Origin of the sequence: Pseudomonas sp. NBRC 111133 (assembly GCF_001320605.1) — a bacterium.
Taxonomy (GTDB): Bacteria; Pseudomonadota; Gammaproteobacteria; order Pseudomonadales; family Pseudomonadaceae; genus Aquipseudomonas; species Aquipseudomonas monteilii.
The window spans coordinates 1-50,503 of sequence record NZ_BCBJ01000101.1 but is presented as its reverse complement, the minus strand read 5'-3'; the positions used below and the strand labels follow the sequence as shown (position 1 = coordinate 50,503).

Annotated in this window: 42 protein-coding genes and 3 pseudogenes; 15 read left to right on the top strand and 30 right to left on the bottom strand. The window is 62.1% G+C overall.

Annotated elements, in window-relative coordinates:
* Positions 1-61 precede the first annotated feature (61 nt).
* From APH36_RS23620 to hutG, 3 genes are read left to right on the top strand one after another with little or no spacing between them, the layout of a single operon-like run.
* The gene (locus APH36_RS23620) at positions 62-1,465 is read left to right on the top strand and encodes an amino acid permease (RefSeq protein WP_060500633.1); all 1,404 of its coding nucleotides are present in this window, start codon (positions 62-64) and stop codon (positions 1,463-1,465) included.
* A 15-nt stretch (positions 1,466-1,480) separates the two neighbouring features.
* Positions 1,481-2,686 carry an imidazolonepropionase gene (hutI, locus tag APH36_RS23615; protein WP_060500631.1) on the top strand — a complete coding sequence of 402 codons (1,206 nt, stop codon included), beginning with the start codon at positions 1,481-1,483 and terminating at the stop codon, positions 2,684-2,686.
* Between the two features lie 10 nt (positions 2,687-2,696).
* On the top strand, positions 2,697-3,500 hold the full coding sequence (gene hutG / locus APH36_RS23610; protein ID WP_060500629.1) for an N-formylglutamate deformylase: 804 nt from the start codon (positions 2,697-2,699) through the stop codon (positions 3,498-3,500).
* Between the two features lie 62 nt (positions 3,501-3,562).
* Here hutG and APH36_RS23605 read toward each other — a convergent pair whose 3' ends face one another.
* Positions 3,563-9,052, bottom strand: coding sequence for a dermonecrotic toxin domain-containing protein (locus APH36_RS23605; RefSeq protein ID WP_082426446.1), 5,490 nt, complete (start codon positions 9,050-9,052; stop codon positions 3,563-3,565).
* A gap of 168 nt (positions 9,053-9,220) precedes the next feature.
* On the opposite strand from APH36_RS23605, the gene pip reads away from it, so the two are divergent.
* From pip to APH36_RS23570, 7 genes are all read left to right on the top strand, one after another.
* Positions 9,221-10,192, top strand: a complete 972-nt coding sequence (gene pip, locus APH36_RS23600) for a prolyl aminopeptidase (protein ID WP_060500625.1) — start codon at positions 9,221-9,223, stop codon at positions 10,190-10,192.
* Positions 10,189-10,626: a D-aminoacyl-tRNA deacylase gene (gene dtd / locus APH36_RS23595; RefSeq protein ID WP_019098637.1), complete on the top strand. Its 438-nt coding sequence runs from the start codon at positions 10,189-10,191 to the stop codon at positions 10,624-10,626. Before pip ends, dtd begins: the two co-directional genes overlap by 4 nt.
* A 263-nt stretch (positions 10,627-10,889) precedes the next feature.
* The gene (locus APH36_RS23590; RefSeq protein WP_201296075.1) at positions 10,890-12,629 is read left to right on the top strand and encodes a glucan biosynthesis protein G; all 1,740 of its coding nucleotides are present in this window, start codon (positions 10,890-10,892) and stop codon (positions 12,627-12,629) included.
* Positions 12,622-15,195 (top strand): glucans biosynthesis glucosyltransferase MdoH, encoded by a 2,574-nt coding sequence (gene mdoH / locus APH36_RS23585; RefSeq protein WP_060500623.1) that lies wholly within the window; start codon positions 12,622-12,624, stop codon positions 15,193-15,195. The genes APH36_RS23590 and mdoH overlap by 8 nt, the downstream gene beginning before the upstream one ends.
* 251 nt (positions 15,196-15,446) lie before the next feature.
* Positions 15,447-16,244 (top strand): transporter substrate-binding domain-containing protein, encoded by a 798-nt coding sequence (locus APH36_RS23580; RefSeq protein WP_060500637.1) that lies wholly within the window; start codon positions 15,447-15,449, stop codon positions 16,242-16,244.
* 79 nt (positions 16,245-16,323) lie between these two features.
* Positions 16,324-17,286 (top strand): amino acid ABC transporter permease, encoded by a 963-nt coding sequence (locus APH36_RS23575; RefSeq protein ID WP_060500621.1) that lies wholly within the window; start codon positions 16,324-16,326, stop codon positions 17,284-17,286.
* Positions 17,279-18,013, top strand: a complete 735-nt coding sequence (locus APH36_RS23570; protein ID WP_060500635.1) for an amino acid ABC transporter ATP-binding protein — start codon at positions 17,279-17,281, stop codon at positions 18,011-18,013. The genes APH36_RS23575 and APH36_RS23570 overlap by 8 nt, the downstream gene beginning before the upstream one ends.
* Positions 18,014-18,143: 130 nt before the next feature.
* On the opposite strand, the gene APH36_RS32355 is transcribed toward APH36_RS23570, so the two are convergent.
* From APH36_RS32355 to APH36_RS31190, 3 genes are all read right to left on the bottom strand, one after another.
* Positions 18,144-18,443 (bottom strand): hypothetical protein, encoded by a 300-nt coding sequence (locus APH36_RS32355; RefSeq protein WP_218187330.1) that lies wholly within the window; start codon positions 18,441-18,443, stop codon positions 18,144-18,146.
* Between the two features lie 17 nt (positions 18,444-18,460).
* Positions 18,461-19,279: an IS4 family transposase gene (locus APH36_RS23565; RefSeq protein ID WP_218187329.1), complete on the bottom strand. Its 819-nt coding sequence runs from the start codon at positions 19,277-19,279 to the stop codon at positions 18,461-18,463.
* A 91-nt stretch (positions 19,280-19,370) separates the two neighbouring features.
* Positions 19,371-20,339, bottom strand: a complete 969-nt coding sequence (locus APH36_RS31190; protein WP_177337128.1) for an RHS repeat-associated core domain-containing protein — start codon at positions 20,337-20,339, stop codon at positions 19,371-19,373.
* Here APH36_RS31190 and APH36_RS32175 point away from each other — a divergent pair.
* Both APH36_RS32175 and APH36_RS23560 read left to right on the top strand, forming a co-directional pair.
* Entirely contained in the window at positions 20,319-20,495 is a 177-nt protein-coding gene (locus APH36_RS32175) for a hypothetical protein (protein ID WP_164525158.1), read from the top strand. The genes APH36_RS31190 and APH36_RS32175 overlap by 21 nt on opposite strands.
* Before the next feature lie 54 nt (positions 20,496-20,549).
* A pseudogene (locus APH36_RS23560) lies at positions 20,550-21,797 on the top strand (IS256 family transposase).
* 110 nt (positions 21,798-21,907) lie between these two features.
* Here the strand turns inward: APH36_RS23560 and APH36_RS33300 are convergent.
* The 13 genes and pseudogenes from APH36_RS33300 to ubiE form a co-directional block, all read right to left on the bottom strand.
* Positions 21,908-22,621, bottom strand: a complete 714-nt coding sequence (locus APH36_RS33300; RefSeq protein ID WP_374754805.1) for a methyl-accepting chemotaxis protein — start codon at positions 22,619-22,621, stop codon at positions 21,908-21,910.
* A gap of 141 nt (positions 22,622-22,762) precedes the next feature.
* Positions 22,763-23,848, bottom strand: a pseudogene (locus APH36_RS33295) (methyl-accepting chemotaxis protein); the annotation flags it as partial.
* 149 nt (positions 23,849-23,997) lie between these two features.
* A complete protein-coding gene (locus APH36_RS33290) occupies positions 23,998-24,711 on the bottom strand; it encodes a methyl-accepting chemotaxis protein (RefSeq protein ID WP_371257697.1) in 714 nt (237 codons plus the stop codon).
* A gap of 141 nt (positions 24,712-24,852) precedes the next feature.
* A pseudogene (locus APH36_RS33285) lies at positions 24,853-25,797 on the bottom strand (methyl-accepting chemotaxis protein); the annotation flags it as partial.
* A 217-nt stretch (positions 25,798-26,014) separates the two neighbouring features.
* Positions 26,015-26,722, bottom strand: coding sequence for a 16S rRNA (uracil(1498)-N(3))-methyltransferase (locus APH36_RS23545; protein ID WP_060500615.1), 708 nt, complete (start codon positions 26,720-26,722; stop codon positions 26,015-26,017).
* Positions 26,719-27,507, bottom strand: coding sequence for a twin-arginine translocase subunit TatC (gene tatC, locus APH36_RS23540; protein ID WP_016712436.1), 789 nt, complete (start codon positions 27,505-27,507; stop codon positions 26,719-26,721). The genes APH36_RS23545 and tatC overlap by 4 nt, the downstream gene beginning before the upstream one ends.
* The gene (tatB, locus tag APH36_RS23535) at positions 27,504-27,881 is read right to left on the bottom strand and encodes a Sec-independent protein translocase protein TatB (RefSeq protein ID WP_060500613.1); all 378 of its coding nucleotides are present in this window, start codon (positions 27,879-27,881) and stop codon (positions 27,504-27,506) included. The genes tatC and tatB overlap by 4 nt, the downstream gene beginning before the upstream one ends.
* Before the next feature lie 3 nt (positions 27,882-27,884).
* A complete protein-coding gene (locus APH36_RS23530) occupies positions 27,885-28,157 on the bottom strand; it encodes a twin-arginine translocase TatA/TatE family subunit (RefSeq protein WP_060500611.1) in 273 nt (90 codons plus the stop codon).
* A gap of 25 nt (positions 28,158-28,182) precedes the next feature.
* Positions 28,183-28,518 (bottom strand): phosphoribosyl-ATP diphosphatase, encoded by a 336-nt coding sequence (locus tag APH36_RS23525; protein WP_060500609.1) that lies wholly within the window; start codon positions 28,516-28,518, stop codon positions 28,183-28,185.
* 1 nt (position 28,519) lies between these two features.
* Entirely contained in the window at positions 28,520-28,912 is a 393-nt protein-coding gene (gene hisI, locus APH36_RS23520) for a phosphoribosyl-AMP cyclohydrolase (RefSeq protein ID WP_003249284.1), read from the bottom strand.
* Between the two features lie 72 nt (positions 28,913-28,984).
* The gene (gene ubiB / locus APH36_RS23515) at positions 28,985-30,604 is read right to left on the bottom strand and encodes a ubiquinone biosynthesis regulatory protein kinase UbiB (protein ID WP_060500607.1); all 1,620 of its coding nucleotides are present in this window, start codon (positions 30,602-30,604) and stop codon (positions 28,985-28,987) included.
* A complete protein-coding gene (locus tag APH36_RS23510) occupies positions 30,601-31,224 on the bottom strand; it encodes an SCP2 domain-containing protein (protein WP_060500605.1) in 624 nt (207 codons plus the stop codon). Before APH36_RS23510 ends, ubiB begins: the two co-directional genes overlap by 4 nt.
* Positions 31,224-31,994 carry a bifunctional demethylmenaquinone methyltransferase/2-methoxy-6-polyprenyl-1,4-benzoquinol methylase UbiE gene (gene ubiE / locus APH36_RS23505; protein WP_016712431.1) on the bottom strand — a complete coding sequence of 257 codons (771 nt, stop codon included), beginning with the start codon at positions 31,992-31,994 and terminating at the stop codon, positions 31,224-31,226. Before ubiE ends, APH36_RS23510 begins: the two co-directional genes overlap by 1 nt.
* Positions 31,995-32,118: 124 nt before the next feature.
* On the opposite strand from ubiE, the gene APH36_RS23500 reads away from it, so the two are divergent.
* On the top strand, positions 32,119-32,394 hold the full coding sequence (locus tag APH36_RS23500; protein WP_016712430.1) for a polyhydroxyalkanoic acid system family protein: 276 nt from the start codon (positions 32,119-32,121) through the stop codon (positions 32,392-32,394).
* A gap of 12 nt (positions 32,395-32,406) precedes the next feature.
* Here the strand turns inward: APH36_RS23500 and APH36_RS23495 are convergent, their stop codons facing one another.
* Entirely contained in the window at positions 32,407-37,095 is a 4,689-nt protein-coding gene (locus tag APH36_RS23495; RefSeq protein WP_060500603.1) for a hypothetical protein, read from the bottom strand.
* Positions 37,096-37,273: 178 nt separating this feature from the next.
* On the opposite strand from APH36_RS23495, the gene APH36_RS23490 reads away from it, so the two are divergent.
* Both APH36_RS23490 and APH36_RS23485 read left to right on the top strand, forming a co-directional pair.
* Positions 37,274-37,693 (top strand): phasin family protein, encoded by a 420-nt coding sequence (locus tag APH36_RS23490; RefSeq protein ID WP_060500600.1) that lies wholly within the window; start codon positions 37,274-37,276, stop codon positions 37,691-37,693.
* Positions 37,694-37,703: 10 nt separating this feature from the next.
* A complete protein-coding gene (locus tag APH36_RS23485) occupies positions 37,704-38,474 on the top strand; it encodes a phasin family protein (protein WP_060500598.1) in 771 nt (256 codons plus the stop codon).
* A 121-nt stretch (positions 38,475-38,595) separates the two neighbouring features.
* Here APH36_RS23485 and APH36_RS23480 read toward each other — a convergent pair whose 3' ends face one another.
* The 12 genes from APH36_RS23480 to APH36_RS23425 form a co-directional block, all read right to left on the bottom strand.
* A complete protein-coding gene (locus tag APH36_RS23480) occupies positions 38,596-39,210 on the bottom strand; it encodes a TetR/AcrR family transcriptional regulator (RefSeq protein ID WP_016712425.1) in 615 nt (204 codons plus the stop codon).
* A 13-nt stretch (positions 39,211-39,223) separates the two neighbouring features.
* Positions 39,224-40,906: a class II poly(R)-hydroxyalkanoic acid synthase gene (gene phaC, locus APH36_RS23475; protein WP_060500596.1), complete on the bottom strand. Its 1,683-nt coding sequence runs from the start codon at positions 40,904-40,906 to the stop codon at positions 39,224-39,226.
* Positions 40,907-40,948: 42 nt separating this feature from the next.
* A complete protein-coding gene (gene phaZ / locus APH36_RS23470; protein ID WP_060500594.1) occupies positions 40,949-41,800 on the bottom strand; it encodes a poly(3-hydroxyalkanoate) depolymerase in 852 nt (283 codons plus the stop codon).
* Positions 41,801-41,862: 62 nt separating this feature from the next.
* Positions 41,863-43,542, bottom strand: a complete 1,680-nt coding sequence (phaC, locus tag APH36_RS23465) for a class II poly(R)-hydroxyalkanoic acid synthase (protein WP_060500592.1) — start codon at positions 43,540-43,542, stop codon at positions 41,863-41,865.
* Positions 43,543-43,810: 268 nt separating this feature from the next.
* Positions 43,811-44,188: a gamma-butyrobetaine hydroxylase-like domain-containing protein gene (locus APH36_RS23460; protein ID WP_060500591.1), complete on the bottom strand. Its 378-nt coding sequence runs from the start codon at positions 44,186-44,188 to the stop codon at positions 43,811-43,813.
* 86 nt (positions 44,189-44,274) lie between these two features.
* Positions 44,275-45,618: an ATP-dependent protease ATPase subunit HslU gene (gene hslU, locus APH36_RS23455; RefSeq protein WP_060500589.1), complete on the bottom strand. Its 1,344-nt coding sequence runs from the start codon at positions 45,616-45,618 to the stop codon at positions 44,275-44,277.
* 76 nt (positions 45,619-45,694) lie between these two features.
* Positions 45,695-46,225, bottom strand: coding sequence for an ATP-dependent protease subunit HslV (hslV, locus tag APH36_RS23450; protein WP_003249309.1), 531 nt, complete (start codon positions 46,223-46,225; stop codon positions 45,695-45,697).
* Between the two features lie 212 nt (positions 46,226-46,437).
* Complete coding sequence (locus APH36_RS23445; RefSeq protein WP_060500587.1) at positions 46,438-47,709, bottom strand: dihydroorotase; 1,272 nt, start codon at positions 47,707-47,709, stop codon at positions 46,438-46,440.
* Positions 47,706-48,710, bottom strand: a complete 1,005-nt coding sequence (locus APH36_RS23440) for an aspartate carbamoyltransferase catalytic subunit (RefSeq protein WP_011536054.1) — start codon at positions 48,708-48,710, stop codon at positions 47,706-47,708. Before APH36_RS23440 ends, APH36_RS23445 begins: the two co-directional genes overlap by 4 nt.
* 12 nt (positions 48,711-48,722) lie before the next feature.
* Positions 48,723-49,241, bottom strand: a complete 519-nt coding sequence (gene pyrR / locus APH36_RS23435) for a bifunctional pyr operon transcriptional regulator/uracil phosphoribosyltransferase PyrR (RefSeq protein ID WP_060500585.1) — start codon at positions 49,239-49,241, stop codon at positions 48,723-48,725.
* Positions 49,242-49,290: 49 nt separating this feature from the next.
* Positions 49,291-49,716 carry a Holliday junction resolvase RuvX gene (gene ruvX, locus APH36_RS23430; RefSeq protein WP_016489546.1) on the bottom strand — a complete coding sequence of 142 codons (426 nt, stop codon included), beginning with the start codon at positions 49,714-49,716 and terminating at the stop codon, positions 49,291-49,293.
* Positions 49,716-50,285, bottom strand: a complete 570-nt coding sequence (locus APH36_RS23425) for a YqgE/AlgH family protein (RefSeq protein WP_060500582.1) — start codon at positions 50,283-50,285, stop codon at positions 49,716-49,718. Before APH36_RS23425 ends, ruvX begins: the two co-directional genes overlap by 1 nt.
* Positions 50,286-50,503: the final 218 nt, after the last annotated feature.

The following is a 50,503-nucleotide window of genomic DNA, read 5'->3' as shown; positions in this document are numbered from 1 at the left end:
ATTGGGCTGCAAGGCAGCCCCCTTCGATCTCACGACCACAAAAACAATTTAAGGACGTGACATGCAACAAGCTCAAGGTCTCAAGCGCGGGCTGAGTGCCCGCCACATCCGTTTCATGGCCCTCGGTTCTGCCATCGGCACCGGGCTGTTCTACGGTTCCGCCTCAGCCATCCAGATGGCCGGCCCGGCCGTGCTGCTGGCCTACCTGATCGGCGGCGCTGCCGTATTCATGGTCATGCGCGCCCTCGGCGAAATGGCCGTGCACAACCCGGTGGCTGGCTCTTTCGGCCACTACGCCAGCACCTACCTCGGCCCCATGGCCGGCTTCATCCTCGGCTGGACCTACGCCTTCGAAATGGTCATCGTCGCCATCGCCGACGTCACCGCCTTCGGTATCTACATGGGCTTCTGGTTCCCGGAAGTGGCACGCTGGATCTGGGTGCTGGGCATCGTCTTCCTGATCGGCGGCCTCAACCTGTGCAACGTCAAGGTATTTGGCGAGATGGAATTCTGGCTGTCGCTGCTCAAGGTCGGCGCCATCGTGGCGATGATCCTGGCCGGCCTCGGCATCATGGCTTTCGGCTTCAGCCAGGTGGGTACCGGGCATGCCGTCGGCGTCAGCAACTTGTTCGACCACGGCGGCTTCATGCCTAACGGTGTGGGTGGCCTGATCGCGTCGTTTGCCGTGGTGATGTTCGCCTTCGGCGGCATCGAGATCATTGGCGTCACCGCTGGTGAGGCCAAGGACCCGCAGCGCGTCATTCCCAAGGCGATCAACGCCGTGCCGCTGCGCATTCTGCTGTTCTACGTACTCACCCTGTTCGTGCTGATGTGCCTGTACCCATGGCCGCAGATCGGCAGCCAAGGTAGCCCGTTCGTGCAGATCTTCAGCAACCTGGGCATTGGCTCTGCCGCCGCCGTGCTGAACATCGTGGTGATTTCTGCAGCCATCTCGGCCATCAACAGCGACATCTTTGGCGCCGGCCGCATGATGTATGGCCTGGCCCATCAAGGCCATGCGCCACGCAGCTTCGGCAAACTGTCGAAACATGGCGTGCCGTGGATGACCGTGGTGGTGATGGGCGCTGCACTGCTGATCGGCGTGCTGCTCAACTACCTGATCCCGGAAAACGTGTTCCTGCTCATCGCGTCCATTGCCACCTTTGCCACTGTATGGGTGTGGCTGATGATCCTGCTTACCCAGGTGGCCATGCGCCGCAGCATGAGCCGTGAGGAAGTGGCCCAACTCAAGTTCCCGGTACCGTTCTGGCCCTACGGCCCGGCCATGGCCATCGCGTTCATGGTGTTCATCTTTGGTGTGCTCGGCTACTTCCCGGACACCCAGGCGGCTTTGATCGTCGGCGTGGTCTGGGTGGTGTTCCTGGTGGCGTCCTACCTGCTGTGGTGCAAGCCGCGTGCAGGGCAGGGCAAGCCGGCAGCAGAGCCCGTCGAGCTGCACCGTTAGTAAAGGAGATTATGCATGAGAACCCTCTGGCAGCATTGCCATGTGGCAACCATGGCCGAGGGCCGTTATTCGGCCATCGAGGACGCGGCCATCGTCACCTGTGCCGGGCTGATCGAGTGGATCGGCCCGCGCGCCGAACTGGCGCCGGTCGATGCTGACCGCACGGTGGACCTGGACGGCGCCTGGGTCACCCCGGGGCTGATCGACTGCCACACCCACGCGGTGTTCGGTGGTAACCGCAGCGGTGAGTTCGAGCAGCGCCTGCAGGGCGTGAGCTATGCCGAAATCGCTGCCCAGGGCGGCGGTATCGCCAGCACCGTGCGGGCTACCCGTGCCGCCAGCGAAGACGAGCTGTTCGCCAGTGCTCGCCAGCGGGTTCAGGCGCTGATGCGCGATGGCGTGACCATGATCGAGGTCAAGTCCGGCTACGGCCTGGACCTGGCCAACGAACGCAAGATGCTGCGCGTGGCCCGGCGCCTGGCCGACGAACTGCCGCTGGCGGTGCGCGCCACCTGTCTGGCCGCGCACGCCTTGCCGCCGGAATACGCCGGCCGGCCCGACGACTACATCGCGCACATCTGTGACGAGATGCTGCCGGCCCTGGCTGCCGAGGGCCTGGTGGACGCCGTGGATGCATTCTGCGAACACCTGGCGTTTTCCCCGGCCCAGGTCGAGCGGCTGTTCATCAAGGCACGCGAACTGGGCCTGCCGGTCAAGCTGCACGCCGAACAATTGTCGTCGCTGCACGGCTCCAGCCTGGCAGCGCGTTACCAGGCACTGTCGGCCGACCACCTGGAGTTCATGACCGAGGAAGACGCCATTGCCATGGCCGCAGCCGGCACCGTCGCCGTGCTGCTGCCGGGCGCCTTCTATTTCCTGCGTGAAACCCAGCTGCCACCGATGGAGGCCTTGCGCCGCCACGGGGTGAAGATTGCCCTGGCCAGCGACCTCAACCCCGGCACTTCGCCAGGGTTGTCGCTGCGGCTGATGTTGAACATGGGCTGCACCTGTTTCCGCATGACGCCAGAAGAAGCCTTGGCTGGCGTCACCGTGCATGCCGCCACGGCGCTGGGCCTTGGCGACAGCCACGGCTCGCTGGAAGTGGGCAAGGTAGCCGACTTCGTCGCCTGGCAAATCGAACGCCCCGCCGACCTGGCCTACTGGCTGGGTGGCGACCTGCTCAAGCGCGTGGTGCGCAAGGGCCACGAAATTTCCCACTAAGCGAGGCACGATGGACAAGGTACTGAGTTTTCATCAAGGCCACCTGCCGCTGCTGATCAGCATGCCGCATGCGGGCCTGCGCCTGAGCGACGCCGTGCGCGATGGCCTGGTCGATGAGGCGCGCAGCTTGCCGGACACCGACTGGCACATCCCGCAGCTGTACGACTTCGCCCGCGACATGGGCGCCAGCGTGGTAGCTGCAGAGTACTCGCGCTTCGTCATCGACCTGAACCGCCCGGATGACGACAAGCCGCTGTACGCCGGCGCCACCACTGGCCTGTACCCGGCCACGTTGTTTGAAGGCGAACCGCTGTTCAAAGAGGGGCTGGCGCCGTCTGGCGAAGAACGCAAGCGCTACCTGGAGCAGATCTGGCGCCCGTATCACGGCACGCTTCGCCGTGAACTGGACCGCTTGCGCGAACAGTTTGGTTATGCACTGCTGTGGGATGCCCACTCGATCCGCTCGCGCATCCCGCACCTGTTCGATGGCAAGTTACCGGACTTCAACCTAGGTACCTTCAATGGCGCCAGCTGCGATCCGCTGCTGGCCGAGCGGTTGAAGGGCGTATGTGCCGAAGCCCAAAACTACAGCCATGTACTCAATGGCCGCTTCAAGGGTGGGCACATCACCCGGTATTACGGCGACCCGGCCAACCACATCCATGCCGTCCAACTGGAGCTGGCGCAGTGCACCTACATGAATGAGACCGAGCCATTTGCCTACCGCGAAGACCTGGCGCAACCGACTCAGCAGGTATTGACGCAGCTTTTGCAGGCACTGCTGGATTGGGGCAAGGCGCAGTATGGGCGTTGAAGTTCGCCCGTGAAGGTGGCGACGCGCTGCGGGCAATGCGCGTCGCCAGTTGCAGGGAGTGATCAGCTGTTAATCTGCGCTATCGTGAGCTCACGCAACAGTTCCTGCTCCTCCAGATTTTTATCGTTTTGCAATCTCTGCTGCAGGCTCAATTCCTCCTCAAGTGAGTGGTCCTTGCTGGCCAGTTCAAGCACAAGCTGGCGGAAGCGTGCCTCTACTTGTGCAAAGCGGTCGGCATGCTCGGCTCTCAGGCGTGCAACCCAGTCCGTGTTCGCCAGCATGTAGTCGACCAGGGGATCGCCCAGTTCACTTTTGCGCACCTTTTCCAGCACCTGCGACAGTTCATCCGGCGCCAGGTTTGCGGCACTTCGAAAACGCATGCTGTCGGCCAGTGGAAGGTCGAGCTCCCTGGCCAGTTCGCGGCGGTAGGCCAGTCGCACTGAAACCCTGTCGCCCGAGCCGGATCGCTGCTGGGCCAGTAGTTCCAGCTGCTCGACCCTGAACAGCTGCAACAGGCGCCTGCGCAACGTTTGCAGGGTATCGCCAGCCTCGATCATCAGGCGCTGTCCCATCAGGTACAACTCGATATTGTTGAACTCCTGCAGGGCACCATCGTGGCAAGTCTGCGAGCCGGTTTCCGGGTGAGGCAATGCGGCCGCGGCGATACTCTCCATCAACGGGCGCTCAGCTTCGTTGCTGGCGGCCACAACCAGCACCATGCGCACCCGCTCGCAGAAGCTGGCTTGCGAGGTCGGGTCCATATAGGGCGCAGCATTGCGCAAACGGCCTGCCAGGCGCAGCAGATCACTGCCTTCGAGCATTTCCCAGCAGTCGCGCAAGGCCTCGTTCTGGGCCTCGTTACCCAGCATCCAGTCTTCGAGCCTGGGCGTATCGTCGCTCATCAGAGGGAAGTGAGGATGGTCGAGTGATCCTTCGCTCGAAGAATTGACAAGCAACAGGTTGTCCGGGATGTCCAGCGCAAAGGAAAAACTGTGCTGGCTGTCCGAGAATGCGCGGACACGCATGATGGTCTCAAGGGGCAATGGATTGTCGAACAGCGAGATCGACGAAATCGGCATGGGATTGTTCAGGTTCGAGAGAATGTGCTCGGGCAATTGGGTAATGCGGTTGTTACTCAAGTCCAGCAGTTCCAGCGGCAGCAAGCTGTCGCACCAGCTGGGCCAGGCTTGCAGGTTCATGTTGGTCAGCGCAAGTGATTGCAGGTTGCTGGACAGCCGTGCGGGTACTTGGCTGATGGTACCGACGTGGTTACCGGACAAGTCCAGTGACGTCAGGTGTTCCAGGCCCGCGAAGACTTCCAGCATGGCCTGGTCGACGGCCAGCCCCATGTTGCGAAACTCCAGATAGTTGAGTTGGGGAAGGCGCGCCAAGGCAGAGGCCAGTGAGGAAGTGGCCGCCTGATGTGCATCGATGGTAAGCCGGGTGACATTGGGGAAGCGGCTGAGCAGGTCTTCGAGTTGCGACGCGGTGCCGATGGTGCGGGTCAGGACGAGTGCCTGAACCCGCTCATCAAAGAATGCTGGAAGCCGCCTGGGGAACTGATCGACAGCCACGTCCTCCAGTTGCAGGCGCAGGTATCGCTGGCCCTGCTCCTGTTGCTCCCAGAACTGGCTGATCGCTGCCTGAATGCGCTGCCTGTCCGCCAGCGCGGCCTGGGTCAGCGGGTTGCTGGAACTGGACGCCTGGGCCCAGCCTTCGATCGCGTCGCGCATCTGCTGGCGCTCATCGCGAATGCGTGCAAGCCGGCCTGTCAACTCTGCAGGCACATCCACGGTAATACCGGCTGTCTCGGCCCGCTCGTTCAGCAGCAAACGCTGTAAATGGGTTTCGTTGACAGGGTTGCCTTCGAGTGCGATCACCGTCGGGTTGGGCAGTGCGTCGGCTTCATTGAGCAGGAATGATGGCAATGACCTGAGGTTGTTGTTGCGCATGGACAGGCGGGCGATACGCCCCAGGGCATCACTGCCAATCCCGATCGGCCACTGTGCCAGTTGCATGTGATCCAGGCCCAGAAAATCCAGGGACAGTTCATGGAAGCTTGGGCTGTTGTTCGGGGCCAGGCGATTGCCACTCAGGTCCAGGTACCTCAACTGGCGAAGCCCCGCCAGCAGGTTGAGTTCATTTTCGGAGAACGGCAGGTTCTGGTTGGTGAGCACCAGCCGTTGCAGCTCGGGCAGGATCTGGGTGATGGAAGGGACACTGAGCAGAAAGAAAGAAGGTGTAGACCTGGGGTTATAGGGCCGGCTGATTTCCAGTGATTCGAGCTGCGGCATCTGCCTGAGCAGGCGTTGTAGCAAGCGTTCGTGCTGTGCCCAGCCGGAGAGGCTGCCTGACGGTAGATCGAGCAGGCTCAGGCTGCGCACGCGATTGGTGAAGAAATCGGGCAGGGTGAGAGGGATATCGGCCAAGGGGACGCGGGTAACACGCAGCTCGGCCGTGTGCTGGGTGTCATCCGCCAGGGCGGTGTCATACCAGTGTTGCATGATCGACTCGTGCAGGCCGTTGTGGTCGCGTGCAGCCTGCGCTGTCTCGGGTGAAATGCCCTCGCTCCAGTCCGCCAGCCTGCTTTGCAGTTCATTGCGCTGCTCCAGCAGCACCTGCAGATGCTCGAGAATCTGTACTTGCGTGCGGCCACCACTGGCAAGCGAAAGCAGTATCTGGTCCGCCGATAGCCCGGTATGTTCAACGAGTCCTGTTGCTTCGACCGCGTCGATCAGGCGCTGGCGGGTAACGCCTTGTGTTGCCTGGCGGCCCCCACTCAGCGGATAGCCCAGGCGCCCATCGGCCAAGCGCATGGGCGAACGGTAGCCGGGACGAACCGGTTGCATGCCCAGTATCGTCCTCATGGTCGAACGGGGCAGTAGGGGGCTTTCCTGTACCAGGCGCTTCAGCGCTAGCTGATCTGCGACGCCCAACTGCGTCATGGCCTCAGGCAGCGCCTGGTACAACGCGGCATAAAGGTCTGGGTATGCTGTTACCGCTGCATTGGGGCGGCTTTCATCGTGCACGATGTAGCCTGCCCCTGCATGGGTGATGGTCGGGTAGGGCCGCGTGTCCTGCGGGCCGATACGCTGCTCCTGGGCAGGCCAGGACATGCGCTGGAGCATCTGCAGTTTTGTTTCCGCGGGCCAGCCTGGCAGGCGCTCAAGCGTGTGCATGATCAGTCGGTCGCTGTCCCAGTTTGGCACACACGACAGGTATATCCCTTCGCGGGCGCGTGCAAGGCGGATGTGTTGCTGGTAGACGCGGATCTCCTCGCCAAGGCGCATGGGAACTTTGCCGCTGCCGAGCATTTGCCGTTCGCTGGCGTTGGCGCCGCGCTCCAGCTCAGCGATTATGGCGACTGGCAGGTTCGGATATACCCGCCGGATGGTCTCAGCTTCCGGCGGCAGTTCGCTCGATACGCGGGCGTAAGCCCGGGAAAACTCGGCTGGCCAGCTGCTTGCGTCCGGCGACCGGCGGATCGTTTCGTCCAGCTTGAAGCGTTGCAGCGTGTCTTCCAGCAAGGCCGGCAGCCGCTGGTTCTCGGCCAAAGCCCGACGCAGTACGTCTTCGTGGGTGTCGCTCACCGCAATTACTCGTTGCAACGTCGGTTCGTCGAATTGGGCATTCAAGTGACCGATGCGGCGCAGCAGTGCGATGCCCGACCAGCTCAGCGGCTTGTCCGTTACCTGCAGCCACGCCCCGGCGCCATTGTGCCGCAGTGGTGGCTCGTACCCGCCTGCCTTGGCGGGGTGCTCAATGCTGTAGGTGCCGGTGTCGGCATTCCATTTGAGTGAAAATGTCTTGCCTTCGAGGCGTAGCCAGATCTTGCCATCCTGACGGTACAGCCCAAGCCCATCGGGGCTGGCGTTTGATGGGAGCGTGACGTCTTGTTCGAAGGGGGTCAGGTCCTGGTTCCACAGGCGTGTGCTGCCATCCGGTAGCTCGACTTCCACCAGCTCTTCGATGAAGGAGGGTGTCGTCACCGCAACATTTTCTACCTCCGGCCCTTCCAGCGCACCGGCACCTTCACTACCTGACAGGCTTCCAGCTGCTTTGGCTGCTGCGGCCAAAGCGGCCATGATTGCCACGTTCTCAATGACATCGACCATGTAGGTGAACGCCATGTCGCGTTCGTCGTTCTTCCAGGCCTCGATGCCTTCGTATACCTCGTAAGCGAGTTGGGTCACGCAGACGGCAAGCATCAACTCGCCCAGTCCAGGCACGAAGAAACCGGCGATGTTCAGGCCCGTCAGCACACGACTGGCGATCAGCTCCCGGTGAGCCTGGGCGGTGCGCCGGTCGACGATTTCGGTCGGAGTTGCGTGGAACAGAACATCCTTTTCATGCCGTTCGGCTTTCTGGAAGGCCATGACGCCCTGGAACGCGTAGCTGAATGGCTTTGTAACCGGATAAAGGGCGGCATGCGGGTCGGGGACACGCTCACGTACCCCGCGAACGCTCCACGCGATGGGCGTGAGACGGTCCTTGAGACGAGTGATCGTCGATGCCTTGTCGCGGTCGGCGATGTGCTTGTCCAGGTAACTGATGTTGGCCTGAAGCCTGTCGCGCAAGTCGGCCTGCAAAGCCTCCAGGGTTGTAAATTCCTTGAGGGGCTCTGCGCTGTCCTCCGGGATGTACAGTGCCACGGCCTGATGACCTGCGGCGCGCATGGTGATCAGCACAACCCCGGTCAGCTCCGCTTCCCACAAGTCGAGAAAGCTGAACGTTACGGGCGAGGATGCCGATAGCGGCTGGTCTACGGGGACTGCAAGGGCTGCGGTGTACAGCGCCTCGCTGATATCGCCTTTGAGGCGGGCGAAATGCAAAGACTGCCGGAAGGCCGAAACCTCTGCTTGCTCCAGGGTCTGGTAAACGGACTGCCTGGCTTCATCCGCGCTGCGCTGCGCGCCCGGAGGGTAATAGATCGCATGCACCAGGTCATGGTACTTGCCACCGATGTCCAGCGTGCGGCACAGGTCGGCGAAGGCTTCGGCGTTGATATCCACTGCATTGCGGATCGGGACGGTGCCCATGAAGCGCCGATGATCGAGGATGACGGACTTCTTCAGCAGCGCCTTGGGCGCGTCCATGCCTTGCTCGGCAGCGGCGTCCTGGTCAAAGTTGTGTAGGGCGCTTTGCAGCAGAGAGCGGGTGGCCTGGTTTACGGCCATGCGCGCGTCGCTTGCGTTGGTCGAGTCGATCAGGCGGGCATCGACCAGGTACGTGTTGTGCACATCCAGGTCGAGGCCGAATCGCTGCTTGATGGCTTCAGTCAGGGCCTGGGCGGCGTAGGCTTGCAGGTCAGGTAGCTGTTCGAACAGTTTCTGCACCTGTGCCTGGTGTTCGCGGTGACGGGCATGTTCTTCCTGCCATGCCTTGGCGATTTTCGGTAGCCGCTGGATCGCTGTGGCCAGCCAGGCTGGAGCCTGCTGCCCGTTGCGCATGGCGCGATGAACCTCTGGCGGGGCGTGCCTGAGCCAATTGGGGATCTTGCGCTCGATGGTGGTGTAATGAACACTAGGCGACGTGGTGGCTGAGGTTGGCATGGTGGGCCCTTGCTAGGTATGGGACAAGGGACTATCGGGGGGCTGCCTGGCCTGCTGGAGGTAAATATGTGTGCCCGGTTTGTGGCCGTACCCTAGAGGACGGTGCTCTAAGCGCAATTCAGGTTTATGATGCCCAACGGCAGTCAATATCCTCACACGGAGTGCGCAATGCAGACCCTCTACCCGCAGATCAAACCCTACGCCCGGCACGATCTGGCCGTGGAAGCGCCGCATGTGCTGTATGTCGACGAAAGCGGCTCGCCCGAAGGTCTGCCGGTGGTGTTCATCCACGGCGGCCCGGGCGCCGGTTGCGACGCCCAGAGCCGTTGCTACTTCGACCCCACGCTGTACCGCATCATCACCTTCGACCAGCGCGGCTGTGGCCGCTCCACGCCACACGCGAGCCTGGAGAACAACACCACCTGGCACCTGGTCGAGGACCTGGAGCGCATTCGTGAGCACCTGGGTATCGACAAGTGGGTGCTGTTCGGCGGTTCCTGGGGCTCCACCCTGGCCCTGGCCTATGCCCAGACCCACCCCGAGCGCGTGCATGGGTTGATCCTGCGCGGCATCTTCCTGTGCCGGCCGCAGGAGATCGAGTGGTTCTACCAGGAAGGCGCCAGCCGAATGTTCCCGGACTACTGGCAGGACTACATCGCGCCAATTCCGCCGGAAGAGCGCGGCGATCTGGTCAAGGCTTTCCACAAGCGCCTGACCGGAAATGACCAGATTGCCCAGATGCACGCCGCCAAGGCCTGGTCCACCTGGGAAGGCCGCACGGCCACCCTGCGCCCCAACCCGCTGGTGGTCGATCGCTTCTCCGAGCCGCAACGTGCGCTGTCTATCGCCCGCATCGAATGCCACTACTTCATGAACAATGCCTTCCTCGAGCCGGACCAGCTGATCCGCGACCTGCCGAAAATCGCCCACCTGCCGGCGGTTATCGTGCACGGCCGCTACGACGTGATCTGCCCGCTGGACAACGCCTGGGCACTGCACCAGGCCTGGCCGAACAGCGAGCTGAAAGTCATCCGCGACGCCGGCCACGCGGCTTCCGAGCCGGGTATTACCGATGCCCTGGTGCGTGCGGCCGACCAGATGGCCCGGCGCCTGCTCGACCTGCCGCTGGAAGAAGCATGAGGGGCCTGCTCCAGCGCGTGCGGGGTGCGCGGGTTGAAGTGGCGGGCGAGGTGGTCGGCGCCATCGACCAGGGTTTGCTGGTGCTGGTGGCCGTCGAGCCTGAAGATTCCCGTGAACAGGCCGATAAGCTGTTGCACAAGCTGTTGAACTACCGTGTGTTCAGCGACGAGCAGGGCAAGATGAACCTGTCGCTCAAGGATGTCGGTGGCGGTTTGTTGCTGGTGTCGCAGTTCACCTTGGCGGCGGACACCCGCAACGGCATGCGCCCGAGCTTCTCGACGGCAGCGCCACCGGCCCTCGGCGCCGAGTTGTTCGACTATCTTTTGCAGCAGGCAAACGCGCAGCACACCGACGTGGCCAGTGGCCGCTTCGGTGCGGATATGCAGGTGCACCTGGTCAATGATGGCCCCGTAACATTTATGTTACAAATGTGAACTCAAAAAACCCTTTGTTTATGGGAAAACAAGGGGTTTTGTACGATAAATAGTTGTTCCAGCCTGATGCGTTGTCACGCGACCTGCTGGATAATCGCGCGCTGCGTGGACCTGCGTTCGCAGGTTCGTTTCACTCTGACTCGAGCATTGTCTGGATCCGTTTGGGGAATCATTACGCCCTCACGGGGTCCGAACAGTGCTCGCCAACCCGGCATTTGTCGCTGGCCGTTGGTTTCATGATCTGTTTTCGGCGAGGGTTGCTCGTGATTGTTAGTCCCCAAAAAGCATCAAGAATCCCCGGAACCGGGCTGCGCAAGGCTTTGATGGCCAGTGTGGCACTGGTCGGCCTGATGAGCGCGGGCCAGCTGTGGGCATTCAATCTTGACGATGTTGCAGCCAAGGCAAAGGATCTGGCCGGCCAGAAGTACGAAGCACCCAAAAGCAACCTGCCGGCCGTATTCCGCGACATGAAGTTTGCGGACTATCAGAAAATTCATTTCCTGCAGGAAAAGGCCGAGTGGGCCAAGGACAAGACCCCGTTCAAGCTGTCGTTCTATCACCAGGGCATGCACTTCGATACCCCGGTGAAAATCAACGAGGTCACCGCCACCAAGGTCGAGGAAATCAAGTACGACCCGAGCCGCTTCGAGTTCGGTGACGTGCCACACGACCCGGAAACCACCAAAAATCTGGGTTACGCCGGCTTCCGCGTGCTGTACCCGATCAACAAGGCCGACAAGCAGGATGAGATCATGACCCTGCTTGGCGCCAGCTATTTCCGTGTGGTCGGCAAGGGCCACGTGTACGGCCTGTCGGCCCGTGGCCTGGCCATCGACACCGCGCTGCCATCGGGCGAGGAATTCCCGCGCTTCACCGAGTTCTGGGTCGAAAAACCCAAACCGGCCGACAAGCACCTGGTGATCTACGCCCTGCTGGATTCGCCACGCTCCACCGGTGCCTACAAGCTGACCCTGCGCCCGGGCAACGATACCGTGGTCGACGTACAGTCCCAGGTCTTCCTGCGTGACCAGGTCAGCCGCCTGGGCATAGCCCCGCTGACCAGCATGTACCTGTTCGGCCCTAACCAGCCGTCCAAGGTGCTCAACTACCGCCCGGCCCTGCACGACTCCGAAGGCCTGTCGATCCACGCCGGCAATGGCGAGTGGATCTGGCGCCCGCTGAACAACCCGAAACACCTGGCCGTGAGCAACTTCAGTGTCGAGAATCCGCGTGGTTTCGGCCTGATGCAGCGTCAGCGCGCCTTCAGCGACTACGAAGACCTCGACGACAACTACCAGAAGCGCCCAAGCGCCTGGATCGAGCCGAAGGGTGATTGGGGCAAAGGTACCGTCGACCTGGTCGAAATCCCGACTGCCGACGAGACCAACGACAACATCGTTGCCTTCTGGAGCCCGGAAAAGCTGCCGGAGCCAGGCAAGCCGTTCGAGTACGCCTACCGCCTGCACTGGACCATCAACGAGGCGAAGTTCCAGGCGCCTGAGTTGGGCTCGGTCAAGCAGACCCTGCGTTCCACCGGTGACGTGAAGCAGTCCAACCTGATTCGCCAGCCAGACGGCAGCGTGGCCTTCCTGGTCGACTTCGCCGGCCCGGCCCTGGCCGCACTGCCGGAAGACACCGCCGTGCGCAGCCAGATCAGCGTGGGCGACAACGCCGAGGTGGTCGAGAACAATCTGCGCTATAACCCTGAGACCAAGGGCTGGCGCCTGACCCTGCGCTTGAAGGTCAAGGAAGCCAACAAATCGACCGAAATGCGTGCCGCGCTGGTGCGCGATGTGCCGGTCGAACCCGCCAAGCCTGCGCAGGACGCCAAGCAGGACAAGGCCGCAGCCAAACATGCCAAGGCCGAGAAAGCCGTCAAGGCTGAGCAAACTGCCAAGGCCGAACAACCTGCCGCCGATGCGGCGCCCACCAACGGGGCCCCGGCCACCACCGAGAAGGTGCTGACCGAGACCTGGAGCTATCAGTTGCCTGCCGATGAGTAACTCAAGCGCAAGGCCAGTATCGCTTGGCGAGTACCTGGCTCACCTACCACTGAGTGACGAGCAACGGGCGGAGCTCGCCAATTGCACGTCGTTCAGTGAGCTGCACCAACGTTTGGCGGCCAAACCGGCCGCCGACGCTGCCGAGGCCGTGCAGGCCTCGGTGGGCCCGCGCCTGACCGTGGGCAGCGCCGCCGAGCTGGAAGACGCCGAAATGCTCGGTGTCGACGGCAGCGGCCGCCTGTGCCTGAAAATCGCCCCGCCGATCAAACGCACCAAAGTGGTGCCAGAGCCTTGGCGCACCAACGTGCTGATCCGCATGTGGCGGCGCATGACCGGCCGCACCAATGCCCCGCAGCCACCCAAGCGCGAGCTGCCGCCGGCGCGCTGGCGCACGGTCGGCTCGATCCGCCGCTACATCTTGCTGGCCCTGATGATCGGCCAGACCATCGTCGCCGGCTGGTACATGAAGGGCATCCTGCCCTACCAAGGCTGGTCGTTCGTCGACCTCGACGAAATCCTCAACCAGTCGCTGTGGGATACGGTGGTGCAGGTGTGGCCGTATGCCTTGCAAACCTCCATCCTGATTCTCTTCGGCATCCTGTTCTGCTGGGTGTCGGCGGGCTTCTGGACTGCGCTCATGGGCTTCCTCGAGCTGCTCACCGGGCGCGACAAGTACAAGATTTCGGGCAGCAGCGCCGGCAACGAGCCGATTGCACCCGAGGCGCGTACCGCACTGGTAATGCCGATCTGTAACGAAGACGTGCCGCGCGTGTTCGCCGGCCTGCGTGCAACGTTCGAGTCGGTGGCCGCCAGCGGCAACCTCGACCGTTTCGACTTCTTCGTGCTCAGCGACACCAACGACACCGACATTGCCGTGGCCGAGCAACAGGCCTGGCTGGACGTGTGCCGCGAAACCAAAGGCTTTGGCCGCATCTTCTACCGCCGCCGTCGGCGCCGGGTGAAGCGCAAGAGCGGCAACCTCGACGACTTCTGCCGTCGTTGGGGTGGCGAGTACAAGTACATGGTCGTGCTCGACGCCGACAGCGTCATGAGCGGCGAGTGTTTGAGCAGCCTGGTGCGCCTGATGGAGGCCAACCCGGACGCCGGCATCATCCAGACCGGGCCGAAAGCCTCGGGCATGGATACCCTGTATGCACGTATGCAGCAGTTCGCCACCCGCGTGTACGGCCCGCTGTTCACCGCCGGCCTGCACTTCTGGCAGCTGGGCGAGTCGCACTACTGGGGCCATAACGCGATCATCCGTATGAAGCCGTTCATCGAGCACTGCGCCCTGGCGCCGTTGCCGGGCAAGGGCGCGTTCGCCGGTGCAATCCTTTCTCACGACTTCGTCGAAGCCGCGCTGATGCGCCGTGCCGGCTGGGGCGTGTGGATCGCCTACGACCTACCGGGTAGCTATGAAGAGCTGCCGCCAAACCTGCTGGACGAGCTCAAGCGGGACCGCCGCTGGTGCCACGGCAACCTGATGAACTTCCGCCTGTTCCTGGTCAAGGGCATGCACCCGGTGCACCGTGCGGTGTTCCTCACCGGGGTGATGTCGTACCTGTCGGCGCCGCTGTGGTTCCTGTTCCTGGTGCTGTCGACTGCGCTGCTGGCGACCAACACCCTGATGGAGCCTCAGTACTTCATCGAGCCGTACCAGTTGTACCCGCTGTGGCCGCAGTGGCACCCGGAGAAGGCCGTGGCGCTGTTCTCCACCACCATCGTGCTGCTGTTCCTGCCCAAGCTGCTCAGTGTCATCCTGATCTGGGCCAAAGGTGCCGTCGAGTTCGGCGGGCGCGTCAAGGTCACTTTGTCGATGCTGATGGAGATGCTGTTCTCCATGCTGTTGGCACCGGTGCGCATGATCTTCCACACCCGCTTCGTGCTGGCCGCGTTCCTCGGCTGGGCCGCGACCTGGAATTCGCCGCAACGTGACGACGACTCCACTCCGTGGGGCGAGGCTGTGCGCCGCCATGGTCCGCAAACCCTGCTGGGTATTGCCTGGGCTGGGCTGGTGGCGTGGCTGAACCCGAGCTTCCTGTGGTGGCTGGCGCCTATCGTTGGCTCGCTGGTGCTGTCGATCCCGGTTTCGGTGATTTCCAGCCGTACGCGCCTGGGCCTGGCAGCCAAAGACGAGAAGCTGTTCCTCATTCCCGAGGAATACGCTACCCCGCAAGAGTTGCTGGCCACCGACCGGTACACCCACGAGAACCGCTGGCATGCCCTGCATGACGGCTTCGTGCGGGCCGTGGTCGACCCACGCCAGAACGCCCTGGCTTGTGCCATGGCCACTGCCCGTCATGGTCAGGCGGCGCCGATCGAAGCGCTGCGTGCTGAGCGTGTGGCCAAGGCCATGGAGGTTGGGCCGAAAGGGCTGGACCTCAATACCCGCCTGGCCCTGCTCAGCGACCCGGTGGCCTTGAGCCGCCTGCACGAGCAGGTGTGGGCCGAGCCCAATGCGGCGTGGATCGATGTGTGGCGTGCGTCGATCAAGAACGACCCACATTCGCCGCTGTTGCCGCTGCATCCGGAGAACGAAGGCCAACCGGCACTCGTCGGCGCCTGATTGATCGCAATCGCGAGCTACGCTCGCTCCTACGATGAATACCCGTAGGAGCGAGCGTAGCTCGCGATGCGCCGCGCAAGCGGCGCTCGATTCTTCGGCCACAATCCGATTTTGGCCAACAAAGTCCCCCCCGGCTCTAGGTCCCCGAGCCGCCATGCGTTAGCATCCCATTCCGAAACGACGCCTCGGCCAGTACGGCCGTGCCAATACAATAAGATTCGCTACTTTTCTTGCTAGGGGACTTGGTGATGATCAAGAAATACCTTTCGCGACTGCTGGTCGGTGTTACCGCCCTGGTCGCCGTGACAGCGGCCCAGGCCGGCGCCATCGATGATGCAGTCAAGCGCGGCACCCTGCGGGTGGGCATGGACCCGACCTACATGCCGTTCCAGATGACCAACAAGCGTGGCGAAATCATCGGCTTCGAAGTCGATATCCTCAAAGCCATGGCCAAGTCCATGGGCGTCAAGTTCGAAGCTGTATCCACCGCCTATGACGGCATCATCCCGGCCCTGCTGACCGACAAGTTCGACATGATCGGCAGCGGCATGACCCTGACCCAGGAACGCAACCTGCGCCTGAACTTCAGCGAACCCTTCATCGTGGTGGGTCAGACCCTGCTGATTCGCAAGGAACTGGCGGGCGAGATCAAGTCGTACAAAGACCTCAACAACGAGAAGTACCGCCTGACGTCCAAGTTGGGCACCACCGGTGAAATGGTCGCCAAGAAGCTGATCGGCAAAGCCAAGTACCACGGCTACGACAACGAGCAGGAAGCGGTGATGGATGTTGTCAACGGCAAGGCTGATGCCTTCGTCTACGACGCACCGTACAACGTGGTGGCCGTTGAGAAGGCCGGCGCTGGCAAGCTGCTGTTCCTCGAAGAACCCTTCACCTACGAGCCGCTGGCCTTCGGCCTGAAGAAAGGCGACTACGACAGCATCAACTTCATCAACAACTTCCTGCACCAGATCAAGCATGACGGGACCTACGATCGTATTCACGACAAGTGGTTCAAGAACAAGGACTGGCTGAAGGAAATGGAATAAGGCCCAGGCCACAAGCCCGGCTTTATGACCCCGACGCGCAGGCAAACCCTGCGCGTTCGCATTTACGGAAGTACCCCACGTGATCAAACACAAGAAAGCCCAGTGGCCCTGGCACGGGCTGACCGCCCTGGTGCTGGTAGGCCTGGCGATCAGCCTGTACATGGCCACCTCGATGATTTCCTACGAGTGGCGCTGGAACCGTGTACCGCAATACTTCGCCTACAAGGCCGAGGAAACACAGCGCGCTGCCAATTACGGCACCGTGCAGGACATCGTCATCTCCGGCGATAACGCCCGCGTCACGCTGAAAGATGAAAGCGGCGCCGAACAAGTACTTGATGTGGCCAAGGACAGCCTGCAACTGAGTCGTGGCGACGATGTGGCCGAAGGCGACCAGATTGGCGTCACCCGTCATTGGGCGGCTGGCCCGCTGGCATGGGGCCTGTGGACCACGCTGTGGATCTCGGTAGTGTCCGGCGCCCTGGGCCTGGTAATCGGCCTGTTCGCCGGTTTGTGCCGTTTGTCGAACAACCCGACCCTGCGCGACCTGTCGACCGTTTATGTCGAACTGGTGCGCGGCACGCCGCTGCTGGTACAGATCTTCATCTTCTACTTCTTCATCGGCACCGTGCTCAACCTGTCCCGGGAGTTTGCCGGGGTGGCGGCACTGGCGCTGTTCACTGGCGCCTATGTGGCCGAAATCGTCCGTGCCGGGGTGCAGTCCATTGCCAAGGGCCAGAACGAAGCGGCCCGCTCGCTGGGCCTGAACGCCGGCCAGTCGATGCGGCACGTCATCTTGCCGCAGGCATTCAAACGCGTGCTGCCGCCGCTGGCCGGCCAGTTCATCAGCCTGGTCAAAGACACCTCGTTGGTTTCGGTGATCGCCATTACCGAACTGACCAAGAGCGGCCGTGAGGCCATCACCACCTCGTTCTCGACGTTCGAGATCTGGTTCTGCGTGGCAGGCCTGTACCTGCTGATCAACCTGCCGCTGTCGCACATTGCCAGCCGGCTCGAGCGGAGGCTTGCGCAAAGTGATTGAAGTCCGTGACCTGCTGAAAGTCTTCGACACCCGTGGCCAAGTGGTACGGGCTGTGGATAACGTCACCACCCATGTCGCCAAGGGCGAGGTGGTAGTGGTGCTCGGCCCATCGGGCTCGGGTAAGTCGACCTTCCTGCGCTGCCTGAACGGCCTGGAGCATTTCGACGAGGGCCATGTGGCCATCGATGGCCTGCAGCTGGCCGACCCCAAGACCGACATCAACGCGTACCGCCGTGAAGTGGGCATGGTGTTCCAGCACTTCAACCTGTTCCCGCACATGACCGTGCTGGAAAACCTGTGCCTGGCGCAGAAGGTGGTGCGCAAGCGCAGCAAGGCCGAGCGCGAGGCCAAGGCGCGTGCGTTGCTGGAGAAGGTGGGCATTGCCCAGAAGGCCAACGAATACCCGTCACGCCTGTCCGGTGGTCAGCAGCAGCGGGTGGCCATTGCCCGCGCCCTGGCCATGGACCCGAAGGTGATGCTGTTTGACGAGCCCACCTCGGCGCTGGACCCGGAAATGGTCGGCGAGGTGCTGGATGTGATGAAGACCCTGGCCCAGGAAGGCATGACCATGGTCTGCGTCACCCATGAAATGGGCTTTGCCCGGGAAGTGGCGGACCGGGTGCTGTTCTTCGATCACGGCAAGCTGCTGGAAGATGCCGCGCCGGCACAGTTCTTCGAGGCGCCGGAGGATGGGCGGGCGCAGGCGTTTTTGCGGCAGGTGCTGTGAGTGGAGGAGGGCGCATTGCGTCCCTCCTGTAAGCAGATTTTTGGCTGGTTAGGCTCTTTACGATTTCGGCCTAGAGCGTGATCGGCAGGCTCGTCAGGCTAATGCCAGTCAGTTAAGCTGACTGGCATTTTCATTTTCGGGTCGGATATTTTGCTGGTCGTTGCTTCACCACTCTCGGGAACCAACGATCAGGTCGTCGATGAGGCAAGACATACTGCGCCGCTGATGCCTGCAGATCCGTCAGAAATCCTGGCAGGTTACCGGGATGATTCAGTGACGTGCCATGCAACAAGCCCAAGATTGCCCAGCTGCAAGCGGTAAAGCTCATTTCGCAGGGGTAGACGCCCGGGCACTGCTTCGACATCTGAACCATCTGATAACGCAACAAGTTGTAGCCCAGCAGCACGCCCCACAACTCTTGCGCAATCATTTCTGGCGTCTTGCTTCTCATTGTGTATTCGCCGCCCAAGAGCCTTGCTTGATCTCCCGGTAACCCAATTCGATTTCCCAGCGCTGGCTGTAAAAATCGACGATCTCATCGCCCGGGAAGCGCAGCGGATCGGTCATCGAGGTCAAGACACTCACAACCTTTCCTTTGATCGTTTTGCTCAATAGTCGCGCTCGAATCTTGAGCGGTAAGCCCGGCCACTGCTTGCGGGCCTGGGGCGATGTGCGCAAAACGACCAGGGCATCATTACGCCCAAGCTTGTGCTCAACCTCATACTGAATGCCCTTTTTCAAGGGGATCAGCCAGTGGCGCTGATCGCCTTGCGATTGCCAGTGATGTAGCAAGCCCAACGAGTAGAAACCTTTATCGAAAAGGGTCAATGACTGGTTAGGCGTCGTGGCGATCAGCTGTTTAGCCAGCTTCATTTCACTGCTGTGGTAACTTTCAAAAGTGCTGCTGATCAGCAAATGGCTAGTCAACTCCATCTGACAGACCATTCGAACTTGAGGAAAACCGCCGTCCCCATGCTGGTTGGTCGCACCACCGTAGAACGCGCGGTTTTCTGCCGTGTCAGGGGTGTTCCAAACAACCCCGTCCACGCCAAGCAGCGTCAGCCCCAACCATTGCGGGTGTTTGGCCTCTTCGTGCCATCGTTGCTGGGTGAGGGTAAAAACTTCACGTACCGCTTCGCTACCCAATCGCTGGCGACCTTGCACAACAGCGCTGAGGGCCACGAGTGGCCGTTTGCCGGGCAGCATGATGTCCATGTGCTTCACGACATCCCAGGCCTCGTGCGAGAGTTCATGCCGCTTTGCCATCACAGAATTCCTTTCCGTCGATGGCGGGGACTCTACAAAATCTCAGTGCTCAAAGGGCAGCGATTGGGGTTCTTGGGATTTCATACAGAGCCTAATATACAAATGTGTGACCCATGTTGCGGCTAATGACTTCGGTTGTATTAGCACTAGCTCTGATTTGGGCTGACACTATTGATATGTGTTCTAGAACTTGAGATTGTTTCCCTATCGGAAGGGTAGCTAAATTGAGCTGAGAGGTGTGGTAGTTGAGGTGCCCGAGAAGATCTTCAATAGTGCTTTTTATTTTTCTTAGTTCTCCGTTTGTATCTCTTTTTTTTAACTCTTTTATTATCGATTTTCCAACTTGTATTTTAAGTTTCAGGTCTTTTTGTGTAGCGTAGTAGCCGCCGCCGTAATCGTCGATGGTTCTCAATCCCCACTTTCCTTCATCTATTTGTCTTAAAGCTTGCTCCCTACGTGAGAACTCATAATCGTATAAACCCTTTTGTCTTTTGATTTCTTCCATCAATACAAGGCTTGTTTTGGCAGATTTTTGGGTGCGTGAGTTATTTAGAAGGCTGGGGGTATAGTTGGTTTCGCTGTAAGATGTTTGGATATATCGGAGCCGGATGCGGTCGAAACTTGAACCTGGCCTAAAAGTTTTATAATGACCTGATGGGTCGACGGCATTGATAGGATCATCTTCGCAGTAGGCATAATAGTTCAAGATTTCAAAGGGTGGTACGGTATCACTCGATTTGAAGCGATTGATCTCAGGCGAAAAAGCGCGGAAGCCTTTGCCAAGTAAATAGCTTTCACACAGCGGGTCGGGTAGTTCTCCCGCGTATGCGGGAATTCCCCTTTCACTGCTTTTGGTATACCCAAACGGCGCATAGTTGATGTTGCGGGTTTCGAGTGTGCTGTGTGTTGTCAAGATCGAGTGGTTTTGATCGTGGGCAAGTAGCGTCGGTGATGGGCGTGCGCTGCTGAGCACAGCAAGAGGGCCAGTGCGGCACCGGAGGAATAAAGAAGTAGAATCTTTATGCAAGGTGTTGAATACGTGATTGTTCTGGTAGAACATTTGCGTTTTAACCTTTGTACTCGTCATGGCTACGCCTCGATCTGGATGAGTGTCGCGGATACGCTACTGGCGCTGGAAATTAACGACAACTGGCATTTTTGTCAGGTGCTCTCGCGTTACGCCACGCGTGTCAGTGGGCTGCAAGGCAGCCCATGAGGGGGGGTGTCATAAATTTTGTGTTCGGGCATAACATGAGTAAGAGGTGCATGTATGCCAACCAAAAAGAAACCCCTGCGTGACCTGCCCAAAATCCCCAAAGAGCTGCTGGAGCAGTTCGGTGAGGGCCTGATGACCGCAGAGGCTATCGAGGATGCCTCTGCGGCGTTCAAGAAGGCCTTGATCGAACGCGCTCTGCATGCCGAACTTGGCTACCACCTGGGTTATCCGCCGGGCGCGCAGCGCCCAGAGGATGAAACCAACCAGCGTAACGGCAAGAGTGGCAAGACGGTTTTGACCGGTGATGGCCCGCTGCGGCTGGAAATTCCTCGTGACCGAGACGGCAGTTTTGCGCCCATTCTCATCCCCAAGCATGAGCGGCGGTACACCGGTTTCGATGACAAGATCATCGCCATGTACGCCCGTGGCATGACGGTCAGAGAGATCCGAGCCTTTCTGTCCGAGCAGTATGGGACGGACGTTTCACCCGATTTCATCAGCTCTGTGACAGACGAGGTCATGGAAGAAATTGGCGCGTGGCAGCAGCGGCCACTGGAGCCGATGTACCCGGTCATTTTCTTCGATGCACTGCGGGTGAAGATTCGCGAAGAAGGCTTGGTGCGCAACAAGGCCATTTACTTGGCGCTGGGCGTTCAACCCGACGGAACCCGCGATATCCTGGGCATCTGGATCGAGAACACCGAGGGCGCCAAGTTCTGGATGAAGGTCTTCAATGACCTCAAGACGCGTGGTGTCGAAGATGTACTGATTGCCGTGACCGATGGCCTCAAAGGCATGCCAGAGGCCCTCAGCGCCGTGTTTCCAGAGACGACGCTGCAGACGTGCATCGTGCACCTGATCCGCAACAGCCTCGACTTCGCGGCCTGGGACAAGCGGCGGGCACTGGCCAAGGAGCTCAAGCCGATCTACCAGGCCATCAACGCCGAAGCGGCTGAGCAGGCTCTCGATGAGTTCGAAAACGGGCCGTGGGGTGAGAAATATCCGACGGTTGTGACGGCTTGAAGACGGGCTTGGGATCGTGTGATTCCGTTCTTTGTTTTCCCGCCAGCCATTCGGAAGGTGATCTACACCACCAACGCCATCGAGAGCATCAACGCCCAGCTACGCAAGGTCATCAAGACTCGCGGGCATTTCCCGAATGATGACGCAGCGACCAAACTGATTTGGCTGGGATTGCGCAACATAACAGCCAATTGGGGAAAACCGGCCCATGACTGGAAAAGCGCGATGAATCAATTTGCGATTCTGTACGGAGATCGGTTCATCAGGCCAACCTGGTGAAAATCAGGGCCTGCCTGACGGCAGGCCGCTACCGGCCCGCACACAAAAAATCTGACAGTCCCATGAGGGGCTGATCATCAGGTACATCTGGCCTCTTGATCAGGGTCCCTTCAGATACTGAATCGCCCCACCATGCCCCGCAGTTGCTGCCCCAGCTGCTTCAGCTCGCCACTTGACGCGGCAGTCTGTTCACTGGCCGCACTGGTCTGGTCAGACACATCCCGCACATTCAGCACGCTTCGGTTGATCTGCTCGGCCACCACGCTCTGCTCCTCGCTGGCGGTGGCAATCTGCTGGTTCATGCTCTGGATGCTCGACACCGTGTGGGTGATCTGGCCCAGGGCATCACCGGCTTTGCGGCTGAGCTCGACGCTCTGCTCGGTCAGGCGTTTGCTGTTGTCCAGCAGGTGGGTGACCTCGTCGGTACCGTTGTGCAGGCTGCTGATCAGTTGGCTGATTTCTTCGGTGGCGGTCGAGGTGCGTTGCGCCAGGCCGCGCACTTCATCGGCCACCACGGCAAAACCACGGCCTGCTTCCCCTGCGCGGGCGGCTTCGATCGCCGCGTTCAGGGCCAGCAGGTTGGTCTGTTCGGACACCGACTTGATCACATCGAGGATGCTGCCAATCCGCTGGCTTTCGCCCGCCAGGTGCTGCATGGCCGTTAGGCAATGGTCCATCTGCCCGGCCAGTTGCTCGATACGGCCGATGGCTTCGGCTACCACCTGGTCACCCAGTTGCGCCTGCTGGTCGGCGTTGGTCGCGGCCAGCGAGGCCTGCTCGGCGTTCTGTGCCACTTCCTGCACGGTGGCGCTCATCTGGTTCATGGCGGTGGCCACCTGGTCCGTTTCCTCACGCTGCTGGTTGATGCGCAGCTTGGTGTCCTCGCTGCTGGTCGCCAGCTGTGTGGCAGCCTGCGACAGCTGACCAACACCCTGGTCGATGCCCCCGATCAGCTCGCGCAGGCTCAAGGTCATTTCGCGCATGCTGGTTTGCAGCTGACCCATTTCGTCGCGGCGTTGCACGGTGTCAACCTGGCTCAGGTCACCCTTGGCGATGCGCGCGGCCACGGCCAGTGTCTGACGTAGTGGCTGCGTGATCTGCAGGGTAATCAGCCAGGCGGCTACCACCCCAAGCAACAGCGCCAGCAGCGCCACGCTGGTGAGCAGCGAGCGGGCGGCCAGGGCTTCGCTGTCCCGTTGTTCAACTTTGCGCCCGGCCAGTTCTACACTCGCCACGCCCAGTTCGTCGCCCATTTTTTCCATGCTGTCCTGCAACTGCTCGGCGCGCACCGCTGCGCGGCGGTACTGATCCAGGCTGGCCCGGTATTTGGCCAACTCGACGCCGGGCTGCTCGGTCAGTGATCGTGGCAAGCTCAGCGGCGCCAGAGCCTTTAGCAGTTGCTCAAGGCTCTTGTCGGCGGCGTCCAGTGCATCGTCGCCGACCTTGGTGAACGCCTCGACGGGCGAGAAGGTGTAGGCCGGTACAAGGCTTTGCTGGTTGGCGCCTTCGACATGGCGACTGAGGCTTTCCATCAGGCCCAGCGCGCTGCCTTGTTGGCTCTCAGACATCGTCAGCAAGGCTTGGGTCTGCAAGTCGTCGATGACATCGTCCAGTTTGAGCGCTTGCGCTTGCATGGCCTGGCGCAGTGTCGTACGGCTGGCGACGGTGCTTTGCAGCTCGGTGAAGTCTTCGCGCAGCTGTTGCAGCAATTGCAGTTTCTGCGTCAGCAACTGACGGGACTCGTCAACGCTGCTGCGCTGCTGCAACGTGGTCAGCATGCGCTCCAGTTGCTCGATGGCCTGCTGGATGCGTGCCTTGCTGGTGTCGTCGCTGAGTACGCGGAAGGTGATGCGCTCGGCACGCAGGTCTTTGACCAGATCGTTAATCTGGCCAATTTCACTGAGCTGTTGCGAGCGGTTGATGGCGCCATCCAGAGCACGCCAGCCGCTGATGGTGGTGGCCAGGGTGAGCAGCAGGACCACGGCGAAGCCGAGGGCCAGCTTGGCGGCGACATTGAGGTTGCCGAGCTTGCGGTTGAGGTAGCCGAGCATGGGAAGTCTCCGTGCGATTGGGGGAGGGCATGCAGGCGTATTACCGGCATGACACCTCTGCCAATCGGCAGCGGAGCTGTAGGACTTGACCTGATAATCAGGTAGGAAATTTCACTGCTGTATGTAGGAAGGTTCTCTGGCTCCTCGGTTTAGAGCCTGAACCGCCCCACCAACCCCTGCAGGTGGGTGCCCAGCCGCGCCAGCTCCACGCTGGAACTGGCTGTCTCTTCACTGGCTGCCGAGGTCTGGTCGGAAATGTCCCGCACATTCATCACGCTGCGGTTGATCTCTTCGGCCACGGCCGTCTGTTCTTCTGCAGCTGTGGCAATCTGCTGGTTCATCGCCTGGATCGACGACACGGTACGGGTGATGGTTTCCAGCGAACTGCCGGCGCGGCGGGTCAGCTCGACGCTGCTGTCGGTCAGCTGGCGGCTGTTGTCCATCACAGTGGCCACCCGTTGGGTGCCGCTTTGCAGGCCGGCAATCAGCTCTTCGATCTCTTCGGTCGACTGCTGGGTGCGCTGGGCCAGGCTGCGCACTTCGTCGGCCACCACGGCAAAGCCACGCCCGGCCTCGCCGGCGCGGGCGGCTTCTATGGCGGCGTTCAGGGCCAACAGGTTGGTCTGTTGAGCCACCGACTTGATCACGTCGAGCACGCTGCCGATCTTGTCGCTCTCGGCCTTGAGCTGGTTCATCGCTTCGCTGGAGTTGACCACTTCGCCCGCCAGGCGCTCGATCTGCGCCACGGCCTCGCCCACCACACGGTCCCCTTCGCGGGCTTGCTGGTCGGCCATCAGGGCGGCTTCCGAGGCCTGCTCGGCGTTGCGCGCCACTTCATGCACAGTGGCGGTCATCTGGTTCATGGCGGTCGCCACTTGATCCGTCTCGACCTTTTGGTTGTTCACCCCGGCGCTGGTTTGCTCGGTGACGGCAGAGAGCTGTTCGGCGGCGCTGGCGATCTGCGTTACCCCGTCGCCAATGCCGCCGATCAACTCGCGCAGGCCTTGGGTCATGCGCTGCATGCTGGCCTGCAACTGGCCCAGCTCGTCGCGGCGTTGTACGGGCAGGTTCTGGGTCAGGTCGCCATTGGCCACCCGCTCGGCGGCGCGCAGGGTCTGGCGCAACGGGATGATGATCTGCCGGGTAATGGCCCAGGCGGCCACCAGGCCAAAGGCGAGGGCCAGCACGGTTGCAAGCGCGAGCAGGGTTTTGGCCTGGGCTGCAGCGGCGTCGCGCACTTCGGTTTGGGACGTGGTCATCGCCTGGCTGGTCTGCAGCAGTACCGTGCCTTGTTCGGCCATGCGTTGCAGGGCCTGCTCGCTGGCGGTCTGGGCATTGCCGAACTGGATGACCGCATCACGGTAGCCACCCATGGCTGTGGCGGCATCGTCCAGGCTGGCGGCATGTTCGGCAGGCACCTTGGACGGCAGCGCACGCAACTCGGCCAGTGCCTGGTCGATGGCCTTCAACGCCGTTTGCTGGAAGTCGGCGTTGCCGCTGTAGGTGTAGCCGCGCACCTGAAAACGTGCCTGCTGCAGCAGGGCGCTCACATCCACCGCATGCTGGTACTGGTTGATATCGCCACCTTGCTGCAGGCCTCGCTGCACGCGGCCGATCAGTTCCGCTGCCTTGTCGGCGCTGTCGCCGAGCACGTCACGGCTGGCTTCGCGGCGCTGGCCAGCCTGTTTCAGTTCGTTGAATGCCTGCTGGTAGGTGCGCACGGCTTCGCGCTGCTGCTCCAGGCGTTGGCGATCGGCGGGGTGCTCGATCAACCCGAGCATCAGCTGTACCTGGCGGTCGAGGTTGGCCAAGGCCTTTTCCAGTTCTGCCACCGAGGCATCGTCACGCCGGCGCTCGTAGTGCTGTCGAGCAATGCGCAGTTCCTGGGTGTGCTGCTGGATGACCGAGATGTTTCCCAGCTTGTCGCCATGGTCGATGATGCTGTCCATGCCGTGCCAGCCGGTCAGGGTGATAGCCAGGGTCAACAGCAGCACCAGGCCGAAGCCCAGCCCCAGTTTGCGATTGACGCTCACATTGCCCAGCGATTGGGCTAACCATTGATACATGTACGACTCCCTGGCGACTTGGCAGTACAAATAGTTGTTGTATTGCCAAGGCATCGGCCTGGGAGAGGGAAACTTGATAGGCGAAAAAACGGCGTTTGCGTCAGAAAATACGCGAAAGCAGCGCTGTTACCGCGGTCTCGACCCGCAAGATACGGTCACCGAGTTGCACCGGCGCCAGCCCGGCCTTGCCTAGCAGGTCGACTTCGTAGGGGATCCAGCCGCCTTCGGGGCCGATGGCCAGGGTAACGGCTTGCTCCACGGCACGGGGGCAGGCGGGGTAGGGGCCGGGGTGGCCGACCAGGCCCAGGGTACCAGCCGCGATGGCGGGCAGGCGGTCTTCGACGAAGGGCTTGAAGCGCTTTTCGATGATGACTTCGGGCAGCACGGTGTCGCGCGCCTGTTCCAGGCCAAGGATCAGGTTTTCGCGAATGCTCTCGGGCTGCAGGAAGGGCGTTTGCCAGAAGCTTTTCTCGACCTTGTAGCTGTTCACCAGGATCAGGCGTGGCACGCCCAGGGTGGCCACGGTCTGGAACAGCCGACGTAGCATTTTCGGCCGCGGCACCGCCAGCACCAGGGTCAGCGGCAGCTTGGCCGGTGGGGGCTGGTCAAACGCAACTTCCAGCTCGGCTTCGTGCTTTTCCAGGCGTAGCACCGTGGCCTTGCCCATTAGGCCGTTGATACGGCCCACGCGCAGGTTGTCGCCCACCGCCACGCGGTGGATGTCCTGCATGTGGGTGAGGCGCCGGTCAGCAAGAACGACGCGGTCGGCCGAAACAAAGTCGGCCTCTTCAAGAAGCAGCAGGTTCACGGTTGGGTCGCAGGTGGCTGGTCGTTATGGTCGTCGGCGGTTTCGTCATGGGCGCTGCGTTTGCGAATCATGCTGCCGCACAGCACACCCACCTCGAACAGCAGCCACATGGGCACGGCCAGCAGGGTCTGGGAGAAGATATCCGGCGGGGTGAGCACCATGCCGACCACGAAGCAGCCGATGATCACGTAGGGGCGGATCTTCTTCAGGTACTTCACGTCGACCACGCCGATCCATACCAGCAGCACCACTGCTACCGGGATTTCGAAGGCCACGCCAAAGGCGAAGAACAGCGTCATCACGAAGTCGAGGTAGCTGGCGATGTCGGTCATCATCGACACGCCTTCCGGCGTGGCGCTGGCGAAGAAGCCGAAGATCAGCGGGAACACCAGGAAATAGGCGAACGCCATGCCGGCATAGAACAGGAAGATGCTCGACACCAGCAGCGGAATGGCGATGCGCTTTTCATGGCGGTACAGCCCGGGTGCGATAAAGCCCCAGATCTGCTGCAGGATGAACGGAATCGCCAGGAACAGCGACACGATCATGGTCAGCTTGAACGGCGTGAGGAACGGCGAGGCCACGTCGGTGGCGATCATCGTCGCATTGGCCGGCAAGTGCTCGCGCAGCGGCGCCGAGACCAGTGTGTAGATCTGCTGGGCGAAGGAGAACAGCCCGGCAAAGATCAGGAAAATAACGGCAACGCACCGCAGCAGGCGGGTGCGCAGTTCGGTCAGGTGCGAAACCAGCGGCATCGGCTGGTCGTGTTCCGGGATCTCGCTCATGGGGCTCGCGGCGGTTGAGGCGGTTCAGAAGGCGTGGCCGGGGCGGCAGGCGGCTCGACCGGCCTGGCTTCCAGCCCGGCAGGTGGCTGCACGCTGGCCGTGGTTACCGGCGGCTGTGCGGGTGGCGTCATCGGGTTGAGGATGCGCTTGGCTTCTTCTTCCATCTGCAGGATGTGTTCGTTGTGCAGCTGGCGGCGGATGTCGTCGGCGCCGATCTCGCGCTCCACTTCCATCTTGATGCTGTTGAAGCTGCGCTTGAGGCGGCCGATCCACAGGCCTGCCGTGCGCGCGGCACCCGGCAGGCGCTCGGGCCCGAGCACCAGCAGAGCGACCAGGCCGACGAGCAGCAGCTCGCTGAAACTGATGCCGAACATGGGTCAGTCTTTCCGCTGTGGCTCTTGGACCGGCTGGGCCTGGCCTTCGATGGTGTGGCCTTGGCTCTGCTGCGCAGTGTTCTGCACCGGCGGAACAGGTTGGGCAGGCGGCGGTGTTGGCTCGGCCGGCTTGTTCTCTTCGTCGTTCATGGCCTTGCGGAAGCCCTTGATCGACTCGCCCAGGTCGCTGCCGAAGTTTTTCAGCTTTTTGGTGCCGAACACCAGGACCACGACGACCAGCAGGACGATCCAGTGTTTCCAGTCAAAAATACCCATGGTGCTCTCCTAGAATGCGTTGTGCTCAAGCCGAAGGCTGTCGCGCGGCCTTTTCATCGTGCCCGGACAGCCCGAAACGGCGCTCCAGCTCATCGAGCACGGCCTGTGGGTGCTGTCCCAGCGCGCTGAGCATCACCAGGCTATGAAACCACAGGTCGGCGGTTTCGTAGATGACATCGCTGTAATCCTTGCTCACGGCGGCATCTTTGGCCGCGATGATGGTCTCGACCGATTCTTCGCCGAGCTTTTCGAGGATCTTGTTCAGGCCCTTGTGGTACAGGCTGGCCACGTAGGAGCTGTCAGGCGCCGCTTGCTTGCGTTCTTCAAGCACTTGGGCCAGGCGGTTGAGGGTGTCGCTCATGTCAGTGTCCTGCGCTGTAGATGGCATCGGGGTCCTTCAGGACCGGGTCGACGATTTTCCACTGGCCGTCTTCGTACACGCGGTAGAAGCAGCTTTCACGGCCGGTATGGCAGGCAATATGACCCAGTTGCTCGACCATCAGGATGATCACGTCGGCGTCGCAGTCCAGGCGCAGCTCGTGCAGCTTTTGCACATGCCCGGATTCCTCGCCCTTGCGCCACAGCTTGCCACGCGAACGCGACCAGTAGATGGCGCGTTGCTCGGCGGCGGTAAGTGCCAGCGATTCGCGGTTCATCCAGGCCATCATCAGCACGCGTCCGGTCTTGTGGTCCTGGGCGATTGCCGGTACCAGGCCATCGCTGTTCCACTTGATCTCGTCCAGCCAGTCTTTCATCGTCGACTCCAAAACGGGCCCGCTCCTGTACCGGGCCCTTTGCGCTAGTGTGCCAGCCACGGGCGCGGCTGGCTATTGGCGTACGATCAGGTAAAGGCCTGCGGCCAGCATCAGCCAGGCCGGCCACGCAGCCGGGGCGGCCAGGCTGGCGGCTTCGGCGGCGCCAGCGGCCAGTACCGCACCTCCACCGAGCAGGCCGGCGCCCAGCAGGCGCAGTGCCCAGCGGTCGCCCTGGCGGCGCCGTTCCGGCAGTTGCGGGTCGTGCAGGTGCGGCTGTGACAGGCGTTCGAGCAGGTCGCGGGCCATGTCGGCCAGGTGCGGCAGTTGCTCGACCTGGCTGTGGATGTTGCCGAACATCGCCTTGGGGCTGTAACGGTCGCGCATCCAGCGTTCCAGGTACGGCTTCGCAGTGCTCCACAGGTCCAGGTCGGGGTACAGCTGGCGGCCCAGGCCTTCGATGTTGAGCAGGGTCTTTTGCAGCAGCACCAACTGCGGCTGCACTTCCATGTTGAAGCGCCGTGCGGTTTGGAACAGGCGCATCAGCACCTGGCCGAAGGAAATATCCTTTAACGGTTTTTCGAAGATCGGCTCGCACACGGTGCGGATCGCTGCTTCGAATTCGTTGACCTTGGTGTGCGCTGGTACCCAGCCCGAGTCGATGTGCAGCTGGGCGACGCGGCGGTAGTCACGCTTGAAGAAGGCAATCAGGTTACGCGCCAGGTAGTCCTGGTCCTCGGCGGTAAGGCTACCGACAATGCCACAGTCGATAGCGATGTACTGCGGGCTCCACGGCTTAACGGTGCTGACGAAGATGTTGCCGGGGTGCATGTCGGCATGGAAGAAACTGTCGCGGAACACCTGGGTGAAGAACACTTCCACGCCACGCTCGGCCAGCAGTTTCATGTCGGTGCGCTGGTCGGCCAGGGTGGCCATGTCGGTCACCGGCACGCCGTAGATGCGCTCCATCACCAGCACCTTGGGGCGGCACAGGTCCCAGTACACCTGGGGCACGTACATCAGCTCGGAGCCTTCGAAGTTGCGCCGCAGCTGGCTGGCGTTGGCCGCTTCGCGCAGCAGGTCGAGCTCGTCGTAAATGGTTTTTTCGTAGTCGCCAACGATTTCCACCGGGTGAAGGCGGCGGGCATCGGCGGAGGCGCGCTCGGCGGCCTTGGCGATCAGGAACAGCCAGGCCAAGTCCTGGGCAATGACCGGCTTCAGGCCCGGGCGCACCACCTTGACCACCACTTCTTCGCCGGTCTTGAGACGTGCAGCATGCACCTGGGCCACCGAGGCCGAGGCCAGTGGCTCCACGTCGAAGCGGCTGAACAGCTGCGCCACCGGGGCGCCCAGCTGTGCCTCGATCAAGGCCACGGCCTGCTTGGGGTCGAACGGCGGCACACGGTCCTGCAACAGCATCAGCTCATCGGCGATGTCGTTGGGCAGCAGGTCGCGACGGGTGGACAGCAACTGGCCGAACTTGATGAAGATTGGCCCCAGGTCCTGCAATGCCAGGCGCAGGCGCGCGCCACGGCTCAGCTCGGACGGCTTGCGCGGCAGCCAGCGCCACGGCATCAGCAGGCGCAGGCTCATCAGCCACCAGGGCAGCGGCAGGTCGAACAGCAGGTCATCGAGACGGTAGCGGATCACCACACGCTGGATGCGAAAAAGACGGCGGACGGCGAGCAGCTTCATGCGTTATCGCTGGTATCAAGTGATCGGGAGAGGCGCTTGAGGCGGGCCTCAAGGCGTTCTGTGTCGAGTTTCAGGGCATCGAGTTCGCTGAAGGCGGCTTCGGCTTCGCGTTTGCCCACCAGGGTGCGGGACTCTTCGGCCAGGTACTCGGACAGGTTCTGGCTGAAGCGCGCCAGGCCCTGGCGGGTCCAGCGTGCACGCAGGCGGATATGGCCGGCCAGCATGGCCGTGGCAACCGGGCCGAGCCAGCGTTGCAGCTCGTGCTCCCAGTCCAGCTCCAGATCCTGCAGCACGCCGAACAGGTCGAGCAGCACGGCGCTGTCGCCATGCAGTTCGACCTGCGGGCTGTGCAGCACGGCGGTCTTGTCCCTGGCCAGGGCCAGTTGCGCCAGGCTGCCAGCCGGGGCGCGCAGGCTGCAGTCGACGTCGCCCTGCCAGTGTGCGGCGAGCATCATGCCTTCTTCATCGGGCAGGATGAACACCTGCAGGGCCGGTTGGCGGCAGTCGATCTCGATGACCTTGCCTTCCAGCGCGGCCAGGCGCGGCAGGGCCGTGCTGTCCATGCGCAGGATGCGGTTCAGGCCATGTTCGACGCTGGCGAGCAGCCCGGCCAGCAGCATCAGGGTTTGATCCCCCGGTGCACGGCAACGATGCCGCTGGTCATGTTGTGGTAGGTGACGCGGTCGAAACCGGCCTCGACCATCATGCTCTTCAGGGTTTCCTGGTCCGGGTGCATGCGGATCGATTCGGCCAGGTAACGGTAGCTTTCCGAGTCATTGGTGATCAGCTTGCCGGCCAGCGGCATGAAGGCGAACGAGTAGGCGTCGTAGGCCTTGGACATCAGCTTGTTGGTCGGCTTGGAGAACTCCAGGATCAACAGGCGGCCGCCCGGCTTGAGCACGCGCAGCATCGAACGGATGGCTTCGTCCTTATGGGTGACGTTGCGCAGGCCGAAAGCGATGGTCACGCAGTCGAAGTGGTTGTCCGGGAACGGCAGCTTTTCAGCGTCGGCCTGGACGAACTCGATGTTGCCGGCCACACCACGGTCGAGCAGGCGGTCACGGCCGACCTTGAGCATCGAATCATTGATGTCGGCCAGCACCACCTGGCCGGTCGGGCCTACAAGGCGCGAGAACTTGGCGGCCAGGTCGCCGGTACCGCCGGCGATATCCAGCACGCGGTTGCCGCTGCGCACGCCCGACAGCTCGATGGTAAAGCGCTTCCACAGGCGGTGCATGCCGCCGGACAGCACGTCGTTCATCAGGTCGTACTTGGCGGCCACCGAGTGGAACACTTCGGCGACTTTCTTCGCCTTCTGGCTTTCAGGGACGTCCTGGTAGCCGAAATGGGTGGTGGGTTCGGCGTGTTCGCCTTTGCGCTGGTCGTTCATATCGCTTCACCGGAAAAAATTACCGCCATTCTAGGGCGAACGGGCGGATTTGTCTTGGCGGGGTGTGCCAGTGGGCAGGGGCGGGCATAATGCCGATTATGTCTACATCTTCAGGAACACCCGCATGACCCAGATCAGCGTCGAACGCAAACACTCCCTCGGCCGCGATGCCGCCCGTGCCAAGGCCGAAGCCCTGGTCGACAAGCTCAGCCGCGAATACGACCTGAAGGCCACCTGGAACGGTGACCGGGTCGATGTGGCGCGCAGCGGTGCCAACGGCAGCGTGCACATTGGCGAGGACAGCATCCGTGTGGAGCTGAAGCTGGGCATGATGCTGTCGATGATGAGCGGCACCATCAAGGGTGAAATAGAGCGGGCGCTGGACAAGGCGCTGGCCTGACGCCCGCTGCGCTCAGTTGTCGGGAAACGGGACAAGGTCCTCGATCTGCTCCAGACGCAAGTCACCCCGATAGATCTGATAGCGCTCCGTGGGCGCCAGTGCCCGTTGCAATCGCTCGTCACGGCTCATGGCGTCCGGGAACTTCAAATGCCCTTTGACGAACCGCCGGGCATTGGCAGTGGCGCTGGTGTAATGAAAATGCGCTTCCCAGAGCTTGGCTCTGGGCTGCAGCCGATAAATGTCATACACATCCAGAAAGTCGTTGGCCTTGAGTTTCTTGCGGCTTCTGGTCAGCCTGACCTCGACTTCGCCGGCCTCTACCAGAAAGCGCAGCGCTTTGCTGTCCGGGTGTTGGGTGTTCAGGTAAGCAGTGGTCAACAGGCGCTTCTTTTCTGCCTGTACCTCGGTTATTGCCTGTTCCAGCCTGGCGGCCAGTGAATGCCCTTGATCCGGGCCGGCACGCAAAGGGGCGGCGATGTCCGCCATGTCCTGAATATAGAAGTCGAGTAGGTCCGCCAGGCTGTTGGGGCCGTCCAGGTGGCGAGAGGCGTGGGCGATTCTGGCAGTTTTCTGGGCCAGCAGGTCATTGCCGCTGCGACGCAGGCGAGCATAGTCAGGCGCTGGCGCAGCTTTCGGCACGGCTTCCCAGTGATCACCTTGTTGCTGGTAGCGCGCAATCGTCTGCTCGCTCATCGGGTCGATTTGCACGGCTTCGCTGTCCTCATCCGCCTGCTCGACGACCAGGGATCTGCCCCGGTTGGTACGGATCACCTTGCGCCTGATGGGACGTACCCTGTGGGTCAGGGGCTGGTCGGGCATTGCATCCTGCGTGTCGGCCGCAGCAGAAACGTAGGCAAGGTCATTTTCGGTCAGGTCTATCAGTGCATGCAGTTCAGCGATGTACTCATTGAGCTTGCGGCTGTCCACCGCCGGCAAGTTGCGCGAAAGCAGGTACTCGGCATTACCCAGTGTCAGTTTGTATTCGCCCAGAGCGCTTTCCAGCGGTGCTTTCTGTTCTTCGGCTGTCAGATGGGCAGCGGCCAGGCTGTCGTGGCTCAGCAGCGCTTCGTGCAAATGTTTGCTGCGCAAGGTTTTCTGCGAAAGCAGGGTGCTTTCGAAGTTTTCTACGGTGAGCAGGTCTCGCCTCACGATCAACTGATACAGGTCGCTAAGGATCTGTGCGCGGGTGATCAGGGTCGAATAACGCCTCCTCTGGATGATGGTGTCGAGTTTCTTGCGCTTGCCCGAGAACTGGATCTTGTCATCTGTCAGCGCTTCGCCGAGGTTCTGGTCAAGGCGCTGGCTGACGTTGAAAATGCGTCGATGAGTCGCCAGGGCGGCTTCGACGCGCTTGCTGTAGTCAAGGTAGAGTGCCGCTTGCTCCTGGCCTGCAGGCAATTGCACAAGCCTGTGCGACTGCTCCTTGAGTGCTTCATAGTCATTCATGTCGAGCAGGCGGCGGAACTGCTGCAGGTCCGAGGTCAGCAACTGTTCCCACCATTGACCACGGGCAAACGAGGCTGCGGCCTTGGGGTCGAACCTGGCGTATTTCGGGTCGCTCATGTCTGCATACAGTTGTGCCTGCTCCCTTATCAGCCTCGCCTGCTTTTCGTAGGTGAGTGCCAGCACATCGAAGTTTGCACGCCCCTCGTTGCGCAGGGCCCGCAGAGCTTGTCGCTGTTGCCGCAAAGCGGGCGGCAGGTTATCGAGGGTAGCGCCAGGGTGGCCATCCACGGCCTTCTCGAATGCCAGGAGCGCCTGATCATAGGCTTTTACCCGCTCCAGATAGCCATCAATGAAGGTCTCGGTGCTGGTGAGTTTCTTGTCATTCTCCGTTCGGCTTTCCAGCATTTTCTTGAAGGTTTCCTTTTTTTCGTCGACCAGTGCCTTGGCCGTTCTCGGCATGCCACCCGACATGTGCAGGTCGAGCATCCATTCGCCGTTCCAGCGCGTCAGCCAAGGCCCGCGGCTGCGTTCGCGGCCGACGATGTAGTAGCCGTCGGGCTCTGCGCCCCAGGTCTGCGACCATTCACTTTGGCTGACGTCCGGGCCAATGATGCGCATGCCGCCATAGCGCTCTTCGACTTCATAGGCGACATCCTGCAGCTTTACGTAGTACCGCGCGTTGACCTTGTACAGGCCGCGCATACGGCCACTGGCCAGCGCACTGAGCCCGTTCAGGCTAACGTTGGCGCGCAAGGTGTCCAGGGCTGCGCGGGCCTCACGAGGCAGGTTGCCGAGCCGCTGGTCATGGCCCCATTGGCTGACGTTAAGCGTTGCGCGGGATTGCTCAATCGGCGCTTGCCAAGCGCTTTGTTCGGGTGGCTGCGCTGCCGTGTTGCGCGATATACGGCGCGGCCTGGGTGGCAACGGCCGTTCAGGTTCAGGCCCGGAAGCGGCCGGGCCATGGGCCAGCAGCATGGCCAGGTTCAGCAGGATGTCGGTGCCAGCGAGCAACTTTTCTTCGGTGCTGCCCTGGGTCAATGCCGTCAGGTCATCCTTGATGCTGAGCAGGGCGGCCACCAGCCAGGCCAGCACACCCAAAGGGCCGCGCAGCAGTGGTGTGACCGTATTGAATGCCAGCCAGGCGAACCGTACGACCAGTGCCCAGCGTTGCTGTGCGTTCGAAACACTCTGCCAGGAGGCCAGCAACAGGAGCAAGTCGGCCCTGGCTTCGAACATTTTCTCGTCAACTGCATCGGGCCATGGCGTGAACGCCAGGGTGACCGGGGCCCTCAGGCGCTCGATGGCATCGGCGGCCAGCCCGGAAACGGGCCCCAGCAGGTGCGCCAGTTCCATGAGGCCGGCATGCAGGTGCGGGTGGTTGAAGCCATCGTCGGCATAGATGGAGCGGGCGTCGTCATCCAGCCACGGGAGGATGCCCTGCTGCAGGGATTGTTCGGTCCGTATGCTGCTCATCAACTGGAGGTGGCTGTCGAACTGCCTGATGGGCTGCGTGGTATTCATGGGGCAGTAGAGTAGCCAGGCCCCCGTTGCGGGTAGCTCGATGACGAACATGCCATGCACCCGGTTGGCGACCGGACCGTCTGGCACGCTATTGAACGACAGTGGCGCCAGTTTCAGCGATGCGCCGGCGTGGGCTTTACGGCGACAGAAATCAGCGACGACCTGCCAGTTGCGCTCGTTCAAATGCCCGGCAATCTTGGCCTGCAGCGCGCTCAGCAGCAGGGCACCACGCCATTCTTCGGCAAAGCGTTGGTGACGTTTGTCGGGGTCAGTCTTGAGTTGGTCATGGACATATTGCGGATACTGACCACCCACATCCACTGCAGCGACCAGTGCATGGACATAGTCGAGATCCATCCAGGTGTCAGACGCTTGTTGCCCGGAGAGTTGAATGGCCGAGGCAACCTGGTCGCTGCCCAACGGCAGGCGAGAGATAGCCAGTTCGGTCAGGCTGATCGTTCTCAGGTACTTAAGGGTTGCCGGACCCACGGAAGACGTCTGCACCACCTGCGAAATCGTGATCTCAACCTGATCAGGGTTGAGAGGCACTTGGGCAGGATGGTCATCGCGTATTTGCTCGCGCAGGCGGCGAACGGTGTATTGCTGCAAGTCTTCGATTCCATCCAGCGAGCCTTCGCCCTGCTCCAACATTTGCCTTGCCGACAGCTCCAGCAGTGCGATGTGGTACTGGAAGCGGTCGGTGACCGTGGCTTTGTCGAGCCAGTCAGGCCGCGTGATGGCGGGCGTGGTTTGCTCAAGACGAAAGCACGCAGGGAATATTGATGAGGGGTCGCTCAGCTGACTGAATTCGTCCTCCAGATCACTGACGTGTTCGATAGCGCCAAGCTGAACGCGGTCAATTTTTTGCAGCAGGCTGTTGAGCAGCTGCCGGGCCTGGTAGCCGAACGGGTCTTCGTCCAGGGCCGTGCAGGCCCACGACATCGTGTCGAATGCATGGCTTTCGGAAAGTTCGTCGCGCAGGGCGGTGGCGAATGCAGCGAGCCCGCTGAAACCGCGTACAGTGCCGGAGGGCTTGCACCACAAGACCAGGTCGCGAGCGTTTTTCTTGCCGGTGATGAGCAGGTCCGGCAAGACCTCGTGGACGGTATTGCCTGGTGCCCTCAACGAAACCTGCACACCTTGTACGGTTGCCGAGGTTTTTGCCTGAGCGAGCACTGCGTACAGCAAAGCTTTCTGGTCGCTGTCCAGGCCCTGACGCTCGAGCGTGCCGAGCAATGCGGCCTTGAGCACCTGCTGCATCCAGCGCAAACGGGTTACGTCCGAGTCCCCTTCGCAGCCGTTCCAGAAACTGACCTGTGCCTGCTGGAATGCTTCGCAGAGGGTTGCAAGCATATCGTCGTAGGCAATGTTCAGGTCGGCCATGCGAATGTCGATGGTTGGGGCTTGCGCTTTGGGTCGGAAGATTGCAGGTGGGTTCAGGCTGAGCCGATCGGTGGGCTTGAGTGCCATTTGCCGGCCGCTGAGGAAATGTTCAAGCAACGTGTCGACAAGGTTGTCTGGCTGTGTCGATGGTTCATCATCTGTGTCATGCAGGATGCTGAAACCTTTGATGGAGTGCAGTTGCGGGTGTTGCTCACGGGTCCATGGGTAGCGTGCTACGAGTGCGTCGAAGCCTATGGTGGCAACGACCTCTCGTAAGCTGGGGCGGTTGGCGAAGTACGTCGCAACCCATTGCCTGAACGATAGGGACGGTGTGGTGGGCGATTGGGGCATGGCATGAGGCTCCGGTCAAAGAGGAGCGAATGCTGAAATGCCAGCGTGATGCAGCTGCGGTAGATACATCTGTGCGGCGATCTTAGGGTGAAGTTTCTAATTCATCCTCCTACCTTATGCTCAAGCCCAACCTCCATGGGCGGTTCATCCCTCCACTCATGAACATGAGGTACAGAGCATGGCCAAAGTGAATGTGAAGAAGAAGGACGATGCCCAAGGCACCCTGGGCGAAGTTCGCGGCTACGCACGCAAGATCTGGCTGGCGGGTATTGGCGCTTACGCCCGTGTTGGCCAAGAGGGCTCAGACTACTTCCAGGAGCTGGTCAAGGCCGGCGAAGGCGTCGAGAAACGTGGCAAGAAACGTATCGACAAAGAGCTCGATGCTGCCAACAACCAGATCGACGAGGCGGCTGAAGAGGTCAGTCGCGTACGTGGCAAGGTAGAAATTCAACTCGACAAGATCGAAAAAGCTTTCGACGCACGGGTAGGGCGCGCCTTGAATCGCCTCGGCATTCCGTCTAAACATGACGTTGAGGCGCTGTCGATCAAGCTTGAACAGTTGCACGAGCTGCTTGAGCGCGTCGCGCACAAACCATAAGGAGAGCAGGATGGCTGGCAAGAAGAACACCGAAAAAGAAGGCAGCTCCTGGGTCGGCGGGATCGAGAAATACTCCCGCAAGATCTGGCTGGCGGGGCTGGGTATCTATTCGAAGATCGACCAGGACGGCCCGAAGCTGTTCGACTCGCTGGTGAAGGATGGCGAGAAGGCCGAGAAGCAGGCGAAGAAAACCGCTGAAGACGTGGCCGAAACCGCCAAGTCCTCCACCACTTCGCGCGTGTCTGGCGTGAAGGACCGTGCATTGGGCAAATGGAGCGAACTCGAAGAGGCGTTCGACAAGCGCCTGAACAGCGCCATTTCGCGCCTGGGTGTGCCGAGCCGCAACGAGATCAAGGCCCTGCACCAGCAGGTGGATAGCCTGACCAAGCAGATCGAGAAGCTGACCGGTGCTTCGGTTACGCCGGTTTCGTCGCGCACCGCTGCTGCCAAACCGGCTGCGAGCAAGGCGGCCAAGCCACTGGCCAAAGCGGCAGCCAAGCCTGCGGCAAAAACCGCAGCGGCCAAGCCGGCAGCTAAAACGGCAGCGGCGAAACCTGCTGCCAAGCCTGCAGCCAAGGTGGCGGCGGCCAAGCCTGCAGCCAAACCGGCAGCGGCCAAGCCTGCTGCGGCGAAGAAGCCTGCGGTGAAAAAGGCTCCGGCCAAACCGGCAGCAGCCCCAGCAGCCAGCGCCGCCCCGGCCGCTACCGCAGCTCCGGCACCTGCCGCTGCCCCGGTCAGCAGCACGCCGTCGGCACCAGCGGGTACCGGTACCCTGATCTAATACCGCGTCGCCTGCGTCGCGGGCAAGCCCGCTCCCACAGGTACATCACAGCCCTTGAGAGCAGTGATCTACCTGTGGGGGCGGGCTTGCCCGCGAAGGCCTTAGCGCCTAAACAACAGGCCTACCCCTCCAGATACCGCACCGCCAACTGCTCCGCCGCCGCCCGCGCCTGCGCCTGCAAATGCGGCGCCACCAGCATCATCACCTGATACACCACAATCCCCACATCCCCCTCGCGCCCCAGCACCCGCTGGTAATCCAGCGAGAACATTAACGTCAGGGTGATCTGCTCCACCAACTGCCCCAACGCCTGGGTCTCACTCTCCACCAGCCCCTGGCCTTTGAGGCTGGCCAGCAGCGCCGCCAACGTACGCTTGAGCGCGTTGATCAGGCTACGCATGCCCCGCGCCAGCTTGGGTAGGCGCCCGGTCAGGTTGGACAGGTCCTGGAACAGGAAGCGGTACTGGGCCATGTGCTCGACGATCAGGTGCAGGAACAGCCAGTAATCCTCGGCGTCCAGGCGTACTTCCAGGGGCGGGTCGAGCAAAGGCATCAGCGCTTCTTCAAAGCGCTCGAACAAGCCCAGCACCAACGGCTCCTTGCCGTGGAAGTGGTAGTACAGGTTGCCAGGGCTGATACCCAGTTCGTTGGCAATCTCCAAGGTGGAAACGTTCGGTTCGCCCTGCTGGTTGAACAGTTGCAGGGCGCATTCGAGGATACGGTCGCGGGTCTTCATCCAGTTGTCGGGCTCATCGGGTCAGGACATAGGTGCCTGGCGCCGGGCCGAGCGGTGGATACGTGCTGTTGCCCAGTTCGGTACGGGGTGCCTTGAGCGGGCCGGAACGTGGCGTGATCCATTCCAGCCACAGGGGCCACCAGCTGCCGTCGCTGCGTTTGGCTTCGTAGAACCAGGCGCGCGGGTCGCCCGAAAGCTTAGGGTTTTCCAGGTAGTAAGCCTTAGGGTTGCCCGGCGGGTTGATGATGCTCTGGATGTGCCCGCTATTGGCCAGCACGAAGCGCCGGTCGCCACCGAGCAGCAAGGCCGAGCGATACACGGCATCCCACGGGGTGATGTGATCGTTGCTGCCGGCCACGGTGAAACTGTCCAGGTCGACCTGCTTGAGGTCGATGGGCGTGCCGCACACTTCAAGGCCAGCGGGGTGGGTCAGGGGGTTGTGCTTGAAGAAGTCCAGCAAGTCGCCGTGCAGGGCTGCCGGCAGGCGCGTGTTGTCGGCGTTCCAGTAGAGGATGTCGAACGCGGGCGGCGCCTTGCCCAGCAGGTAGTTGTTGACCCAGTAATTCCAGATCAGGTCGTTGGGGCGCATCCAGGCGAAAATCCTGGCCACCTCGCCGCCATCCAGCACCCCCCGTTGATACGAGCGCCGTTTGGCGGCCTCGACGGTCTGCTCGTCGGCGAACAGGCTGGCCGGGCTGTCGAACTTGCTGTCCAGCAGGCTGACCAGGTACGTGGCGCTACGTACCCGGCGCAGTTGGCGCTTGGCCTGCAGATGCCCCTGCAGCGCGGCCATGGTCAGCCCGCCTGCGCAGGCGCCCATCAGGTTGGGATCGCGGTTGCCACTGATGCTGCGGCAGGCGTTGAGCGCTTCCTCCAGGGCCTGCACATACGAGGACAGCCCCCACTCGCGGTGGCGCGGGTCGGGGTTGCGCCAGCTGACCATGAACACCTGCAGGCCGTTCTTGAGCATGTACTGGACGAAGCTGTTGTGTGCCTGCAAGTCGAAGATATAGAACTTGTTGATTTGTGGCGGCACCACCAGCAAGGGCCGGGCGTGTTGCTTTTCACTCATCGGCTTGTACTGGATCAGCTCCAGCAGCTCATTGCGAAACACCACTGCGCCGGGTGTTGCCGCCAGGTTGCCCCCCACCTCGAAGGCGCGCTCGTCCACCTGGCGCGGCAGGCCGTCGTTATGGCGCAGGTCGTCGAGCAGGTGGGCCACGCCACGCACCAGGCTTTGCCCGCCGGTATTGAGCAGTTCCTTTACCGCCAGCGGGTTGAGCAGCGAGTTGCTCGGCGCCAGGGCGTCATTGATCAAGCCAAACAGAAAGTGCGCGCGGGCCCGGTCATCGTCGTCCAGGTGGCTTTCGTCGATCCATTGGCGGGTCTGCTTCTGCCAGGCCAGGTAGGCCTGCAGGCCACGGCGGTAAAACGGGTTCTGGCTCCAGGTCGGGTCGCTGAAGCGGGCGTCGCGGGGGTTGGGCTGGTAGGGCGAGTCGCCCAGCATCACGCGGCCCAGCTGGCCGCCGAGTGCCAGCAGGTGGCGCGCCGTATGCAGCGGGTTGGTCAAGCCGTGGCGGCCCACTCTGCGCAGGGTCGACACCAGGTCGCGCCCGCGCAGGCCGAGTATGGCGTTCTGTACGTTCATGCTGGTGGCGGGGAGCGTTTTCGTTCCTTTGGCCGGTTTGTCTGTCATGGCAACACTCCCTCGTCTTACCCGCTTTCCGGGCAGCGACAATCAACCGCCGGAGGCGGGGCGCGGATGCATGACCGCGCGCTGACGTTCTTCCTGGAGAAACTTCATGATGATCGGTGCGACCGCCTCGGCCCGGGTAATCAGGAACAGGTGGCCATCGTCGATTATGTGTAGCTGGGCGTTGGGAATCCGCCAGGCCAGCAGGCGCATGTTGATCAGCGGAATAAGCGGGTCGTCGTCACCGGCCAGCACCAAGGTCGGCTGGTGGATCTTGTGCAGCCAGTGGATGCTGGTCCAGCCCAGGCCGGCGAAAAGCTGCCAGTAGTAGCCCAGCTTGCCGCCAGAGCGGACCTTGGACGCATGGTGCAGGGCCAGGTCCGGGTCGCGGCGGAAGGTACCGCCGTAGATCATTGGCGCGATGCGGATGACATGGGAGGGCTGCACGTAGCGCCTGGGGCTGGCCATCATCCACAACACTTTGGGCTTGCCCGGCACCATGACGGCACCGGCGGCAGTGGCAGCCAGCACCAGCTTCTTGCAGCGCTCCGGGTAGTCATGGGCGAACTGCTGGGCCAGGGCGCCGCCCCAGGACACGCCGATGGCGCTGACCTGGCCGTAGTCCAGGTAATCGAGCATGCGCGCGGTCAGCTTGGCCAGCCCCGGAAAGCGATAGGGATGACGCGGTGTGGACGAACCACCCACCCCGGGCACATCGAAGGCGATGACCTCAAGGTCCGGGTCCAGCGCCTCGATGAACGGGAACACCAGCTCCAGGTTGGCGCCGATGCCGTTGAAAATCAGCAACGGTGTCAGGTGCGGCTTGCCCGGGCGGACGGCGGTGCGAATGGATTGGTCGTCCAGTTCGACGGTCCTGAAGATGTAGGGTTCCGGCATGCATTCGACTCTTCGGTGAAAAAAGCACCGTGGCGCGCCGGTGGCGGCCACGGCAAGGCCACTCAACGCTCGTGAACGTAGGTACCCGGTGAGGCTTCGCCAGCGGCATAGGCGCGGTTGCCCAAGCGGGTCGGCGCCTTTTTAAGCTCCCCGGCACGTTCGCTCAACCAACTCTGCCAGTACAGCCACCAGGAGTCGGCATGCTTGGTGGCGTTTTCCTGCCAGGCCACCGGGTCACCTGGGCGATCGGCGCCGGTCATGAAGCGTGCCTTGGGGTTGCCTGGCGGGTTGAGGATGCTCTGGATATGGCCACTGTTGGAAAGCACGAACTCGATCTTGCCGCCAAACAGGTGCGCCGAGCGGTAGCACGACTGCCACGGGGTGATGTGGTCGGCGGTGCCGGCAACGCTGAAGATGTCGCACTGCACTTTCTTCAGGTCGATCGGGGTGCCGCACACTTCCAGGGCGTCCGCGCGGGTCAGCGGGTTGCTCTTGAACATTTCGATCAGGTCGCCGTGGAAGGCGGCCGGCAGGCGTGTGGTGTCGTTGTTCCAGAACAGGATGTCGAACACGGGCGGCTCGTTGCCGAGCAGGTAGTTGTTGACCCAGTAGTTCCAGATCAGGTCGTTGGGGCGCATCCAGCCGAACACCTTGGCCATGTCGCTGCCCTCCAGTACGCCGGCCTGGTAGGAATGGCGCTTGGCAGACTCCAGGGTCTGCTCGTCGACGAACAGCGCAACCTGGGTATCCATGGTGGTGTCCAGCACGCTGACCAGCAGGGTCAGGGCATTAACCTTGTTCTCACCGAGGGCGGCATAGTGGCCTACCAGTGCGGTGCAGGTGATGCCGCCGGAGCAGGCACCGAGCATATTCAGGTCCTTGCTGCCGGTAATGGCCAGCACGGCATCGACCGCTTCCTTGAGCGCATCGATGTAAGTGGACAGGCCCCACTCGCGCTGGGCCTTGGTCGGGTTGCGCCAGCTGATGATGAAGGTTTGCTGCTGCGAGCGCAGGCAGTAGCGCGCCAGGCTCTTCTCCGGGCTCAGGTCGAACACATAGAACTTGTTGATCTGCGGCGGCACCACCAGCAGCGGGCGGGCATGCACCTGTTCGGTGATCGGGCTGTACTGGATCAGCTCCAGTACATCGTTGCGGTACACGACGGCACCTTCACTGGTGCCCAGGTTCTTACCCACTTCGAAGGCGTCCATGTTTACCTGGCTGGGCATGCCGCCGTTGTTGACCATGTCCTTGGCCAGGTTAGACAAGCCGTCGAGCAGGCTCTTGCCACCGGTTTCGAAGAAGCGTTTGACCGCTGCCGGGTTGGACAGGGTATTGGTCGGTGCCATGGCTTCGGTCATCAGGTTGATGACGAACTGGCCGCGGCTGATGTCTTGCGGTGACAGGTCGCTGCTGCCAATCCAGTCCTGCAGCTCCTTGCGCCAGGCCAGGTAGGTTTGCAGGTAGCGGCGGTACAGCGGGTTGTTGCTCCAGGCCGGGTCATTGAAGCGACGGTCGTCGCTTTCCGGGGCCAGGCTGGATTTGCCCAGCAGCACGTTCTTCAGCTCCAGGCCAAAGTGGGCCACATGTTTGGCGCTGTGCAGCGGTTGGCGCACGGCCTGGCGCAGCACGGTACGTGCCGAGCTCAACAGGTCCTTGCGGCGAATGCCGATGACCGGGTTCAGCCCCAGGGTATTGTCCGAGGCCTGCCGCTGCAGCTCATCGTTGTTCTTGTTACTCATCTACGACGCTCCGTTGTCCTGAGACGAGTACCGGTTGCTGTGACAGGAGCACAGCCCTGAGCCCGGTACTGCTACTCGGGTGACCAGTGATAAGGAACAGCGGTGCTGCGGGGGTTCTGACTGCCTGCAAAATGATGCAGGGAACTTGCCACACCCATTGGTTACCCGACTTTCATGTAATGCGCAAGACAGCCCTTCACTGGGCTGTCTGTAAGTCATTCAAACAGATGAATTTAGAAAATGCGCTCTAAACCCTGCAGCCCTTGCGCTAGAGCATGAGTTTCACGACCGATTCGGCCGGATCGCGGGATTTCCCGGCCTTGTGCAGTTCGTCGAGGTACTCGGCCCACAACTGTTCCTGGCGCAGGCACAGCTGTTCAAGGTACTCCCAGGTGAACAGGCCGCTGTCATGGCCGTCGTCGAAGGTCATTTTCAGTGCATATTGGCCGGCAGGTTCCAGGCCGACGAGGCCGACGTTGATCTTGCCAAATTGCAGGATGGGGTTGCCGTGGCCCTGGACCTCGGCGGAGGGGGAATGCACGCGCAGGAATTCGGCGGGCAGGGTGTACACCTCGCCGGGGGCGTAGGTGAGGGTGAGGGTTTTCGAGGCTTTGTGCAGGTTGATGGCGGTAGGTAGACGGGCCATGGGGGAATCTCTCGGGAGCTGATGAAGTACAGCTTCTGGAGATTTGGAGGAATGTGCAAGGGGCCGCAAAGCGGCCCCGTGCGGACTTACAGGATGTAACGCGACAAGTCTTCGTTCTGCGCCAGCTCACCCAGGTGGCTGTTCACATAGGCAGCGTCGATCTGGATCGGCGTTTCGTCGTGGGTGCTGGCCAGGTCGCCAGCACTGAACGACACCTCTTCGAGCAAACGCTCAAGCAGGGTGTGCAGGCGACGTGCACCGATGTTCTCGGTCTTCTCGTTCACCTGGTAGGCAATCTCGGCCAGGCGCTTGATGCCGTCAGCCTGGAACGCGATGTTCAGGCCTTCGGTTTTCAACAGGGCCTGGTACTGCTCGGTCAGCGAGGCATGCGGCTCTTGCAGGATGCGTTCGAAGTCTTCCGGGGTCAGTGCCTTCAGTTCCACGCGAATCGGCAGACGGCCTTGCAGCTCGGGCACCAGGTCGCTTGGCTTGCTCAGGTGGAATGCACCCGAGGCAATGAACAGAATGTGGTCGGTCTTGACCATGCCCAGCTTGGTGTTGACGGTGCAGCCTTCGATCAACGGCAGCAGGTCGCGCTGTACGCCTTCACGGGACACGTCAGCACCGCCAACGTTGCCGCGCTTGGCAACCTTGTCGATTTCGTCGATGAACACGATGCCATGCTGCTCGACCGCTTCCAGGGCCTTGGCCTTGAGCTCTTCCTCGTTGACCAGGCGGCTCGCTTCTTCATCGCGCACCATCTTCAGCGCTTCTTTCACCTTCAGCTTGCGCGCCTTGCGCTTGCCTTTGCCCATGTTGGCAAACAGGCTTTGCAGCTGGTTGGTCATTTCTTCCATGCCGGGTGGCGCGGCAATTTCGACGCCCACGGCATCGGCCACTTCGATTTCGATTTCCTTGTCGTCCAGCTGGCCTTCACGCAGGCGCTTGCGGAACAGCTGGCGGGTGTTGGAATCGGTGCTGGTCTGTGCGGCTTCTTCGGCGAAGCTGCTCACCCGTGCCTGTGGCAGCAGGGCATCGAGGATGCGGTCTTCGGCGGCATCTTCGGCGCGGTGGCGCACGCGGATGATCTCCTGCTCGCGCAGCATCTTCAGCGCGGCATCGGCCAGGTCACGGATGATCGACTCGACGTCACGGCCCACGTAGCCCACTTCGGTGAACTTGGTGGCTTCGACCTTGAGGAACGGCGCATTGGCCAGTTTGGCCAGGCGACGGGCGATTTCGGTTTTGCCGACGCCGGTAGGGCCGATCATCAGGATGTTCTTCGGGGTGACTTCGGCACGCAGCTCGGCAGGCAGCTGCATCCGGCGCCAGCGGTTGCGCAGGGCAATGGCCACGGCGCGTTTGGCGTCGTCCTGGCCGATGATGTGGCGGTTGAGTTCGTGGACGATCTCGCGGGGGGTCATGGACATGGTCAATACGGTCCTTGGGCAGATGAATCAGCGTGGAAAAGCCCCGTCACTGGGAAGGGGCGCCAGAACAGCTGAATCAGTCGGCCAGGTCCTGCTCCTCGATGGTCAGGTTGTGGTTGGTGAACACGCAGATGTCACCGGCGATGTTCAAGGCGGTTTCGGCGATTTCACGGGCCGAGAGGTCGGTCTTGTTCAGCAGGGCGCGGGCTGCGGCCTGGGCGTAGGCGCCACCGGAACCCATGGCGATCAGGCCGTCTTCGGGTTCGACCACGTCGCCGTTACCGGTGATGATCAGGGACGCGTCCTTGTTGGCCACAGCCAGCATGGCTTCCAGGCGGCTCAGGGAGCGGTCGGTACGCCATTCCTTGGCCAGCTCGACGGCGGCGCGGACCAGGTGGCCCTGGTGTTTTTCCAGTTGGCCTTCAAAGCGTTCAAACAGGGTGAAGGCGTCGGCGGTGGCACCGGCGAAGCCCGCAATGACCTGGCCGTGGTACAGGCGGCGCACTTTCTTGGCGTTGCCTTTCATCACGGTGTTGCCGAGGGATACCTGGCCGTCGCCACCCATGACGACTTTGCCGTTACGGCGGACAGAAACGATGGTGGTCAAGGGGAGAGTCTCCACGCAGCGGGGCGAAAGTGCCTGATGCAGACTCATATGGGGGTGGGGGGAAGGATTTCAACCGTGGGGGATGAATGGTCGCGCTTGGCAGGGGGAACCGTGCGAGGGCATTCGCGGGCATGCCCGCTCCCACAGGGTTACCACATGCCTTGGGTTAGTGGTGATCCTGTGGGAGCGGGCGTGCCCGCGAAGAAGGTTACTCAGGCCTCGTGGCAAACATGCCCATCGACCAAGGTATAACGCACGGCACCCGGCAGGCAGTGGCCGATGAACGGGCAGTTCTCGCCACGCGAGAACCACTGCTCGCCGGCAACGGTGGAGGCTTGAGGGTCGAACAGCACCAGGTCGGCCGCGCCACCCACTTTCAGCTCACCGGCCGGCAGGCGCAGTGCAGCCGCCGGGCCGCTGCTCAGGCGGGCGAGCAGGGTCGGCAGGTCGAGCAGGCCGTCCTGCACCAGCGTCATGGCCAGTGGCAGCAGCAACTCGACGCTGCTGATACCCGGCTCGGTGGCGCCGAACGGTGCCAGCTTGGCATCGCGTTCGTGCGGCTGGTGGTGGCTGGAGATCGCCTGGATCACGCCCGACTTCACCGCCGCACGCAGGCCGTCACGGTCGGCGGCGGTGCGCAGCGGTGGCTGCACGTGGTACAGGCTGGAGAACTCACGCAGCGACTCGTCGGTAAGGATCAGTTGGTACAGCGCCACATCGGCGGTCACCGGCAGGCCAAGCTGCTGGGCCTGCTCGATCAGCCGCGCGCCACGGGCGCTGGTGATCTGGGTGAAGTGAGCACGCACGCCGGTCTGTTCCACCAGCAGCAGATTGCGCGCCAGGGCCACGGTCTCGGCGGTTTCCGGAATGCCCGGCAGGCCGAGGAAGCTGGCCATGGCCCCTTCATGGGCCAGGCCGCCCTGGGACAGGTCGCGGTCCTGGGAGTGGAACACCACGGTCAGGTCGAAGGTGGCGGCGTATTCCAGGGCGCGGGCCAGGGTACGGTTGTTGGGGATTTCCTTCAGGCCGTTGCCAAAGGCCACGCAACCGGTGTCGCGCAGGGCTACCAGCTCGGCCAGTTGTTCGCCTTCCAGGCCTTTGGTCAGGGCGCCGATCGGGTAGACCTTGCTGTTGGCGGCTTCGCGGGCGCGGTCCAGGATCAACTCGGCCACGGCCGAGGTGTCCAGTACCGGCTTGGTTTGCGGCGGGCAGCACAGGCTGGTGACACCACCCGCCACGGCCGCGCGGGTTTCACTGGCGATGTTGCCTTTGCGGCTGTAGCCCGGCTCGCGCAGGGACACGCCAAGGTCGACCAGGCCGGGCGCGGCAACCAGGCCATCGGCCTGGATCGTGCGGCTGGCGCTGAAGCCGGCCGGGGCAGCGCCGATGGCGGCAATGCGGCCGCCGTCCAGGTGCAGGTCGGTCACCTGATCCAGGCCTGTCTTGGGGTCGATGGCCCGGGCGCCGAGAATACTGAGGGTCACTGGGCGTTCTCCTGGTCGAATTGACGTTGCGCGTTCTGCCCGCTCATGGCCATGGACAGCACGGCCATGCGCACGGCGATGCCGTAGGTGACCTGGTTGAGGATCACCGAGTGCTTGCCGTCGGCCACCGCCGACTCGATTTCCACGCCCCGGTTGATCGGGCCCGGGTGCATGACGATGGCGTCGGGCTTGGCCCCGGCCAGGCGTGCGGTGGTCAGGCCGAACAGGCGGTAGAACTCGCCTTCGCTGGGCAGCAAACCACCCGCCATGCGCTCGCGTTGCAGGCGCAGCATGATCACCACATCGACGTCTTTCAGGCCTTCGGCGAGGTCGGTGTACACCTTCACGCCATACTGCTCGATGCCAATCGGAATCAGGGTTTTCGGGCCGATCACGCGGATATCCGGGCAACCCAGCGCCTTGAGCGCCAGCATGTCGGAGCGGGCCACGCGCGAGTGCAGGATGTCGCCGACGATGGCCACCGACAGGTTCTCGAAGCTGCCCTTGTGGCGGCGGATGGTGAGCATGTCGAGCATGCCCTGGGTCGGGTGCGCATGGCGGCCGTCACCGCCGTTGATCACGGCAACGTCCGGGCACACGTGCTCGGCGATGAAGTGTGCGGCGCCGGAGTCGGAGTGGCGCACGACGAACATGTCGGCGGCCATGGCTTCGAGGTTGCGCAGGGTGTCGAACAAGGTCTCGCCCTTGCTGGTCGAGGAGGTCGACACGTTCAAGCTGATCACGTCGGCCGACAGGCGCTGGGCTGCCAGCTCGAAGGTGGTACGGGTACGGGTGGAGTTTTCGAAGAACACGTTGCACACGGTCTTGCCGCGCAGCAACGGGACTTTTTTCACTGCCCGGGCACCAACTTCCAGGAAGGAGTCGGCGGTGTCGAGAATTTCGGTGAGCAGTTCGCGGGGCAAACCGTCCAGCGAGAGGAAGTGGCGCAGCTGGCCCTGATCATTGAGCTGCAGCGGGCGCTTGGCGTCGAATGGCGTCATCGCGGGGGACTCTTAAAGGGCGGAAGCGGAGGCGAGGTCCTGGCGCTCGAGGGCGAGCGGTGCGGGTCCGGTCAATTTTACCCGTTCATGGGCGGCCAGCGACAGGGTGGCACCCAGCACATTCGGGCGGATCGGCAGTTCGCCGGCATCCAGGTCCAGCAGGCAGACCAGGGTGACGCTGGCCGGGCGGCCATAATCGAACAGTTCGTTGAGCGCAGCGCGCACGGTGCGGCCGCTCATCAGCACGTCATCCACCAGCACCAGGTGCTGGCCTTCCACTTCGAACGGCAACTCGGACGGGCGCACTTGCGGGTGCAGGCCGTTCTGGCTGAAGTCGTCGCGGTAGAACGAAACGTCCAGGGTGCCCATGGGGCTGGTATCACCCATGGCTTCCTGCAGGGCCTGGGCAACCCAGACACCGCCGGTGCGGATGCCGATGTAACGTGGCTCGCTGATGTTGCGGCGGGCCAGGTGGACGCCAAGGTCGACAGCCATCTGCCGGATCAGCTCGGCGGGATTGGGTAGGCTCATTGCGGGCTCCTCGGAAGGGTGCGCCGGGCGGGCCCGGCGGCAAAGATGATCAGGTATTGGCCTCCAGCCAGCCTTGTAGCAACAGGGCGGCGGCGATGGCATCGACCGGGTTGTCGCGGTAGCTGCCGCGCTGGCCGCCACGGGCCATGCGCTCGCCTTTGGCCTCGAAGGTGGTCAGGCGCTCGTCGTGGGTGTGCACGGGCAGGTTGAAGCGGCCATTCAGGCGGCGGGCGAATTTTTCGGCGCGGGCGCTCATTTCGCTGGGCGTGCCGTCCATGTTCAGCGGCAGGCCGACGACGATGGCGTCGGGTTTCCACTCATTGATGAGCTTTTCCACCTGAGCCCAGTCCGGTACGCCGTTCTGCGCCTTCAGGGTGCACAGCTCGCGGGCCTGGCCGGTAATGACCTGGCCAACGGCCACACCGATCTGTTTGCTGCCGTAGTCAAAACCCAGCAGCAGGCGTAGTTCGGCCATCAGGCGTGGCCCGCCTGGCTGGTCAGCAGGTTCAGGTTGATCCCCAGGCTGGCGGCGGCGGCGTCCAGGCGCAGGTCGCTGGCCAGGCCAAAGATGATTTCCGGGTCGAACGGGCAGTTGAGCCAGGCGTTGTCGGCCAGCTCGGCTTCCAGCTGTCCGGCTTCCCAGCCGGCATAACCCAGGGTGATCAGGCTTTGTTTCGGGCCTACCCCGGCAGCGATGGCCAGCAAGATGTCCTGCGACGTGGTCAGCGCCAGCCCTTCCAGCGCCACGGTGGCCTGGAAGCTGCATTCGCTGCTGTGCAACACGAAGCCGCGGTCAGTCTGCACCGGACCACCCTGGTAGATCGGCACCTGCAAGGTGCTGGCCGGTGGTGTTTCATCCGGGCGCAGCTGCTCGAGGATGTCGGCCAGGTTCAGCTCCTGCGGCCGGTTGACCACCAGGCCCATGGCGCCATGCTCGTTGTGCTCGACGATGTACGTGAGGGTCTGGGCGAAGTTCGGATCGGCCATGTGCGGCATGGCGATCAGGAACTGATGCTTGAGGTAGCTCGGGGCGAGGGTTTTCATGGGGGATAGTGTGGCGCCAGGTGGCGAGGCTGACAAGGTGCGGATTTGTGTCGTTTGGTTGACGCCTGCCTTTAGGTTTTTGGCGCCTTTGAGATCGAGCGCCACCACACATCTCAAGCCCAACGCCCAAGCCTGCATTCAATTACTGGACAAACGGTCCCCACGGGCAAACCGCCAGGTACGAATGATCTCCAGCCGGTCAAACTCGGCCAGATCCC

Coding starts and splice junctions, on each gene's coding strand:
- tatC (WP_016712436.1), bottom strand. CDS start 27,507: ATGAGCGAGATCCCGGAACACGACCAGCCGATGCCGCTGGTTTCGCAC.
- ubiB (WP_060500607.1), bottom strand. CDS start 30,604: ATGAAGCTGCTCGCCGTCCGCCGTCTTTTTCGCATCCAGCGTGTGGTG.
- APH36_RS23495 (WP_060500603.1), bottom strand. CDS start 37,095: ATGCCCCAATCGCCCACCACACCGTCCCTATCGTTCAGGCAATGGGTT.
- tatB (WP_060500613.1), bottom strand. CDS start 27,881: ATGTTCGGCATCAGTTTCAGCGAGCTGCTGCTCGTCGGCCTGGTCGCT.
- phaZ (WP_060500594.1), bottom strand. CDS start 41,800: ATGCCGGAACCCTACATCTTCAGGACCGTCGAACTGGACGACCAATCC.
- APH36_RS32355 (WP_218187330.1), bottom strand. CDS start 18,443: ATGATTGCGCAAGAGTTGTGGGGCGTGCTGCTGGGCTACAACTTGTTG.
- hisI (WP_003249284.1), bottom strand. CDS start 28,912: ATGAAAGACTGGCTGGACGAGATCAAGTGGAACAGCGATGGCCTGGTA.
- hutI (WP_060500631.1), top strand. CDS start 1,481: ATGAGAACCCTCTGGCAGCATTGCCATGTGGCAACCATGGCCGAGGGC.
- phaC (WP_060500592.1), bottom strand. CDS start 43,542: ATGAGTAACAAGAACAACGATGAGCTGCAGCGGCAGGCCTCGGACAAT.
- APH36_RS23485 (WP_060500598.1), top strand. CDS start 37,704: ATGGCTGGCAAGAAGAACACCGAAAAAGAAGGCAGCTCCTGGGTCGGC.
- dtd (WP_019098637.1), top strand. CDS start 10,189: ATGAGGGGCCTGCTCCAGCGCGTGCGGGGTGCGCGGGTTGAAGTGGCG.
- APH36_RS33300 (WP_374754805.1), bottom strand. CDS start 22,621: ATGAACCAGATGAGCGCCACCGTGCAGGAAGTGGCACAGAACGCCGAG.
- APH36_RS23500 (WP_016712430.1), top strand. CDS start 32,119: ATGACCCAGATCAGCGTCGAACGCAAACACTCCCTCGGCCGCGATGCC.
- ruvX (WP_016489546.1), bottom strand. CDS start 49,716: ATGGCCGAACTACGCCTGCTGCTGGGTTTTGACTACGGCAGCAAACAG.
- pyrR (WP_060500585.1), bottom strand. CDS start 49,241: ATGAGCCTACCCAATCCCGCCGAGCTGATCCGGCAGATGGCTGTCGAC.
- APH36_RS23510 (WP_060500605.1), bottom strand. CDS start 31,224: ATGCTGCTGGCCGGGCTGCTCGCCAGCGTCGAACATGGCCTGAACCGC.
- ubiE (WP_016712431.1), bottom strand. CDS start 31,994: ATGAACGACCAGCGCAAAGGCGAACACGCCGAACCCACCACCCATTTC.
- APH36_RS23490 (WP_060500600.1), top strand. CDS start 37,274: ATGGCCAAAGTGAATGTGAAGAAGAAGGACGATGCCCAAGGCACCCTG.
- phaC (WP_060500596.1), bottom strand. CDS start 40,906: ATGACAGACAAACCGGCCAAAGGAACGAAAACGCTCCCCGCCACCAGC.
- APH36_RS23525 (WP_060500609.1), bottom strand. CDS start 28,518: ATGAGCGACACCCTCAACCGCCTGGCCCAAGTGCTTGAAGAACGCAAG.
- hutG (WP_060500629.1), top strand. CDS start 2,697: ATGGACAAGGTACTGAGTTTTCATCAAGGCCACCTGCCGCTGCTGATC.
- APH36_RS23565 (WP_218187329.1), bottom strand. CDS start 19,279: ATGGCAAAGCGGCATGAACTCTCGCACGAGGCCTGGGATGTCGTGAAG.
- APH36_RS23440 (WP_011536054.1), bottom strand. CDS start 48,710: ATGACGCCATTCGACGCCAAGCGCCCGCTGCAGCTCAATGATCAGGGC.
- APH36_RS31190 (WP_177337128.1), bottom strand. CDS start 20,339: ATGTTCTACCAGAACAATCACGTATTCAACACCTTGCATAAAGATTCT.
- APH36_RS23620 (WP_060500633.1), top strand. CDS start 62: ATGCAACAAGCTCAAGGTCTCAAGCGCGGGCTGAGTGCCCGCCACATC.
- APH36_RS23480 (WP_016712425.1), bottom strand. CDS start 39,210: ATGAAGACCCGCGACCGTATCCTCGAATGCGCCCTGCAACTGTTCAAC.
- mdoH (WP_060500623.1), top strand. CDS start 12,622: ATGAGTAACTCAAGCGCAAGGCCAGTATCGCTTGGCGAGTACCTGGCT.
- hslU (WP_060500589.1), bottom strand. CDS start 45,618: ATGTCCATGACCCCCCGCGAGATCGTCCACGAACTCAACCGCCACATC.
- APH36_RS23425 (WP_060500582.1), bottom strand. CDS start 50,285: ATGAAAACCCTCGCCCCGAGCTACCTCAAGCATCAGTTCCTGATCGCC.
- APH36_RS33290 (WP_371257697.1), bottom strand. CDS start 24,711: ATGAACCAGATGACCGCCACTGTGCATGAAGTGGCGCGCAACGCCGAG.
- APH36_RS23530 (WP_060500611.1), bottom strand. CDS start 28,157: ATGGGTATTTTTGACTGGAAACACTGGATCGTCCTGCTGGTCGTCGTG.
- pip (WP_060500625.1), top strand. CDS start 9,221: ATGCAGACCCTCTACCCGCAGATCAAACCCTACGCCCGGCACGATCTG.
- APH36_RS23460 (WP_060500591.1), bottom strand. CDS start 44,188: ATGGCCCGTCTACCTACCGCCATCAACCTGCACAAAGCCTCGAAAACC.
- APH36_RS23605 (WP_082426446.1), bottom strand. CDS start 9,052: ATGCCAACCTCAGCCACCACGTCGCCTAGTGTTCATTACACCACCATC.